This window comes from Variovorax sp. RA8 (assembly GCF_901827175.1).
Classification (GTDB): Bacteria; Pseudomonadota; Gammaproteobacteria; order Burkholderiales; family Burkholderiaceae_C; genus Variovorax.
Genome location: NZ_LR594662.1, coordinates 776,872 through 832,882 on the forward strand (window position 1 = coordinate 776,872; position 56,011 = coordinate 832,882).

Annotated in this window: 52 protein-coding genes (2 of these 52 running past the window's edge); 28 read left to right on the top strand and 24 right to left on the bottom strand. The window is 68.1% G+C overall.

Going from position 1 to position 56,011, the window contains the following annotated elements:
• Nucleotides 1-846, bottom strand: partial view of an AMP-dependent synthetase/ligase gene (locus E5P3_RS03760; RefSeq protein WP_162584735.1) — the 5' end (the start) only. The gene continues 1,113 nt to the left of window position 1, outside the view; 846 of the gene's 1,959 nt are visible here — the first part of the coding sequence; it begins with the start codon at nt 844-846; its stop codon lies beyond the left edge, outside the window.
• An 84-nt stretch (nt 847-930) separates the two neighbouring features.
• Between E5P3_RS03760 and E5P3_RS03765 the strand changes: the two genes are divergently transcribed.
• A complete protein-coding gene (locus E5P3_RS03765; RefSeq protein WP_162584736.1) occupies nt 931-1,653 on the top strand; it encodes a Crp/Fnr family transcriptional regulator in 723 nt (240 codons plus the stop codon).
• Here the strand turns inward: E5P3_RS03765 and E5P3_RS03770 are convergent, their stop codons facing one another.
• Nucleotides 1,654-2,304: an SOS response-associated peptidase family protein gene (locus E5P3_RS03770; RefSeq protein WP_162584737.1), complete on the bottom strand. Its 651-nt coding sequence runs from the start codon at nt 2,302-2,304 to the stop codon at nt 1,654-1,656.
• 100 nt (nt 2,305-2,404) lie between these two features.
• Here E5P3_RS03770 and E5P3_RS03775 point away from each other — a divergent pair, with 100 nt between their 5' ends.
• Nucleotides 2,405-3,169, top strand: coding sequence for an SDR family NAD(P)-dependent oxidoreductase (locus E5P3_RS03775; protein ID WP_162584738.1), 765 nt, complete (start codon nt 2,405-2,407; stop codon nt 3,167-3,169).
• A 193-nt stretch (nt 3,170-3,362) separates the two neighbouring features.
• Here the strand turns inward: E5P3_RS03775 and E5P3_RS03780 are convergent, their stop codons facing one another.
• Nucleotides 3,363-4,325, bottom strand: a complete 963-nt coding sequence (locus E5P3_RS03780) for a Bug family tripartite tricarboxylate transporter substrate binding protein (protein WP_162584739.1) — start codon at nt 4,323-4,325, stop codon at nt 3,363-3,365.
• A 374-nt stretch (nt 4,326-4,699) separates the two neighbouring features.
• Entirely contained in the window at nt 4,700-4,912 is a 213-nt protein-coding gene (locus E5P3_RS03785) for a hypothetical protein (protein WP_162584740.1), read from the bottom strand.
• A gap of 334 nt (nt 4,913-5,246) precedes the next feature.
• Between E5P3_RS03785 and E5P3_RS03790 the strand changes: the two genes are divergently transcribed.
• From E5P3_RS03790 to kdpE, 6 genes are all read left to right on the top strand, one after another.
• Complete coding sequence (locus tag E5P3_RS03790; protein WP_162578354.1) at nt 5,247-5,345, top strand: potassium-transporting ATPase subunit F; 99 nt, start codon at nt 5,247-5,249, stop codon at nt 5,343-5,345.
• A gap of 141 nt (nt 5,346-5,486) precedes the next feature.
• Nucleotides 5,487-7,274, top strand: a complete 1,788-nt coding sequence (gene kdpA / locus E5P3_RS03795; RefSeq protein WP_443083278.1) for a potassium-transporting ATPase subunit KdpA — start codon at nt 5,487-5,489, stop codon at nt 7,272-7,274.
• Between the two features lie 141 nt (nt 7,275-7,415).
• Complete coding sequence (gene kdpB / locus E5P3_RS03800; protein ID WP_162584742.1) at nt 7,416-9,509, top strand: potassium-transporting ATPase subunit KdpB; 2,094 nt, start codon at nt 7,416-7,418, stop codon at nt 9,507-9,509.
• Between the two features lie 12 nt (nt 9,510-9,521).
• Nucleotides 9,522-10,094 (top strand): potassium-transporting ATPase subunit KdpC, encoded by a 573-nt coding sequence (kdpC, locus tag E5P3_RS03805; protein ID WP_162584743.1) that lies wholly within the window; start codon nt 9,522-9,524, stop codon nt 10,092-10,094.
• Nucleotides 10,095-10,149: 55 nt separating this feature from the next.
• A complete protein-coding gene (locus E5P3_RS03810; RefSeq protein ID WP_162584744.1) occupies nt 10,150-12,891 on the top strand; it encodes a DUF4118 domain-containing protein in 2,742 nt (913 codons plus the stop codon).
• 14 nt (nt 12,892-12,905) lie between these two features.
• A complete protein-coding gene (gene kdpE, locus E5P3_RS03815; RefSeq protein ID WP_162584745.1) occupies nt 12,906-13,598 on the top strand; it encodes a two-component system response regulator KdpE in 693 nt (230 codons plus the stop codon).
• Between the two features lie 27 nt (nt 13,599-13,625).
• Here kdpE and E5P3_RS03820 read toward each other — a convergent pair whose 3' ends face one another.
• The gene (locus tag E5P3_RS03820) at nt 13,626-13,898 is read right to left on the bottom strand and encodes a DUF4242 domain-containing protein (protein ID WP_162584746.1); all 273 of its coding nucleotides are present in this window, start codon (nt 13,896-13,898) and stop codon (nt 13,626-13,628) included.
• Nucleotides 13,899-14,046: 148 nt separating this feature from the next.
• On the opposite strand from E5P3_RS03820, the gene E5P3_RS03825 reads away from it, so the two are divergent.
• The 7 genes from E5P3_RS03825 to E5P3_RS03855 all read left to right on the top strand — a co-directional run bounded on the left by E5P3_RS03825 (nt 14,047) and on the right by E5P3_RS03855 (nt 18,910).
• Complete coding sequence (locus E5P3_RS03825; protein ID WP_162584747.1) at nt 14,047-14,814, top strand: pseudouridine synthase; 768 nt, start codon at nt 14,047-14,049, stop codon at nt 14,812-14,814.
• A 104-nt stretch (nt 14,815-14,918) separates the two neighbouring features.
• Nucleotides 14,919-15,578 carry a response regulator transcription factor gene (locus tag E5P3_RS03830; protein WP_162584748.1) on the top strand — a complete coding sequence of 220 codons (660 nt, stop codon included), beginning with the start codon at nt 14,919-14,921 and terminating at the stop codon, nt 15,576-15,578.
• A gap of 8 nt (nt 15,579-15,586) precedes the next feature.
• Nucleotides 15,587-16,951, top strand: a complete 1,365-nt coding sequence (locus tag E5P3_RS03835) for a sensor histidine kinase (protein WP_162584749.1) — start codon at nt 15,587-15,589, stop codon at nt 16,949-16,951.
• 77 nt (nt 16,952-17,028) lie between these two features.
• Nucleotides 17,029-17,343 carry a hypothetical protein gene (locus tag E5P3_RS03840; protein ID WP_162584750.1) on the top strand — a complete coding sequence of 105 codons (315 nt, stop codon included), beginning with the start codon at nt 17,029-17,031 and terminating at the stop codon, nt 17,341-17,343.
• A gap of 40 nt (nt 17,344-17,383) precedes the next feature.
• Nucleotides 17,384-17,632, top strand: a complete 249-nt coding sequence (locus E5P3_RS03845; protein WP_162584751.1) for a hypothetical protein — start codon at nt 17,384-17,386, stop codon at nt 17,630-17,632.
• A 156-nt stretch (nt 17,633-17,788) separates the two neighbouring features.
• Complete coding sequence (locus tag E5P3_RS03850) at nt 17,789-18,163, top strand: DUF4148 domain-containing protein (protein ID WP_162584752.1); 375 nt, start codon at nt 17,789-17,791, stop codon at nt 18,161-18,163.
• Between the two features lie 417 nt (nt 18,164-18,580).
• Nucleotides 18,581-18,910 carry a hypothetical protein gene (locus tag E5P3_RS03855; RefSeq protein WP_162584753.1) on the top strand — a complete coding sequence of 110 codons (330 nt, stop codon included), beginning with the start codon at nt 18,581-18,583 and terminating at the stop codon, nt 18,908-18,910.
• Between the two features lie 341 nt (nt 18,911-19,251).
• Here the strand turns inward: E5P3_RS03855 and E5P3_RS03860 are convergent, their stop codons facing one another.
• The 6 genes from E5P3_RS03860 to E5P3_RS03885 form a co-directional block, all read right to left on the bottom strand.
• On the bottom strand, nt 19,252-21,336 hold the full coding sequence (locus E5P3_RS03860; protein ID WP_162584754.1) for a hypothetical protein: 2,085 nt from the start codon (nt 21,334-21,336) through the stop codon (nt 19,252-19,254).
• An 11-nt stretch (nt 21,337-21,347) separates the two neighbouring features.
• Nucleotides 21,348-22,175, bottom strand: a complete 828-nt coding sequence (locus E5P3_RS03865) for a hypothetical protein (protein ID WP_162584755.1) — start codon at nt 22,173-22,175, stop codon at nt 21,348-21,350.
• Complete coding sequence (locus E5P3_RS03870; RefSeq protein WP_162584756.1) at nt 22,172-22,651, bottom strand: hypothetical protein; 480 nt, start codon at nt 22,649-22,651, stop codon at nt 22,172-22,174. Before E5P3_RS03870 ends, E5P3_RS03865 begins: the two co-directional genes overlap by 4 nt.
• Nucleotides 22,648-23,316: a hypothetical protein gene (locus E5P3_RS03875; RefSeq protein ID WP_162584757.1), complete on the bottom strand. Its 669-nt coding sequence runs from the start codon at nt 23,314-23,316 to the stop codon at nt 22,648-22,650. Before E5P3_RS03875 ends, E5P3_RS03870 begins: the two co-directional genes overlap by 4 nt.
• 77 nt (nt 23,317-23,393) lie before the next feature.
• Nucleotides 23,394-24,038, bottom strand: a complete 645-nt coding sequence (locus tag E5P3_RS03880) for a hypothetical protein (protein WP_162584758.1) — start codon at nt 24,036-24,038, stop codon at nt 23,394-23,396.
• Nucleotides 24,039-24,223: 185 nt separating this feature from the next.
• Complete coding sequence (locus E5P3_RS03885) at nt 24,224-24,865, bottom strand: hypothetical protein (protein WP_162584759.1); 642 nt, start codon at nt 24,863-24,865, stop codon at nt 24,224-24,226.
• Between the two features lie 259 nt (nt 24,866-25,124).
• Between E5P3_RS03885 and htpG the strand changes: the two genes are divergently transcribed.
• Both htpG and E5P3_RS03895 read left to right on the top strand, forming a co-directional pair.
• The gene (gene htpG, locus E5P3_RS03890) at nt 25,125-27,170 is read left to right on the top strand and encodes a molecular chaperone HtpG (protein WP_162584760.1); all 2,046 of its coding nucleotides are present in this window, start codon (nt 25,125-25,127) and stop codon (nt 27,168-27,170) included.
• Between the two features lie 55 nt (nt 27,171-27,225).
• The gene (locus E5P3_RS03895) at nt 27,226-28,482 is read left to right on the top strand and encodes a cytochrome P450 (RefSeq protein WP_162584761.1); all 1,257 of its coding nucleotides are present in this window, start codon (nt 27,226-27,228) and stop codon (nt 28,480-28,482) included.
• A 218-nt stretch (nt 28,483-28,700) separates the two neighbouring features.
• On the opposite strand, the gene E5P3_RS03900 is transcribed toward E5P3_RS03895, so the two are convergent.
• The 3 genes from E5P3_RS03900 to E5P3_RS03910 are packed head-to-tail and all read right to left on the bottom strand — an operon-like array spanning nt 28,701 to nt 32,531.
• A complete protein-coding gene (locus E5P3_RS03900) occupies nt 28,701-29,825 on the bottom strand; it encodes a CaiB/BaiF CoA transferase family protein (protein ID WP_162584762.1) in 1,125 nt (374 codons plus the stop codon).
• Between the two features lie 16 nt (nt 29,826-29,841).
• Nucleotides 29,842-30,816 (bottom strand): Bug family tripartite tricarboxylate transporter substrate binding protein, encoded by a 975-nt coding sequence (locus tag E5P3_RS03905; RefSeq protein WP_162584763.1) that lies wholly within the window; start codon nt 30,814-30,816, stop codon nt 29,842-29,844.
• A 44-nt stretch (nt 30,817-30,860) separates the two neighbouring features.
• Nucleotides 30,861-32,531 (bottom strand): acyl-CoA dehydrogenase family protein, encoded by a 1,671-nt coding sequence (locus E5P3_RS03910; RefSeq protein WP_162584764.1) that lies wholly within the window; start codon nt 32,529-32,531, stop codon nt 30,861-30,863.
• 104 nt (nt 32,532-32,635) lie between these two features.
• On the opposite strand from E5P3_RS03910, the gene E5P3_RS03915 reads away from it, so the two are divergent.
• On the top strand, nt 32,636-33,598 hold the full coding sequence (locus E5P3_RS03915; protein ID WP_162584765.1) for a LysR family transcriptional regulator: 963 nt from the start codon (nt 32,636-32,638) through the stop codon (nt 33,596-33,598).
• Here E5P3_RS03915 and E5P3_RS03920 read toward each other — a convergent pair.
• The 6 genes from E5P3_RS03920 to E5P3_RS03945 all read right to left on the bottom strand — a co-directional run bounded on the left by E5P3_RS03920 (nt 33,498) and on the right by E5P3_RS03945 (nt 38,542).
• On the bottom strand, nt 33,498-34,520 hold the full coding sequence (locus E5P3_RS03920) for a serine/threonine protein kinase (protein ID WP_162584766.1): 1,023 nt from the start codon (nt 34,518-34,520) through the stop codon (nt 33,498-33,500). The two genes, E5P3_RS03915 and E5P3_RS03920, sit on opposite strands and share 101 nt — an antisense overlap.
• A 13-nt stretch (nt 34,521-34,533) precedes the next feature.
• Nucleotides 34,534-35,643 (bottom strand): DUF2855 family protein, encoded by a 1,110-nt coding sequence (locus tag E5P3_RS03925; RefSeq protein ID WP_162584767.1) that lies wholly within the window; start codon nt 35,641-35,643, stop codon nt 34,534-34,536.
• A 162-nt stretch (nt 35,644-35,805) separates the two neighbouring features.
• Nucleotides 35,806-36,234 carry an organic hydroperoxide resistance protein gene (locus E5P3_RS03930; protein ID WP_162584768.1) on the bottom strand — a complete coding sequence of 143 codons (429 nt, stop codon included), beginning with the start codon at nt 36,232-36,234 and terminating at the stop codon, nt 35,806-35,808.
• A 60-nt stretch (nt 36,235-36,294) separates the two neighbouring features.
• The gene (locus E5P3_RS03935; RefSeq protein ID WP_162584769.1) at nt 36,295-36,750 is read right to left on the bottom strand and encodes a MarR family winged helix-turn-helix transcriptional regulator; all 456 of its coding nucleotides are present in this window, start codon (nt 36,748-36,750) and stop codon (nt 36,295-36,297) included.
• A 113-nt stretch (nt 36,751-36,863) separates the two neighbouring features.
• Entirely contained in the window at nt 36,864-37,679 is an 816-nt protein-coding gene (locus E5P3_RS03940; protein WP_162584770.1) for a crotonase/enoyl-CoA hydratase family protein, read from the bottom strand.
• 14 nt (nt 37,680-37,693) lie between these two features.
• Nucleotides 37,694-38,542, bottom strand: a complete 849-nt coding sequence (locus E5P3_RS03945; RefSeq protein ID WP_162584771.1) for a 3-hydroxybutyryl-CoA dehydrogenase — start codon at nt 38,540-38,542, stop codon at nt 37,694-37,696.
• A 130-nt stretch (nt 38,543-38,672) separates the two neighbouring features.
• Between E5P3_RS03945 and purT the strand changes: the two genes are divergently transcribed.
• The 10 genes from purT to E5P3_RS03995 all read left to right on the top strand — a co-directional run bounded on the left by purT (nt 38,673) and on the right by E5P3_RS03995 (nt 50,702).
• A complete protein-coding gene (gene purT, locus E5P3_RS03950) occupies nt 38,673-39,875 on the top strand; it encodes a formate-dependent phosphoribosylglycinamide formyltransferase (protein ID WP_162584772.1) in 1,203 nt (400 codons plus the stop codon).
• Nucleotides 39,876-39,900: 25 nt separating this feature from the next.
• Nucleotides 39,901-40,854, top strand: a complete 954-nt coding sequence (locus E5P3_RS03955) for an alpha/beta hydrolase (protein ID WP_162584773.1) — start codon at nt 39,901-39,903, stop codon at nt 40,852-40,854.
• Nucleotides 40,855-41,011: 157 nt separating this feature from the next.
• Nucleotides 41,012-42,550 carry a hypothetical protein gene (locus E5P3_RS03960; protein ID WP_162584774.1) on the top strand — a complete coding sequence of 513 codons (1,539 nt, stop codon included), beginning with the start codon at nt 41,012-41,014 and terminating at the stop codon, nt 42,548-42,550.
• A gap of 457 nt (nt 42,551-43,007) precedes the next feature.
• On the top strand, nt 43,008-43,814 hold the full coding sequence (locus E5P3_RS03965; RefSeq protein WP_443083229.1) for a helix-turn-helix domain-containing protein: 807 nt from the start codon (nt 43,008-43,010) through the stop codon (nt 43,812-43,814).
• A 94-nt stretch (nt 43,815-43,908) separates the two neighbouring features.
• Nucleotides 43,909-44,787, top strand: a complete 879-nt coding sequence (locus E5P3_RS03970) for a branched-chain amino acid ABC transporter permease (protein WP_162584775.1) — start codon at nt 43,909-43,911, stop codon at nt 44,785-44,787.
• Nucleotides 44,788-44,878: 91 nt separating this feature from the next.
• A complete protein-coding gene (locus E5P3_RS03975) occupies nt 44,879-45,955 on the top strand; it encodes a branched-chain amino acid ABC transporter permease (RefSeq protein WP_162584776.1) in 1,077 nt (358 codons plus the stop codon).
• A complete protein-coding gene (locus tag E5P3_RS03980; protein WP_232072974.1) occupies nt 45,952-46,854 on the top strand; it encodes an ABC transporter ATP-binding protein in 903 nt (300 codons plus the stop codon). The genes E5P3_RS03975 and E5P3_RS03980 overlap by 4 nt, the downstream gene beginning before the upstream one ends.
• On the top strand, nt 46,851-47,639 hold the full coding sequence (locus E5P3_RS03985) for an ABC transporter ATP-binding protein (RefSeq protein ID WP_162584777.1): 789 nt from the start codon (nt 46,851-46,853) through the stop codon (nt 47,637-47,639). Before E5P3_RS03980 ends, E5P3_RS03985 begins: the two co-directional genes overlap by 4 nt.
• 5 nt (nt 47,640-47,644) lie before the next feature.
• Nucleotides 47,645-49,501: an AMP-dependent synthetase/ligase gene (locus tag E5P3_RS03990; protein WP_162589526.1), complete on the top strand. Its 1,857-nt coding sequence runs from the start codon at nt 47,645-47,647 to the stop codon at nt 49,499-49,501.
• 28 nt (nt 49,502-49,529) lie between these two features.
• Entirely contained in the window at nt 49,530-50,702 is a 1,173-nt protein-coding gene (locus E5P3_RS03995; RefSeq protein ID WP_162584778.1) for an ABC transporter substrate-binding protein, read from the top strand.
• Between the two features lie 31 nt (nt 50,703-50,733).
• Here the strand turns inward: E5P3_RS03995 and E5P3_RS04000 are convergent, their stop codons facing one another.
• The 4 genes from E5P3_RS04000 to E5P3_RS04015 form a co-directional block, all read right to left on the bottom strand.
• A complete protein-coding gene (locus E5P3_RS04000; protein ID WP_162584779.1) occupies nt 50,734-52,737 on the bottom strand; it encodes a 3'-5' exonuclease in 2,004 nt (667 codons plus the stop codon).
• 244 nt (nt 52,738-52,981) lie between these two features.
• Entirely contained in the window at nt 52,982-53,344 is a 363-nt protein-coding gene (locus E5P3_RS04005) for a hypothetical protein (protein WP_162584780.1), read from the bottom strand.
• Between the two features lie 10 nt (nt 53,345-53,354).
• Nucleotides 53,355-55,325, bottom strand: a complete 1,971-nt coding sequence (locus E5P3_RS04010; protein ID WP_162584781.1) for an RHS repeat domain-containing protein — start codon at nt 55,323-55,325, stop codon at nt 53,355-53,357.
• A gap of 258 nt (nt 55,326-55,583) precedes the next feature.
• On the bottom strand, nt 55,584-56,011 hold the 3' portion of the coding sequence (locus E5P3_RS04015) for a hypothetical protein (RefSeq protein ID WP_162584782.1). The gene runs 55 nt beyond the window's last position; the window shows 428 of its 483 coding nt (coding positions 56-483); the start codon falls outside the window, past its right edge; its stop codon occupies nt 55,584-55,586.

Here is a 56,011-nt window from a genome sequence, read left to right on the forward strand (position 1 = left end):
CGGCGGGCCGAAGTAGTAGCTGGGCCCGATCTCGCGCATGTCGTTCATCACCGTGGCCGAGGACTCGGGACAGTTCAGCGTGAAGCCGCCCACCATCCACTGCGCCACCGAGAACAGGTGGTCGCCGACCCAGGCCATCGGCAGGTAGCTCATGATGTTGTCGCCGGGGCCGAGCCTGTCGGTCTCGACGCCGCCGCGGCCCGCCGCGATGAAGCTGGCATGCGTCTGGCACACGCCCTTGGGCCGGCCGGTGGTGCCGGAGGTGTAGAGGATCACGGCGACATCGCCGGGCTCGACGCCGTTCAGGCTCTGTTCGAAGAAGGCGGGCTGCGCGCTGTCGAAGGCGCGGCCCAGCTCACGCAGGCGCTCGTAGCCGAGCAGCCCCGGCTGCGCGTAGTGCCGCAGCCCGCGCGGGTCGTCGTAGACGATGTGGCGCAGGCCCTGCTTGCCCTGGGCCGCCATCAGCTCGCGGCATTCCAGCAGCTTGTCGACCTGCTCCTGGTCCTCGGCGATCACGAAGTCGATCGCCGCGTCCTCCAGCATGAAGACCATCTCGCCCGCCACCGCATCCTGGTAGAGCGGCACCGGCACGCCGCGCAGGCTCTGCGCCGCCAGCACCGCCATGTAAAGGTGCGGACGGTTGGCACCGACGATCGCCAGGTTGTCGCCCGGCTTGAAGCCCAGGCTGGCGAGCCCGCAGGCGATCTCGCGCACTTCGCGAGCCACGGCCGACCAGCTCCAGGTCTGCCAGATGCCGAGGTCCTTCTCGCGCACGGCCGGCGCGTCGGGCTGGCGCTGCGCATGGGCCAGCAACAGGCGGGGAAATGTGTTGGCGGTGGTTTGCACGATGGGCGGACTGTAGAGCCGCGCTTGTCGTCAGCTTGTCGTTTCAACGACAATCCTAGGGACACTACCCCCCGGAGTTTCCCGATGACCCGCGGCAGTTCGAATGGTGCCTCTTCCCTGCGTGAGCGCGTGCGGCCGGCCACCGCGGAAGAGCTCCAGAACATTCCTTGGCTTCACACCCTCACGCCCGCCGAGCGCCGCCGCGCGGAAGCCGCGGTGGTGGTGGGCGACGCGGAGTCCGGCGACCTGGTCTGCCGCATCGGACGTCCGCCCACCTTCTGGTTCGGCGTCGTCGAAGGCCTGCTCAAGATGAGCAACGACAACGCCGATGGCACCTCGATGACCTACAGCGGCCTGCCGCCCGGGGGCTGGTTCGGCGAGGGCACGGCGCTCAAGCGCGAGCCCTATCGCTACAACATCCAGGCGCTGCGCCGCAGCGTGGTGGCAGGCCTGCCGGTGGACGACTTCCACTGGCTGCTGGACCATTCGATCGGCTTCAACCGCTTCGTGATGAACCAGCTCAACGAGCGGCTCGGCCAGTTCATTGCCGCGCGCGAGGCCGACCGCCTCAACAACCCCGACGCGCGCGTCGCGCGCAACCTGGCGGCACTGTTCAACCCGGTGCTCTTCCCCGGCGTGGGGGAACTGCTGCGCATCACGCAACAGGAGCTGGCCTACCTGATCGGCTTGTCGCGCCAGCGCGTCAACGAGGCGCTACGGACGCTGCAGGCGAAGGGGGCGATCCGGGTCGAATACGGAGGGGTGCGTGTGCTCGACCTCGCAGCCTTGCGCGCCGGTGGGGCGTGATCAGGAAGCCGCGGGCGCGCGCTCGGGCAAGGGAATGGAGGGGTCGTGCACGATCGTGCGGCGCACCAGCCTGTCGAGCGCATAGGGGCGCAGGTAGGCGGCCGTTTCTTCCACGGGGCAATGCAGCCAGTCGTCGAGCCAGGCTTCGCGCAGGAAGACCACGCGGCGCTGGGCGGGCTGCTCCACGGCGGGCAGCGTCAGCAGCGCGAAGCTTTCGACGCACTCGCCATCGGGCGCACGCCATCCGTTCCACAGGCCGGCCAGCGCCAGCGGCTGGCCGTCGGCGCGGGTGACGCGCACCATCGAGTCTTCGCTGTCGCCACGGCGGTACAGCGCATCGGCCAGCACCACGCAGCGGTGGCCGCGCTTCCACGGCTGGTAGAAATTGCGCTCGCTCGCGGCCGTTTCGCCGCGGGCCTCGAAGGTGAAGGGGTAGTCGCGCTCCTTGGCGAACAGGGGGATCAGGCCCCAGCGGCCCTGGGCTGCCTCGAAGCGCGCGGTGACGGCGCTGCCTTCGCGGTCGCCCCGCGGGCGGCGGATGAAGGTGCCCTGCCCGCCGGGCCGGATCACCGGCGGCTGTGCGGGGCTTGAAAGTCCAAAGCCCTCGAGGAAATGGCGCGCGTCGCGCGTAGGCTCGTATTGGATGGGCATTGGCTGACTTTAAGAAGGCGCGCCGCGCTTCGTCAATCCACCTATAGGATGGACGCCACACGGCATGTTGCCGTCGATGACGCATTTCACGGGATCATTCATGAATTCACCGCAACTCACGATCATCACCGGCGCCTCGCGCGGCCTGGGCCGGGCCATGGCCGAGCAACTGCTGGCCGTGCCCGGGCAGCGCCTGCTGTGCATCTCCCGGCGTGCCGACGACGCGCTCGCCGCCCGCGCCCGCGAAGCCGGCGTCGAGCTCGAGCAATGGCAGCAGGACCTGGCCGACCCGGTGCCGGCGGCCGCCCGGCTCGCAGCCTGGCTGCAGGGGCTGGACGGACAGGCCTTCGACGGCGTCGTGCTGATCAACAACGCCGGCACCGTCGGCCGCACCCGGCCGCTCTCGCAGGCCGTGGCGGCCGAGTTGTCGCAGGCGCTGCGCGTGGGCCTGGAAGCGCCGCTGCTGCTGACCTCGGCCTTCCTCGCTGCAACCCGCGGCTGGCGCGGCGAGCGCAAGGTGCTCAACATCTCCTCCGGCCTCGGCCGCAACGCCATGGCCAGCCAGGCCCCCTACTGCGCGGCCAAGGCCGGCATGGACCACTTCTCGCGCGCGGTGGCCCTGGAGGAAGAGGCGCTGGGCGGCGGCGCGAAGATCGTCTCGCTCGCGCCCGGCGTGATCGATACCGACATGCAGGTGCAGCTGCGCGGGGCGGAGGCCGACATGTTCCCGGATCGCGCCCGCTTCGAGCGGCTGAAGGCGCAGGGCCAGCTGGATACGCCGGAGTCAGCGGCGGCAAAGGTACTGGCTTACCTGGCCCGCCCGGACTTCGGCAACAACCCGGTCGCCGACGTCCGCGACGCTTAGACCGGCGCCCTTCCTCTTCCAGGAACACCGCGGAACCGGCTTTGCCGGGCCGCTGGTGTTGCCCCCGGTGAGGGGGTGGGCGGCTACACGCAGTGAGCCAACCTGGGGGAGAGCAACATCCCCGGGCCGCTGGTGTTGCCCCCGGTAGGGGGTGGGCGGCTACACGAAGTGAGCCAACCTGGGGGGAGCTTATCTACTCGATAGTCGCGCCTGAGGCCTTCACGATGTCGCGCCACTTCAGGTAGTCGGTCTTCAGCAGCGTGCCGAACTGCTCCGGCGTCATGCCCTGCGGCTCGGCGCCCTGGGCGATGATCGCGGCCTTCATCTCGGGCGTGGCCAGCAGCTTGTTCACCTCGGCGTTCAAGGTGGTGACGATTTCCTTGGGCGTGCCCGCCGGCGCGAAGAGGCCGTACCAGGTGCTCACGTCGAAGTCCTTGTAGCCCAGCTCGGCGACCGTGGGCACGTCGGGCAGCGAGCTGCTGCGCTTGGCCGACGTCACGGCCAGGGCACGCAGCTTGCCGGACTTGATCTGCCCCATCGCCGAGGGCAGCGAGGACACCATCAGGTCCACGTTGCCGGCCAGCACGTCCATCATCGCCGGGTTGGAGCCCTTGTAGGGCACGTGGCGCATCTTGATGCCGGCGGCGCTCTTGAAGATCTCGCCGGCCAGGTGGATGGTGGTGCCGTTGCCGGGCGAGCCGTAGGTCACGCTGTCGGGCACTGCGCGCGCCGCGTCGACCACGTCCTTCAGGGTCTTGAACTTCGATTCGGTGCGCGTGACGATCACCACCGGCGTATAGGCCACGTGCGCCACGGCCATCAGGTCCTTGGTCGGCTCGTAGCTGAGGTTCTTGTAGAGCCAGGGCGCGACGACCATGTTGTCCTTCTGGCCCATGACGATGTCGTAGCCGGTCGGCTGCGCGCGCACAGCCTCGGCGATGCCGATGGTGCCACCGGCGCCTGCCCGGTTGTCCGGCACCACGGTCCATTTGCTGACCTCGGTGAGCTTGGTCGCCACCAGCCGCGACAGGATGTCGGTCCCGCCCCCGGGCGGGAAGGGCACGATCAGGCGCACGGGCTTGGCGGGATAGGGCTGGGCCTGCACGGCGGCGAACGCCAGTGCCAGGGCCGCGGAGGTCAGCAGCTTTCGGATCATGGGGTGTTGTCTCTTCGTTTCAGGCGCAGCCTGAAGCTGCGCGGGATGGGCGGGCAGTGTGCCGGATCGGGGGTGATGAAGGGTGCGCGATTCGCGATGGCGATCTTATCGAAGCGCGAATGCCGGGGCTTGGCGATGAGAGCTGGAGACCCATCGAGGCCATGAGCGCGTTCTCATAAGGGTTTAATCCCGCTTCTTACGCATCCGATCTCAAAGCGGTTCGTGCGCTGCTGCAGCAGCCCGAGTCGCCGATGGACCTGGGCCCCGTCAAGCTGAAGGTCGATCGGATGATCGACCCGTCTATTGACGTCGCGCCACCACGAAGCAGATCGATGACCTGGCTGCAGCGTGAGCGTCCGCCCGCCTTCTGCGCCTCAATGCATCGTCTGCGCGCCATTGCTGCCACGGGCATCGGCGCGCCGCTGCAGCGCCGCGATGCCGGCCATCATGGCCGCGCCGTAGGTGGGCATCGGCCCCTCGGCGGCGTCGATGGGGCGGCAGTCGTTGCCGTCCTGCTTCTGCAGCACCCAGTAGAAGTGGCCGGCAATCGGTTCGTCCACGATGAGTGCGATGGCTTCGGTTTCCATGTGAATCCTCGTCTTTCAGTTCATGCACCGGTTGTACGCAGGCCCACGGCGATCCGGTAGCGAGGAATTCACAAAGCGGCGCCCCGCCGCGCCACAAAAGCCTGGCGAGTGTGCAAATGCGCACGGCCTGCGGCCTTTACGCTTTTTTTACGTCCGGCGCCTGACTCTGTTCCCCATCTTTACGCGCCCGTCGCGAGACTGCCCGCACGTGCTTCGCATGCAGGAGTTGAAAGATGGATTTCGTATGGATCGCCGGCATTGCAGTGTTGTGGGTCGTCATGGCGGAGGCGGTCATCGGCCTCGGCAAGCTCGACGCGCCGCAGGGAGAGGTCGAGTGATCAGCCTCGATGTGCTCTATGGATTCGCCGGCCTGCTGGCCGTGGTCCTGTTCGCCTACCTGGTGTTCGCGTTGATCTGCGCCGAGGAGTTCTGATGATCAAGCTCTCCCACTTCGTGTGGTCCGCCAACCCCCTCACCGGGGGCAACACCAGCGGCCCGGCAAAGCCGGTTCCGCAGTGTTCGCCGGCCATGGCATTCCACTGCGGAGGCCGCTTCCGTGAATAGCGCTGCCTGGATGCTTCTGGGGCTGTTCCTCGCGGTGCTGGGCGTGCTCGCCTGGCCGCTGGGCCGCTGGCTCGCGGCGTTGTGCGAAGGCCGCGTCCCCGCCTGGATGCAGCGCGCCGAAGCGCCGCTCTACAAGCTCGCCGGCGTGGACGTCGGGCAGGCCATGCACTGGCGCGGCTATGCGCTGGCGCTGCTGGCCTTCAACGCCGTCGGCGCGCTCGCCGTCTATGGCCTGCAGCGCCTGCAGCACGTGCTGCCGCTCAACCCGGCCGGTATGGGCGCGGTGTCGCCCGACTCGGCCTTCAACACGGCCGTGAGCTTCGTCTCCAACACCAACTGGCAAGGCTATGCCGGCGAGTCGACCATGAGCTATCTCACGCAGATGCTGGGGCTCGCGGAGCAGAACTTCTTCTCCGCCGCCACCGGCATCGCGGTCGCCTTCGCGCTGGCACGCGGCTTCGCTGCGCGCAACAAGGACGGCAAAGGCCTCGTCGGCAACTTCTGGGTCGACGTGACCCGCATCACCGCCTGGCTGCTGCTGCCGATCTCGTTCGCGATCGCCGTTGTGCTCGCGGGCCAGGGCGTGATCCAGAACTTCGAAGCCTACAAGACGGTCACCACGCTGGAAGCCACGGCCCACCAGCAACCCAAGCTGGACGCCCGCGGCCAGACGCTGAAGGATGCGTCGGGCGACCCGGTGACCGAAGACGCGAGCACCACCACCCAGACTCTCGCCATGGGCCCGGTCGCCTCGCAGGAGGCGATCAAGTTGCTGGGCACCAACGGCGGCGGCTTCTTCAACGCCAACTCCGCGCACCCCTACGAGAACCCGACGGCGCTCGCCAACTTCGTGCAGATGATCGCGATCTTCCTGATCCCGGCCGCGCTGTGCTTCGCCTTCGGCCGCGTGGTCGGCGACACGCGGCAGGGCTGGGCCCTGCTGGCGGCGATGACGGTGATGTTCGTGCTGGCCGTGATCGCCGTAATCCCGGCCGAGCACGCCGGCAATCCGCGCCTGGCGCAGCTTGGCGTCGACCAAGCCTCGAGCGCGCTGCAGGCCGGCGGAAACATGGAAGGCAAGGAAGTTCGCTTCGGCGTCGACGCCTCCGCGCTCTTCGCGGCCATCACTACCGCCGCCTCCTGCGGGGCAGTGATCTCGATGCATGACTCCTTCACGCCGCTGGGCGGCACGGTGCCGCTGGTGCTCATGCAACTCGGCGAGGTGGTGTTCGGCGGCGTCGGCACCGGCCTCTACGGCATGCTGATCTTTGCGGTGCTGGCCGTGTTCATCTCCGGCCTGATGATCGGCCGCACGCCTGAGTACCTCGGCAAGAAGATCGAGATCCGCGAGATGAAGCTGACCTCGATCGCGATTCTGGTCGCGCCCATTCTGGTCCTTGCCGGAACCGCCGTCGCCGTCATCGCCGATCCCGGCAAGGCGGGCATCGCGAACCCAGGCGCGCATGGCTTCTCGGAAATCCTCTACGCCTTCACTTCGGCCGGCAACAACAACGGCAGCGCCTTTGCCGGCCTCTCGGCCAACACACCTTTCTATAACGCGATGCTGGCCGTCGCGATGTGGTTCGGACGCTTCGGCGTGATCGTGCCGGTGCTCGCCATCGCGGGCTCTCTGGCCGCCAAGAAGCGCCTGCCGGTCACGGCCGGCACCATGCCCACGCACGGCCCGTTGTTCGTGACGCTGCTGATCGGCACCGTGATGCTGGTGGGCCTTCTCAACTACGTGCCGGCGCTGGCCCTCGGGCCGGTGGTCGAACACCTGATGCTGTGGAGGCCTTGACGCTCTCCCCCAGGTTGGCTCACTTCGTGTAGCCGCCCACCCCCTCACCGGGGGCAACACCAGCGGCCGGCAAAGCCGGTTCCGCGGTGTTCCCCGAACGGGCCTGGCTTCGCCGGCCGCTGGATTCGCCCCGCAATCGAGATGCAAATGAAATCGTCCCTTCCTCTGTTTGACGCCTCCCTGGTGCGCTCCGCGCTGTGGGCCGCCTTCGCCAAGCTGGACCCGCGAGTGCAGTGGCGCAACCCGGTGATGTTCATCGTCTACATCGGCAGCATCCTCACCACACTCCTGTGGGCGCATGCGCTGAGCTTCCCGGGCGACACCGGGATGGCGCCGGCCTTCGTGCTGGCGATCTCGATCTGGCTGTGGTTCACCGCGCTCTTCGCCAACTTCGCCGAGGCCTTGGCCGAGGGCCGCAGCAAGGCGCAGGCCGCCTCGCTGCGCGGCCTGCGCAAGAACACCTGGGCCAAGAAGATGGTCGAGCCGTTTCACGGCGGCAAATGGCTGCCTCTTCAGGCACCCGAACTGCGCCGCGGCGATGTGGTGCTGGTCGAGGCGCATGACGTGATCCCGCTGGACGGCGAGGTGATCGAAGGCGTGGCCTCGATCGACGAGAGCGCCATCACCGGCGAATCGGCGCCTGTGGTGCGCGAATCGGGCGGCGACTTCTCGGCCGTGACCGGCGGCACGCGCGTGCTGTCCGACTGGCTGGTGGTGCGCGTCACCGTCAGCCCGGGCGAGTCCTTCCTCGACCGCATGATCGGCATGGTCGAGGCCGCCAAGCGCCAGAAGACGCCCAACGAGATCGCACTGACCATCCTGCTGGTCGCGCTGACGCTGGTGTTCCTGATGGTCACGGTCACGCTGCTGCCGTATTCCATCTTCAGCGTCGGCGCAATGCACGCGGGTACGGTGGTGCCGCTGACGGCGCTGGTCGCGCTGCTGGTGTGCCTGATCCCGACCACCATCGGCGGCCTGCTGTCGGCGGTGGGCGTGGCCGGCATGAGCCGCATGATGCAGGCCAACGTGATCGCGACCTCGGGCCGCGCGGTGGAGGCCGCGGGGGATGTCGACGTGCTGCTGCTCGACAAGACCGGGACCATCACGCTCGGCAACCGCCGGGCCAACACCTTCCTGCCCGCCCCCGGCGTGACGCAGCAGCGGCTGGGGCGCGCCGCGCTGCTGGCCTCGCTGGCCGACGAGACGCCAGAGGGCCGCAGCATCGTCGAGCTGGCGCGCCGCGGCGGTATCGACGAGCCGGCCGCCGAAGGCACGCGCTTCGTGCCCTTCACCGCGCAGACGCGCATGAGCGGCGTGGACCTGCCCGCTGCGCCCGGTGCCGTCGACACCGACCACCTGCCGCTGCGCAAGGGCGCGGTCGATGCCGTGCGCCGCCACGTGGAGACGCTCGGCGGCGCGGTGCCGGCCGAGTTGCTGCGCGCCGCCGACGAGGTCGCGCGCCGCGGCAGCACGCCGCTCGCGGTGGCCGAGGGCCAGCGGGTGTTGGGCATCGTCGAGCTCAAGGACATCGTCAAGACCGACATCCGCGAGCGCTTCGCCGAGCTGCGTCGCATGGGCATCCGCACGGTGATGATCACCGGCGACAACCAGCTGACCGCCGCCGCCATCGCGGCCGAGGCCGGCGTCGACGACTTCCTGGCCGAGGCCGCGCCCGAGGACAAGCTGGCGCTGATCCGCAAGTACCAGTCCGAAGGCCGCCTGGTCGCGATGACCGGCGACGGCACCAACGACGCGCCCGCCCTGGCCCAGGCCGACGTGGCGGTGGCCATGGGCACCGGCACGCAGGCGGCCAAGGAGGCCGGCAACATGGTCGACCTGGACTCCAACCCGACCAAGCTGCTGGAAGTGGTTGAGACCGGCAAGGCCCTGCTGATGACACGCGGCTCGCTCACCACCTTCTCGATCGCCAACGACATAGCGAAGTACTTCGCCATCATCCCGGCGATCTTCGTGTCGACCTATCCGCAGCTCGCGGCGCTCAACGTGATGCGGCTGGCGAGTCCTTCGTCGGCCATCCTGTCGGCGGTGATCTTCAATGCGCTGATCATCGTGTTCCTGATCCCGCTCGCGCTGAAGGGCGTGCGCTACCGGCCGGTGGGTGCCGCCGCGCTGCTGCGGCGCAACCTCGCGATCTACGGCCTCGGCGGCCTGGTCGCGCCCTTCGTCGGCATCAAGCTCATCGACGGGCTGCTGGTCGCCATCGGCCTGGTCTGAAAGAAGCATCCCATGTTCAAGATTCTTCGTCCCACCCTCGTCGTCTTCGCGCTGCTCAGTGCGCTGACCGGCCTGCTCTATCCGCTGGCCGTGACCGGCGCCGCCCAGGCGCTGTTCCCGGCGCAGGCCGGAGGCAGCCTGGTGCTGCGCGGCGGCAAGCCGGTGGGTTCCTTGCTGATCGGCCAGAACTTCAGCGATCCGGCGCAATTCTGGGGCCGGCCCTCGGCCACCGCGCCCATGCCCTACAACGCGGCCGCTTCCGGCGGCTCCAACCAAGGTCCTTTGAACCCGGCGCTCGCCGATGCGGTCAAGCGCCGCGTCGAGGCGTTGCGGGCGGCCGATCCGGGCAACGCAAAGCCGGTGCCGGTGGACCTGGTCACGGCCTCGGCCAGCGGGCTCGATCCGCACATCAGCCCGGCCGCGGCCCGCTACCAGGCGGGGCGCGTGGCGCGGCTGCGCAAGCTGCCGGCCGATCGCGTCGAGGCGCTGATCGAGGACCATACCGAAGGCCCGCTGCTCGGCCTCCTCGGCGAACCGCGCGTCAACGTGCTCGCGCTCAACCTGGCGCTCGACGCCGCACGCTGAACCGGTGGCCATCGAAGGAGCAGTCCGATGCGATAACCTGACCCGTGTCCGTCCCATGAACGACGCTGCCCGCCCCGACCCCGACGCCCTGCTGGCCGAGCTGCGCGCGCAGGAGGCGCAGGCGCAGCGCGGCAAGCTGCGCATCTACTTCGGCGCCAGCGCCGGCGTCGGCAAAACCTGGGCCATGCTGAGCGCCGCGCAGCGCGAGCGCGCGGGCGGCCGCGACGTGGTGATCGGAGTGGTCGAGACGCACGGCCGCAGCGAGACCGCGGCCCTGCTGGCAGGCCTGGAGACCTTGCCGCTGCGCGACGTGTCCTACCGCGGCCGGACCCTGGCCGAGTTCGACCTCGATGGCGCGCTGGCGCGCAAGCCCGCGGTGCTGCTGGTCGACGAGCTCGCGCATTCCAACGCGCCCGGCTCGCGCCACGCCAAGCGCTGGCAGGACGTGCAGGAGCTGCAGGCCGCGGGCATCGAGGTCTGGTCGGCGCTCAACGTGCAGCACCTGGAAAGCCTCAACGGCACGGTGGGCGCGATCACCGGCGTGCGCGTGCACGAGACCGTGCCCGACACCGTGCTCGACGAGGCCGACGAGGTGGTGCTGGTCGACGTCACGGCCGACGAGCTCACGGCGCGGCTCGCGGCCGGCAAGGTCTACCTGCCGCAGCAGGCCGAGCGGGCGGCGCAGAACTTCTTCCGCAAGGGCAACCTCATCGCGCTGCGCGAGATTGCGCTGCGGCGCACCGCCGAGCATGTGGAGGACGACGTGCGTGGTTGGCGCATCGAGCAGTCCGGGCGGGGGGGCGAGGCCGGGCCGCCGGCCTGGAACACCTCCGGAGCGATCCTTGCCTGCGTGGGGCCGCACGAGGGCGCGGGCCAGACGGTACGCACCGCCGCGCGGCTGGCGGGCCAGCTCAACGTGCGCTGGCATGCGGCTTATGTCGAGACGCCGCGCCTGCAGCGGCTGGATGCGCCGCGGCGCGACCGCATCCTGGCGGTGCTCCAGCTCGCGGAGGAGCTTGGCGCGGAGACTGCGGTGCTGACCGGCGAGAACGTGGCCCGCGCGCTCTCCGCCCAGGCCCAGCGCCTCAACTGCGCCACGCTGGTGGTGGGGCGGCCGGAGCCGGAGCAGGGCTGGCGGCGTTGGTGGCCGCAGCGCGTGCTGACGCGCGAGCTGGCGCGCCACGCACCGGGCATCGACATCGTCGAGGCGGCGCGCGCGGACAGCTCGCGCCGCCTCGCCCAGCCGCGGCCCGGCGGGCGCGGCGACCCCGGCGTGGAGGACAGCGATCGCCCGCAGGCGCGCTGGGCCGGCTATGCCTGGGCCGCGGCCAGCAGCGTCGCCGTCACCCTGTTGGCCACGCCGCTGGCGGGCGTGCTGGAGCTGGCCAACATCGTGATGCTGTTCTTGCTCGGCGTGGTCGGCGTCGCGATGCGCTTCGGCCGCGGGCCCGCCGCCTTCGCGGCGCTGCTCAATGTCGCGGCCTTCGATTTCTTCTTCGTCTCGCCACGCCTTTCCTTCGCGGTCAGCGACGTGCAGTACCTCGTGACTTTCGCGGTCATGCTGGGTGTGGGCCTGCTGGTGGGCCAGCTGACCGCCGGCTTGCGCTTTGCCGCCGGGGTCTCGACCAGCCGCGAGCGGCGTGCCCAGTCGCTGTTCGAGCTGACGCGCGAGCTGTCGGCCGCGCTCGAGAGCTCGCAGGTCCTGCAGCTGGGCGCGGCCGCGGTGCAGGGTCATTTCGGCGGCCGCGCGCTGGTGCTGATGACCGATGCCGGCGACCGCCTGGCGATGCCTGCCGAGCTGCCGCCCGGCTTCGACCCCAGCGTCGCTGACTGGACCTTCCGCCACGGCCAGCCGGCCGGCCTCGCCACCGCCACGCTGGCGGCCCAGCCCTGGCACTACGTGCCGCTCAAGGCGCCGATGCGGGTGCGCGGCGTGCTCGCGCTGGAGCCGGCGCAGCCGCGCTGGCTGATGATCCCGGAGCAGGCGCAGCAGCTCGACACGCTCGCGCGGCAGATCGCGATCGCGCTGGAGCGGGTGCATTACGTCGAGGTGGCACAGCAGGCGGTGGTCGAGATGGAATCGGAGCGGCTGCGCAACGCGATGCTCGGCGCGATCTCGCACGACGTGCGCACGCCGCTGACGGCGCTGATCGCGCTGGCCGAATCGCTGCAGGCGCCGCCCGGCGTGGCCGGGGTCGACCCGTCTGCGGTCGCGCGGGCCATCGTCGCGCAGGCGCACCAGCTGCATGCGCTGGTCAACAACCTGCTGGACATGGCGCGGCTGGAGAGCGGCATCGCGCGCGGCGCAGTCCAGCTGCGGCGCGAATGGCAGTCGGTCGAGGAAGTGGTGGGCGCGGCCATCCGCGCCGCGCGGCCCGCCCTCGGCGAGATGGCGGTGCAGACCGACCTGCCGCCCGAGCTGCCGCTGGTCGAGTTCGATGCCGTGCTGATCGAGCGCGTGCTGGTCAACCTGCTGGAGAACGCCGGCAAGTACGGCGCCGCGCCGGTCGTGATCGGCGCGCGTGCCACCGAGCGCTCGCTAGTGCTGAGCGTGCGCGACCACGGGCCGGGCCTGCCGGCGGCGCTCGCGGGGCGCGAGCAGACGCTGTTCGACAAGTTCACGCGCGGGCAGGCCGAGTCGGCCACGCCCGGCGTGGGGCTGGGGCTGGCCATCTGCAAGGCGGTGGTCAGTGCGCACGGCGGCGAGGTCACTGCCGCCAATGCGGTGGGCGGCGGTGCGGTGTTTACCGTGACGCTGCCTCGGCGGGAGGCTCCTGTAACCGAGGAGGCGGGGTGAGAATGCGGACATCCATGCCATCCCCCACCGCCATCGTGATCGAGGACGAGCCCCAGATCCGGCGCTTCGTGCGCGGCGCGCTGGAGGCCGAGGGCTGGCGGGTGCACGAGGCAGGGACGCTGCGCGATGGCCTGGCGGCCGCGGGCACGCGACACCCCGACCTGGTGGTGCTGGATCTCGGCCTGCCCGACGGCGATGGTGTCGGGCTGATCCGTGACGTGCGGGGGTGGTCGGGCGTGCCGATCATCGTGCTCTCGGCGCGCACCGACGAGGCCGACAAGATCGCCGCGCTCGACGCCGGCGCCGACGACTACCTGACCAAGCCCTTCGGGACCGGCGAGCTCCTGGCCCGCGTGCGCGCCAACCTGCGCCGGCCGCGCGCCGCCAACGGCAGCGAGGAGCCGGAGCCGGTGTTCCGCTTCGGCGAAGTCGAAGTCGACCGCACGGCGCGCCTGGTGCGGCGCGCCGGCGTCGAGGTGCACCTGACGCCCACCGAGTACCGGCTGCTCTCGGTGCTGGTCGCCAATGCCGGCCGCGTGCTCACTCAGCGCCAGCTGCTGCGCGAGGTGTGGGGCCCCTCGCATGCCGAGCAGAGCCATTACCTGCGCATCTACATGGGGCACCTGCGCCAGAAGCTGGAAATCGACCCGGCGCAGCCGCGGTACCTGTTGACCGAGACTGCCGTCGGCTACCGCCTGGTCCCATAGGCCGGTCGACAGGCCCTGGACACTCGCTCACTCCGCCGTCGTCGGGCCGATGATGGCGCGCACCTGCAACACGCTGTCGGCCGGGAAGCCGCCGCGCCTGGCATGTTCGCGGATCATCTCGTCGTTGGGCGCGACGTAGATGCAGTAGATCTTGTCGTCGGTGACGAAGCTCTCGACCCAGTTGATCTCGGGCCCCATCTCGTACAGCACGCCGCGGGACTTGATGGAGAGCGCCTTCAGGTCGCGTTCCGACAGTTGTCCGGCGCCCGGGAGCGTGCGTTCGATAACATAGCGTGGCATGGCGTGTCCTCCGATGAAGGTGCGAAGCGCGGCCGACAGTATGGTCCGCGGCGCTTCGAAATGCGATGTGTCATCCGGCCAGTGCATCGGCCCGCGCTCTGTCGAATGGCGGACAATGGCGCGCCGCGTCCCGAGCCTCTCGTTCCACATGTCCGACACCCCCGAACCGACCCGACTCAACAAGCGCATGGCCGAGCTCGGCCTGTGTTCGCGCCGCGAGGCGGACGACTGGATCGCGCAGGGGTGGGTCAAGGTCAACGGCCGGGTCGCGGAGATGGGGCTCAAGGTCGCGGCCGCCGACCGCATCGAGGTCGACCGCAAGGCGCAGAACCAGCAGCAGCAACAGGTCACCATCCTGCTGCACAAGCCCATGGGCTATGTCAGCGGCCAGGCCGAGGATGGCCACGAGCCGGCCGTGGTGCTGATCAACCCGCGCACGCACTGGCGCGAGGATCCGACCCGCCTGCGCTTCTCGCCGCCCCAGCTGCGCGGCCTCGCGCCGGCCGGCCGGCTGGACATCGATTCGGTGGGCCTGCTGGTGCTGACGCAGGACGGCCGTGTCGCGCGCCAGCTGATCGGCGAGGACTCGGGCATGGAGAAGGAATACCTGGTGCGCGTGAGCTACGGCGAGGTGGCGCAGAACTCGCAGGCCGCCTTCCCGCGCGAGCAGCTGCAGCGCCTGCGCCATGGCCTGAGCCTGGACGGCCAGCCGCTCAAGCCGGCGCTGGTCGACTGGCAGAACCCCGAGCAGCTGCGCTTCGTGCTGACCGAGGGCAAGAAGCGCCAGATCCGCCGCATGTGCGAGCAGGTCGGGCTCAAGGTGGTGGGCTTGAAGCGCATCCGCATCGGGCGGGTGGTGCTGGGGCACCTGCCCGTGGGGCAGTGGCGGTACCTGGGGCCGCACGAGCGATTCTGAGCTTCTGGGCTTCTGAGGGGGTCTGCGCAAAGCCACCCCCAACCCCTCATGACACGCTAAGAATCCCCGTGTAGCCTCCACTGCTTCGCCAAAATGGAGGCTCCGTGCGCACGCTGCTGGTGGAAGACGACGAGATGATCGGGAGCAGCCTGCGGCATGCGCTCGAAAGCGCCGGCTGGTCGGTCGACTGGGTGCGCGACGGCGCGCTGGCGCAGAGCGCCTTCGCCGATGGCGGCTACACCTGCGTGCTGCTCGACCTCGGCCTGCCCAGGCAGGACGGCACCGAGGTGCTGCGCCGGGCGCGCGAGCGGGGCGACACCACGCCGGTGCTGGTGCTCACCGCGCGCGACGGCCTGGAGGACCGCATCCAGGGCCTGGACCTCGGCGCCGACGACTACCTGCTCAAGCCCTTCGAGTTCCGCGAGCTGCTGGCGCGCATGCGCGCGGTGATCCGCCGCCGCGACGGCGCCGCGCATTCGGTGATCGGCGGCGCCGGCCTGCAGCTGGACCTGACCACGCGCGAGGTGCTGCGCAACGGCGAGCGCGAGGCCCTCACGGCGCGCGAGTTCGCGCTGCTGCATGCGCTCCTGGAGCGGCCGGGCGCCATCCTGTCGCGCGAGCAGCTCGAGAACCGCATCTACGGCTGGGGCGAAGAGGTCACCAGCAACGCGGTGGACGTGCTGATCCACGGCATGCGGCGCAAGCTCGGACCCGACGCGATCCGCAACGTGCGCGGCCTCGGATGGCGGGTGGCGGCGGCATGAAGAAAGAGATGTACCCCCGCCCGTGGTACATGCCCTGCTCGCTGCGGGGCAAGCTGCTGCTGTGGCTGGTTTCCCTGCACCTGATCGCGGCCGGCGTCGCTGCCTGGGCGTCCTACATGAGCTACGGGCGCATGGTCCACACCTTCATGGACGACCAGATGCAGCTGCTGGCCAACTCCTACGCCGCAAACGACAACACGCCGGTGCTGCAGCCGCAGGCGGACCAGAGCGTCTTCAAGTGGGGTGCCTTCGTGGTCCAGATCTGGAGCCCCGACGGCCGGCTGCTCGCCAGCTCCTGGCCCAGGCTCGCCGTGCCCCTGCAGGCCGAGCCCGGGCTGCGCAACGTGCGCACCGGCGCCGACCGCGACGAGGAGTGGCGCGTCTACACCGCCGAGGCCGGCCCGCGGCCCAACCAGCCGCGCGTGCAGATCGCGCAGAGCGGCAGCTTCCTGCGTCACGAGGTGGCGCACCGCGCCCTGTTCGCCGCATTGCCGATCGCGCTGCTGCTGCCGGTCTCGCTGGCGGTGCTCTGGATGGTGGTGTGGCTCAGCTCCTACTCGCTGCACGCGGTGGCGCGCGAGGTGGCCGCGCAGGACGAGCACAGCCTCTCGCAGCTCTCGCTGGCGCGCGTGCCCGACGAGATCGCGCCGCTGGTGAGCGCCTTCAACAGCCTGCTGGCGCGCCTGCGCGATGCCTTCGCCGCCCAGCGCCGCTTCGTGCAGGACGCGGCGCACGAGCTGCGCACGCCGGTCGCGGCCATCGGCCTGCAGCTGGAAAACCTGCGCGCGCACGTGCCGCCCGGCGATGCCGCCGTGCGCTTCGCGCAGCTGGAGGCCGGCGTCACCCGTGCGCAGCACCTGATCGAGCAACTGCTGCGGCTGTCGCGACAGGAAAGCGCTGCACCGGCGTTGTCCGCCGAGCCGGTCGACGTCGCGGCGCTGCTGCGCGAGAGCGTGGGCCAGTTGATGGTGGTGGCGGATCGGCGCCGCATCGACGTCGGCTTCGACGGCACGGTCGCGCCCGTGGTCAAGGCCCCCGCGGCCGAGCTGCGCAGCGTGTTCGACAACCTGATCGACAACGCCCTGCGCCACGCACCCGAGGGCGGGGTGGTCGACGTGCGCCTGCACGAGGTGCAGGGCCGGCCGGTGGTGGACGTGGTGGACAACGGGCCGGGCATTCCGCCGGAGTTCATGGCGCGGGTGTTCGACCGCTTCTTCCGCGTGCCCGGCACCTCGGCCGGCGGCAGCGGGCTCGGCCTCGCCATCGCTCGTACCGCGGCGCTGCGGCACGGCCTGCGCATCGCGCTCAGCAACCGCAGCGAGCAGGAGGAAGGCGGTACTGGGCTGATTGCGCGGGTCTATCTGCCGGCCTGAGCCTGCTGCATTGAATGCAGGCGAAAGTAGTAAAAAATTGCTTGTTACTTTGTGTTTAACTAGGCACAATGTATTACATGCAAGTTCACACCAACACCCGCACCGAGTGGTCGTCCAACGGCCTTCTTCGCCTGTTGCGCGCCACGCTTCCGCAGTCGGGCGGACGCCGGGCGCAGGCCGCATCAGAGTTGGACTCTCCGCCCAAGCGTCTCAGCAGCGAGCAGCTGTCGGCGCTTGCGCAGAAGTGGCGCCGGCGCTCGGAGGAGGGCGACCAGGGTGCCGAGTCCGTGGCCATGGCGCTCGAGCAACTGGCGCAGCGTCGCGTCCAGGAGAAGAGCACGCGGATGCAGGCCGTCGGCCGCCGGCTGTCGCAGTTGATGCAGCTGAGCTGAGGCCATCCCCGCCCCGTGCGGAATTCGGCAAACTGAGACCATGAAGACCCAAACCGAAGCAATTTGCGAAGGCTACAACGTGGATCTGTCCGGACCCGGCCGTCCCTTGGGGGCGCGGGGCCAGTACCCGCGCTACGAGGTGATCCCGTTGCTCACCGACATGGAGGCCGAGCTCCTCAACACCCTGGGCCTGATCCGCAAGATGCTGGTCGAGGGCGCGCCCACTGCCGAGGCGCGGCAAGGCGTGGTCCATGCCATCGACGGCCTCCTTTCGGTTGCGCGCGCCTGAATCCGGGCGAGCCTCACCGAGGGGCCAAGACTCTAATGCGGGGCTAAGTTTTCCCTAACGATCGTCTCAGTGTGGCTGCCTAGAGTGCAGCCAGGTCACCCGAGACGCATGTCGCATCCGGTTCGAGACCTGCCAGTCACCCCGGAGTTGATCGCCATGCAAGCCTCCCTGAAGTTCCTCGTCGTCACCACCCTGAGCGCCCTCGCGGGCCTGGCCTCGGTGGCAGCCCAGGCCGAAACCTATGACGGCGTGCAAACGCACACCTCGGCCCTGAGCCGCGCCGAGGTGGATGCGGAAGCGGTCCGCACCGCCTCCGCGCCCAACCAGAACGTGGTGCGCGGCTCGCGCGGCGCGGAGCCCTTCGCGGCGGTCGCCGATTCCAGGGCCGTGGCACAGGAAGCCATGCGCGCGGCCGCGGCGCCGGACCAGAACGTGTCCTCCGGCTCGCGCGTGAACAGCAAGGTCATCTCGACCATGCCGCATCCGATGGACATGCGCACCTCCAACGCCAACGGCGGCAGCCGGCTCTGATGCGCGTCCGCCCCGGCGATGGCCAGATGGCGCGAGGTGCCCCGCGTCATCTGGCGCATGCCGCGCCGCTTGCCGCCGTGGCCTGGTGGGCGCAGGCCGATTGAGCTTTTGGCCAGGAGGAACATACATGTCGCAAGCGAACTGGGACCGAAGCACCACCGGCGTCGGAGCCGGCGTCAACCGCCGCCGCATGCTCGCAACCGTGGGGGCCGGGCTGGCCGCGGGTTGCGTCGGCGGCGCCGTGGTCCGGCGCGCGGAAGACTTGGGGCAGCGGCAGGACGGTGCATGTCCGAACGGGTCACGGCTGCCTCAGGCGCGCCCTGGTCAGACTGTCCTCAGGTCTGCAACCTAGATTGCATCCATGGACTTCCACCGCGTGGCATGGTGCCCCGCGGCGAGTGGGTCCAGGAGACAGCGATGCATGCATCCACCCGATTCCTCCCGATTCTTGCCCTGATGGCGTTCGTTGCCTTCGGCGCCCAGGCGCAGGAGAAGACCGACGGCTCGGACTATCACCCGCTGATGATGAATTCGCCCGACAACGCCGACGTGCAGGCCGGCGCGATCGCCGCGGCGCATCCCGCCGGCACCGAGTCCATCGGCCAGTCGACCAGCGCCCCGGCGATGGTGTCCAAGGTGTCCGACACCGAGATCTACGCAGGCGCGGTCGCCGCTTCGCATGGGAGCGGCACCGAACTGCCGGGACAGAGCACGGCGCCGATGCCGCCCGCGGGCAGCACCCACTGAGCAGCGCAGCCAGACGCGTCAGTCCACCTGGGCCCCAAAAGCCCGTGCACCACGTACAGCGCCGACGGCGCCGCGGGCACCTTCAGCGTGTTTTCGCCAACCTGGTCGAAGCGACACTCGCGGCCGTCGAGTATCACGGAGCGCTGGTTGGTCCAGGTGCGGTACTCGAAGCCGCCCGCCATGGGCGTCACCTGCAGCACCCGGAACACCGGCGGCACGATGGCCCTGAACGGCCGTCTACCTGCCCGCACTAAATCCGAGGGAGGTGTCTTGCGTAATCGGCCGAGAGCTCACATGGCCGGACAAAAAAGGATCGCGCGGCCGGCCGCGCTACCGGCCCCTCACCGCTCTTTCTGCACCGGGAAGTCGGCCGTCGCGGTGTCGCGCACGCGCACCTCGATGCGCCGCGGGGCCGCGGCGGCGCTGCTCCACGGCAGAGGCAGGTTGTCCTGGACCAGTTCGATCTCGTGCGGGCCGGCCACCACCTGGGGAAAGCTGTAGAAGCCCTGGGCGTCGGTGCGCGCCACGTACCGGCGGTCCAGCACCACGGTGATGTTGGCCACGCCGCCCTCGCTGGCTTCGCGCCGGCCGTTGTTGTCCTGGTCGAAGAACACATGGCCCTCGAGCCGGCCCGCGCCGCTGCCGGGCATGCCGCCGATCGGTGCGCTGGCCAGTCCGCTGCGGTTCTCGTAGCGCAGCGCCACCATGAAGCTGCGGCTGGAGGGCGTGGTCAGCACCGGTGCCTGTGTCGCTGCGGCGAGCGCCGAGATCACCGCCGGGTTGAGCGATTCCTGCCCGCGTGCCGCGGTGTACTGCGCGATGAAGGCCCAGCCCAGGCCCAGCGGCCAGCTCAGCCGGGCGTTGGCGCTCACGAAGCGCGCGCTGTTGTCGCCCGTGCCGTTGCTGCCGCGCACGCTCAGGTCCAGGCGCGCGCCGGCCGGCAGCGGCGTGGTGCCGAGTACGCCCCAGTGCAGCGTGCGCTTGCTGACCCCCTGCTCGCGCGAGTGCTCCAGGGCCAGCGAGGTCGAGAGCCCCTGCGTCTCGCCCACGGCCCAGGCATGGTCGACGCCGCTGCGCAGCACGCGCAGCCCGTTGCCGTGGGCGAGATCGGTGCGCCACTGCGTGTAGCCCCAGTCGGACTTGTGCTCCCAGCTCAGCTGCGCCGACTGCGCGGCGAAGCTGCCGCTGCGCGCGGCCAGGGTGGCGGAGACCGCATCGCGCGAGTCGAAACGCCAGCGGCCGAAGAGGTTGCCGAAGACCGAACTGCGCGACGGGCCGCTGACGCTGTCGCTGAACTCGATGTTGCCGCCCAGCTGCCACTGGCGCGTCGAAATGTCGCCGCGCCAGGAAGCGCCGCGCAGGTCGTTCGGCAGCGTGTCGCCGCCCCAGCGCAGCGAGGGCTCGAAATAGAACACCGAGGCCGCCTGCTGCAGGAGCTGGCTGCGCCAGGCGGCGTCGATCCAGGCGCCGGTGGCCGAGTCGCGCGGCGCCAGCGAGCCGGCCGCCGAGGGCCGGCCCTCGCTGCGCGCCAGGTTGGCCTGGATGCGCATGCCGCCGACCTTGTCGGCCAGGCCGCCGAAGCCGCTGCCCAACGTATCGGCCCACGGTGCCAGGCCCTGCCAGGCCATGGCGGTCCAAACCGAGCGCGTGTTCTGCGCGTAGCCGGGCACGCCGTTCCGGTTGACGTCGCCCGTCTCGATCATCTGCACCGCCGCGTCCATCCGGTTCGGCGCCAGCGCGCCATCGGCGCCGGCCAACTGCGTCTGCGCGCCCAGGCCGGCAGCGGTGCCGTGCCCGGTCGTGAAGCCCTGGAAGTTCAGCCCGTCGAAGTAGCCCAGCCGGCCCGCCGAGGCATTGAAGCTGGTGCGGCCCGGCTGCTCCAGCGTGGCGGCCACGCCCTCGATCGGCAGGCTCGGCAGGTAGACCCGGCCGATGCCGCGCGCCAGCGGCGTGCTCGCCATGTTGATGTTGCCCACGCTGTTGTTGCCGAACCAGCCGCCGTCGAAGGGCATGCCGCGCTGGTCGATGCGCCAGGTGCTGCCGGTGCGGTAGGTGTAGGGCACTGCCGTGGTGGGGATGCCGGTGCTGCCGAGGAGGCCGAGGCCGGCGGCCGGCGCGCTGTCCCGGTTCAGGTTGAGGTTGGCCGAGAAGCTGCCGTAGCCGGGCGTGTCGAGGTGGCCGGAGAACAGCAGCGACTGGCTGGTCTGGCGCACCACGCCGTTCTGCCGGGTCGACTGCGCCTCCACGCTCCAGCCGCGCGGCCAGCCGGTGTCGCGGGCGGCAGGCTCGTCGTCGGTCGCCGCGGCCTGAGGACTGTCGTCGAGCACGCGGTCGACGTACTCGGCGCCGGCCGGCGCGGATTGCGCCCACGCGCCCGCGCCGGCCAGGGCGGCGCCCGCCCAGCACAGTCCGAGGGCGTGACGCACGAGCCCTCGTCTCACGGCGCGAATCGCTGCTCGACGGCCATCGAGCCCTTGCGGCCCCATTCCAGCTTGCCGCTGCCGGCGAGGGGGAAGCGGATCGCGACAGCGGTCTCGGTGTCGCCGGGCTTGGTCGCCACCAGCGCGATCTCGCGCGTCTCGCCGGCCATGATGGGCGTGTTGGAGGCCTGCACCTCCAGTGCCGTGCCGTCGGCATCCTTGCCGCCGAGGAAGCCGGCCAGCCGCCCGTGCGCGTTGCCGGTGTTGCGGACCTTGAGCACAGGCGTCGGACGGCCGTTGACGGTCGTGACGGCGGTCTCGGCCAGTTCCAGGACGGGTGCCACATCCCCGATCGCGACGTACACGATGACGCCGATGCGCGCACCCAGTGCGATGGGCATGCCCAACGCGGCCGCGGGTTCCTGGCCTTCGATCATCACGGCGAAGCGGCACTCCATCGGGGGCGTGTCGGCGGGCGGTGCGATCTCGAACCTGTAGCGATAGGGGCGCCCCGGCGTGATGCTGAGCTCGCGCCGCTCGATCGCCACCCAGGGGCGGCAACTGCCGGGCAGCAGCTCGTCGCTGAAATGGACGGAGCCGTCGGGACGCAGCGTCCAGTCGGCCGTCTTGACCTTGTAGGCGCCTGAGCGTGCGTCGCTGTGCGTCAGCTCCAGGACCTCGCGCACCCGCTCGCCAGGCTTGGTGGAGAGTTCGAAGCGCGGTGGGGAGACCGCCAGCGAGAACTGGGCCTGGGCCGGCAGGACGGCCGCCGCCGATGACGCCAGGGCAAGGGCAACGCGGAAGGCGGCGCGGTGGCGGCGCAGGAACTCGGGAGGATGCGTCACGGCGTGACCTCGATCTCGAAGAAGAATTGCAGGGACTGCGTACGGTCCACGCTCCGCCCGTCGGCCGTCAGGTCGAGCACGATGCTTTCCTGCAGGAAGGGCTCGCGTACCACGCCCTCGAACACCAGGGCGCGCCCGCCGCCACGCACGGTGCCGGGCAGCAGCCGGCCCTGGGTGCGCCAGGTGGCGATCATCTGTTCGCCCTCGGTCGGCCCCAAGCCGATGTAGAGGCGTGCGGGGCGGTTCAGCCAGCGCGAGAGGTTGAGACGCAGCGCGACCGTGGCACGCCCCTCCACCGTGTTGTCGCCGGCGCGGCCGGGTGCCAGCTGGCGCCAGCGCATCGGCGTCGTGGGTTGGCTCAGGTAGGTACCGGTGTCGTCGACGCGGTAGGTGGTGGCGGCCGGTGCCGCGGCCGCCCACGCGAGCAGCGAGGCGGCCATGACGCGCAAGAGGTGGAAGAGGTGGCGCGCCTTCATGGAGCGGCCAGCGTGAAGGTTGCGCGCCCGGTGAATGTGCCGGCGGGGACGAGTTGGGTATTGAGGTAACGGAACGCCAGGCAGCTCTCGAACCATGTGTTGCGCGTGACCACGAGCAAGGTCTGGGTGCCCGCGGTAAACAAGCCGTTCGGGATCGTCGGCGTGGGGTCGCCGTTGCCGGACGAGGTCCAGGCGACGTTGTTGAAACCCAGGGTGTCGCCCTTGGCGCTGATCAGGGCGGCAGGCGTGCTGACGCTCAGCGTGGCGGCGCCGCCACTGTTGCCCGGCCTTCGATAGAAGCCGCCCACATACACCTGCCCCGTGGTGGCTGGCGAGTTGCAGAGCGCGGCGCCATTCCACGCGCTGGCTGTGACCGTGCTGTTGGTGGTCATCGCCTGCGCGGTGCCGGAGCCGATCTGCGCGCTGGGTACCGTGACCGATGTCATGTTGACGCTGCCGTTGTCGCCCGGCGTGCCGTTGTTGTTGAAGGTGCCCCCGGTCATCGTTCCGACGCCGACCTGCAGGAACAGCGCTCGCGGGCCGGGCGTGATGTCGACCGTGAAACCGTGCGCCGCTGGCAGCGCCGCCTGCCCGCCCAGCACCAGGGCGGCAAGGACCCACGGGCCTCGCTGGCCGTGGCGGAAAGAGCGGGACGGGGTGTTCAAGCGGCCTTTTCCTGATTGCCGAGGGCACAGGGTTGCCGCAGGGTGCTTCTACGTGCTGGCGGGGCCTGCACCGAAGATCAGGGCGTGGTCGCCGTGTAGGTCACGCGGCCGTTGTTGGCGGCCGTGTTGCCGTAGGTGCCTGCCGGCAGCGTCGCGGTGTTGGCGTATGCGAAGTTCCAACTGCCTTCCTGGCGCACGACGCCACCGGTGGCGGTCAAGCTGGTGGGCGTTGTCGAGTTCCCGCCGGCGGCCCCGATGTTGAATGGTGGATGGGTGATGGCGGCGTTGGTGAAGCCAGCGGTGCCCGTGGGCAGGGCGCCGGCGGTTACCTCGATATGGCTCCACGGCACGGTCGGGTCGCCGCTGACGCCGTTGCTGAGCGGGCCGGTGGTCGTGTTGTCCAGGGTGACGTTGCCGCTGTTGCCGAGCACGCGAACCGTGACGCCGCCGCCAACGGGCAGGTCACCACCCGACCCAGCCACCCGCGTGCCGCTGCCGACGCTGCCGGCCGGCACGTCGAAAGCGATTTTGTTCACCGCGCTGTTGTCCGCGTAGCTGGTGCCCGTGCCCACCTGCAGGAACAGCACCTTCGGGATGGTGACGCTGAAATCGAGGTTGGCGCTGGCCGACAGGCCGCTGTTGCCGGTGACGAATTTGGACTCGGCCTGGGCCATCAGCGGTGCGATGGTGGCCAGAGCAGCGATGACAAGAAGTTTCTTCATGTTTGTTCCGAGGAAGGTGGGTTGCGGAGGCCGCAATGTAGGTCGCTATTTCTTTGAAAAGTGAATACTTTAGTTTTCGGTAAATCGATATCGAATGCTTCCGTTAAAAAGTTGTTGCAGTACCTTGGACATAAGCCGCATGTCGTTGAAAGGGTTCGCCCGGAATGCGTCTCGCGCTCTCCGCATCAGGGCACGGTGGCGCTGTAAACCACGAGGCCGTTGTTGGCGACCGAGCCGCCGTAGGTGCCGCCCGGCAGCGTTTTCGTGTTGGCGTAGGTGTAGAGCCAGAGGCCTTCCCGGCGCACCATGCGGCCTGTCGCGGCCACAGTGGTGGGGGCGCCCGGGCCTCCACTGGCGCCGGTGTTGAAGGCGGGGTGGGCGATGGCTCCGTTGGTGAAGCGCGAGGTGGCACTCGGCAGGGCTCCCGGCGTCACGAGGATGTCGCTCCACGGCACAGTGGGGTTGCCTGCGATGCCGCTGTCCAGCGGGCCGGTGGTTGTGCTGTTGAGCGAGATGTCACCGCTGTTGCCGAGCAATCGGACGGTGACGACGCTCATGGAGAAGAGGTCGCCGCCCGTGCCCACCAATGCCGTGCCGTTGCCGACGCTGTTGGCCGGCACGGTGAAATTGATGTTGTCCACCTCCGCGTTGTCGGTGTAGCTGGTGCCCGTGCCCACTTGCAGGAACAGCACCTTCGGAATGCTGATCCCGAAGTCCAGCCTCGCGCTGGCCGTAAGGCCGCTGGCACCGGTCGCGGAATTCGATTCGGACCACGCAGCCAGCGGCGCGGTAGCGGCAAGAGCGGCTAGCAGGAGAAGTCGTTTCATCATGTTGCTCTGGGCGGAAGGAGGGCAAATGTAGGCGAGAAATTGCTCATTTTTTTAGAACTTAAGCATTCATATATTGCGGGAGGAGTGCTTTTGTTTTCGAGCTTCGCTAGGGGTTTTCTCCAGGTCGCGGCCTCCTTGCAGGTCGGGGCGAAGATCTGTCAGGTCCTGCGGACGCGTGCGTCGGCGCAGGCGCGGTCTTGTAAAGTGCTCTGTTCGCCCCGAGCTCACCCACGTTTCCATTCCGCTCCAGCCAGTCATGACGCTTTCCAAGACCAAACTTCCTTTCCAGGCCGAAGTTGCGCAGCTGCTCCACCTGGTCACGCACTCGCTCTACTCGAACAGGGAAATCTTTCTGCGCGAGCTGATCTCGAATGCATCCGATGCCTGCGACAAGCTGCGCTTCGAGGCCATCGACCAGCCGGCGCTCTACGAGGACCAGCCCACGCTGGAAGTACGCGTGTCCTTCGACAAGGACGCCAAGACCCTCACCATCGCCGATAACGGCATCGGCCTGTCGCAGCAGGAGGCCATCGACAACCTGGGCACCATCGCCAAGAGCGGCACCAAGGAGTTCATGAGCAAGCTCTCGGGCGATCAGAAAGCCGACGCGCAGCTCATCGGCCAGTTCGGCGTGGGCTTCTATTCGGGCTTCATCGTGGCCGACCGGATCACGGTGGAATCGCGCCGCGCCGGCCTGCCGGCCGAGGAGGGCGTGCGCTGGGTCAGCGCCGGTGCCGGCGACTTCGAGGTCGACACCATCACCCGCCCGCAGCGGGGCACCAGCGTCACGCTGCACCTGCGCGACGACGCAGAGGAGTACCTGAACCTCTGGAAGCTCAAGTCCATCATCTCCAAATACTCCGACCACATCTCGCTGCCCATCCTGATGGAGAAGGAGGAGTGGAAGGAGGGCGAGGACAACAAGGGCGGCCAGATGGTCAAGACCGGCGAGTGGGAGCCGGTCAACCAGGCCAACGCGCTGTGGAGCCGGCCCAAGAAGGACATCACGGACGAGCAGTACGTCGAGTTCTACAAGAACATCAGCCACGACTACGAGCCGCCGCTCGCCTGGAGCCACAACCGCGTCGAGGGCAACACCGAGTACACCCAGCTGCTCTACATCCCCTCCAAGGCGCCTATGGACCTCTGGAACCGCGAGAAGAGCGCGGGCGTCAAGCTCTACGTCAAGCGCGTCTTCATCATGGACGACGCCGAAGCCCTGCTGCCGAGCTACCTGCGCTTCGTCAAGGGCGTGATCGACTCGGCCGACCTGCCGCTCAATGTGAGCCGCGAACTGCTGCAAGAAAGCCGCGACGTGAAGGCGATCCGCGAGGGCAGCACCAAGCGCGTGCTCGGCATGCTGGAAGACCTGGCGAAGAAGCAGCGCAAGGGCGCCGGCAGCAGCGGCGATGACGGCAAGCTCGACATCGGCTCCGGCGAGTCGGTGCCCGCGCCCAACCCGGCCGACGGCGTGACCGACGTGGTCGACAAGAACGCCGACACCACCCTGGCTGCCGAAGCCGCGGCCGAGTACGGCGACGAATCGGGCAAGTACGCCAAGTTCTACGCCGAGTTCGGCGCCGTGCTGAAGGAGGGCCTGGGCGAGGACTTCGCCAACCGCGAGCGCATTGCCAAGCTGCTGCGCTTCGCCTCCAGCACCAGCGACACGGTGAGCGTGAGCTTCGCCGACTACAAGGCGCGCATGAAGGAAGGCCAGGAGGCGATCTACTACATCACGGCCGAGACCCTGGCCGCCGCCCGCAACAGCCCGCAACTCGAGATCTTCAAGAAGAAGGGCATCGAGGTGCTGCTGATGACCGACCGCGTGGACGAATGGGCGCTCAACTACCTGACCGAATTCGACGGCACGCCGCTGCAGAGCGTGGCCAAGGGCGCGGTCGACCTGGGCAAGTTGCAGGACGAGGCCGAGAAGAAGGCGGCCGAGGAAGCGGCCGAGTCCTTCAAGCCGCTGCTGGAGCGGCTCAAGGAAACGCTCAAGGACAAGGCCGAGGACGTGCGCGTCACCACCCGCCTGGTCGATTCGCCCGCCTGCCTGGTGGTGCAGGACGGCGGCATGAGCACGCAGCTCGCGCGCATGCTCAAGCAGGCCGGCCAGCCGGCGCCGGAACTCAAGCCGGTGCTGGAAGTCAATGCCGAGCACCCGCTGGTGAAGAAGCTCGAGGGCTCGCCGCATTTCGAGGACCTGGCGAACATCCTCTTCGACCAGGCACTGCTCGCCGAGGGCGGCCTGCCCGCGGACCCGGCCGCCTATGTGCGGCGAGTGAACGCACTGTTGGTCTAAGCGGGAACCCGAGGCCGCGCCGCCGGCCGGCCCGAATCCCGCACGAGGGCGATCCATGAATGCCGAGCCCCGTGTCGTCGACCTCTCGGGCTTCGACCTGCGAAGTCCCCGCACGGCCTTCTACGAGAACCCCTACCCCTGGTATGCGGCGCTGCGCGAGGCGACGCCGGTGCGCCGCATGCCCGACGGCTCGCTGCTGCTCACGCGTCATGCCGACTGCGTGGCGGTCTACAAGGACACGCACAGCTTCAGCTCCGACAAGCGCGCGGAATACGCACCCAAGTACGGCATCGGCAGCCCGCTCTACGAGCACCACACCACCAGCCTGGTGTTCAACGACCCGCCGCTGCACACGCGCGTGCGCGGGCTGATCGCCGGGGCGCTCACGGCGCGGGCCATCGAATCGATGGAGGACGGGCTCACGCACCTTGTCGCGGGCCTGCTCGACCGCATGGAGGAGCGGCAGCGCGCCGGCGGCGAGGTGGACCTGATCGAGGACTTCGCCGCGGCCATTCCGGTGGAAGTCATCGGCAACCTGCTCGGCGTGCCGCGCGAGGAGCGAGGCCCCTTGCGCCACTGGTCACTCGCCATCCTCGGCGCGCTGGAGCCGCAGCCCAGCGCGGCGCAGCTGGAAGCCGGCAACCGCGCCGTGACGGAGATGGTCGCCTACCTGCGCGGCTTGGTGCTCGAACGCCGCCGGCACCCAGGCGACCCCGCGCACGATGTGCTCACGCGCCTGATCCAGGGCGAAGCGGATGGTGGCGACCGGTTGACCGAGAACGAGCTGTACCAGAACTGCATCTTCATCCTCAACGCCGGGCACGAGACCACCACCAACCTGATCGGCAATGGCCTGGTCGCACTGCTCGAATGGCCGCAGGAGAAGCAGCGGCTGCTGGACGACCCTTCGCTCATCCGCGGCGCGATCGAAGAGTTCCTGCGCTTCGAGAGCTCCAACCAGCTGGGCAATCGCATCGCCACCGTGGCGACCCGCGTGGGCGGCGTCGAGGTGCAGCCCGGCACTCGCATCACGCTGTGCATCGGCGCGGCCAATCGCGACCCGGCGGTGTTCCCCGAGCCGGATCGGCTGGACATCACGCGGTCGCCGAATCGCCACCTGGCCTTCGGCTCCGGAACGCACCAATGCGTCGGCATGAACCTCGCGCGGCTGGAAGCGCGGATCGCCATATCCGCATTTCTCGCCCGCTTCCCGGACTACCGGCTTTGCGGGCCGGTGGTGCGCGGTGGGCGCGTGCGCTTTCGCGGCTATCTGCGCGTGCCGCTGAGCCTGGGGCTGCCGATCGAGTCCTAGGTGCACCACGCTTACCGAAAGCGTGTTTCGGCTTGCTCAGGCGAGTCGTCGTTGCCCACGCCCTCGGGCCAAAGAAGCTGGTGCTCGACCAGGGATCGCTCGAAGGCATTGCCTCGCCTCATCGAATCGATGGTCGCATCGAGATCCTCATAGGTGAACGCTGCGGGTCCATCGCTGGATCTTCGTCATCGCAGCGAGGTAGGACCACCCCGGCCGCTTCAGCCTTCGAGGAACCGCTCCCCCGGCGTCAGCGGTGCATGGCGGTAGCTGGCCGGCGTGCGGCTCAGCTTGATCGGCGAGGCGATCCCGCGGTAGCCGCCTTCGAGCTCGACCACCATCCCGCGATGCGCGGTGTGCGGATGCTGCAGCGCCGCGTCCACCGGCAGCACCGGCGCGGCGGGCACGCCGGCAGCCATCAGCGTGTCGACCAGCGCGCGGCCGTCGAAGCCCGCGAGCGCGGCTTCCAGCTGCTGCTTGAGCCCTTCGCGGTTCACCGAGCGCGAGCGGGCGTCGCGGTACAGCGGGTCTTCGGCCAGCCCGGGCAGGCCGATGCAGCCGCAGAAGCTCGCGAACTGCCGGTCGTTGCCCACCGCGACGAAGATCGGGTCGGTGCCGGTCGCCAGCGCGTCGTAGGGGTAGATGTTGGGATGCGCATTGCCCGTGCGCTTCGGCGTCGCACCGTCGAGGAACCAGTTGGCCGCGTGCGGATGCAGCAGCGACAGGCCGCTGTCGTAGAGCGCCGCCTCGACGAACTGGCCGCAGCCGCTCCTGGCGCGCTCCTGCAGCGCGAGCAGCACGCCGAGGGTGGCGTTGAGCCCGGTCACCATGTCCACCACCGGCAGGCCCACGCGCAGCGGCCCGCCCTCGGCTTCGCCGTTGATGCTCATGATCCCGGTCATGGCCTGCACCGCGGCGTCGTAGCCCGGCAGCGCGCCCAGCGGGCCATCGGCACCGAAGCCCGACACGCGGCACCACACCAGGCGCGGGAAGCGCTGCGCGAGCGTCTCGTAGCCGATGCCCCAGCGCTCCATGGTGCCGGTCTTGAAGTTCTCGATCAGCACGTCGGCCTCGGGCAGCAGCGCCATCAGCGCGGCGCGGCCGTCCTCCGTGCCCAGGTCCAGATGCTGCACCCGCTTGTTGCGGTTGAGGCCGCGGTAGTAGGAGGACACGCCATCGCGGAAGGGCGGGCCCCACGTGCGCGTGTCGTCGCCCTGCGGCGGCTCGATCTTGAGCACGTCGGCGCCGTGGTCGCCGAGCACCTGGCCGCAGTAGGGGCCGCCCAGCACGCGCGACAGGTCGAGGACGCGGATGCCGGAGAGCGCGCCGGTCGTGGTGTTGTTCATGCGAGGGCTCCGTTGCTCAATCGAGCTGTGCGCCGGACTGCCGCACCACCGCGGCCCACATCTGCAGCTGCGCCGGGATGAACTTGGCGAGCTGCTCGGGCGTGGTGGCGGGCGGCGGCTCCAGGCCCTGGGCCGCGAACTGCTGCCTGACCTTGGGCGAGGCGAGCACCTCGGCGAAGGCGCGGTTGAGCTTCTCTACCCGGTCGGCCGGCGTGCCGGCGGGTGCCACGATGCCGAAGAACACGCTGACGTCATAGCCCTTGAGGCCCTGCTCGGCGATGGTCGGCACCTCGGGCAGCGCCTGCGAGCGCGCCGCGCTGGCCATGCCGAGCGCCCGCAGCTTGCCGGCCTTGATGTAGGGCAGGGCGGTGAGCACATCGGTGAAGCTCATGCCGACCTGGCCGCCGAGCAGATCGTTGAGCGCCGGCCCCGTGCCCTTGTACGGGATGTGCTGCAGGTCGGTGCCCGCCATCGAGTTGAAGAGCACGCCCGCGAGGTGCGAGGACGCGCCGTTGCCCGACGAGGCGTAGCTCAGCTTGTCGGGGTTGGCCTTGGCATAGGCGATGAGCTCCTTCACGTCCTTGGCCGGCACCGAGGGGTGCACCACCAGGATGTTCGGCAGATGCCCCACCTGGATCACCGGCGCGAAGCTCTTGACCGGGTCGTAGCCGATCTTGCGGGAGAGGCTGACGTTGATCGCGAGCGGCCCGGAGGTGCCGAACAGCAGGGTCTGGCCGTCGGCCGGCGCGCGTGCCACGAACTCGGCGCCGATGTTGCCGCCGGCGCCGGCGCGGTTCTCCACGATCATGGGCTGGCCCAGGCGCTCCTTCATCTCGGCGGCCAGCGTGCGCGCCATCGCGTCGGTGGGGCCGCCGGGCGGGAAGGGCACGACCAGCGTGACGGGCTTGTCGGGGAAGTCGGCCGCGTGGGCTGAGGGCAGCAGCAGGAGGGCTGCCGCGCAAGCGAGGGTGAGGATGGCGAGTCGTCGCATGTTTTGTCTCCAGTTGAAATCGGATGTACGGACCCCCGGCGGCATCAAGCCGCGGAGGTCCAATCGGCCGGCACAACCTCTGCCGACAAAGGGTCGCGCGGCAGCACGCGGTGCAGCAGCACGGCCTGCGCCCAGCCGACGCGCTGCGCCGAGCCGGCGCGCGCGCCCTCCCAGGCCATGGCGATCGCGCTGCAGCAGTGGTAGAGCGCGGAGGCCGTCTGGCGGGCGAGGACGGCGCCGCCTTCCTGCGCGGCCTTGCCAGCCAGATCGGCGGCGCGTGCCAGGGCGTCGCGCAACGCGGCGGCGAATGCCGGTGCGATCGCAGTTTCGGCGAGCAGGTCCCGGAAGTGCGCCTGCAGGGCCGGCAGCGAGCCCTCGCGCTGGACCGCGCGGATCACGTCGAGCGCGACGATGTTGCTGGTGCCTTCCCAGATCGAACCCAGGTGCGCGTCGCGCACCAGCCGCGGATCGGCCCACTCCTCGATGTAGCCGCAGCCGCCGCGCACCTCCATCGCATCGCCCGTGACTTTGCGCGCATCGCGGCAGGCGCGGAACTTGATGAGCGGGGTGAGGATGCGCAGCAGCGGATAGGCGTTCGCGTCGCCGCCATCGGAGCGCGCCAGCGCCAGTGCGGTCTGGAACACCATCGTTCGCGCCTGCTCGGCCGGAAGGCGCAGCTTCTGCAACTGGCGCTGCATCAGCGGCATCTGGTCCAGGCGCTGCCCGAAGGCCTGGCGCCGGCTCGCGATGTACTCGGCCTCGGCCACTGCGCGGCGCATCAGGCCGGCGGCGCGCACGCCGTTGGACAGGCGCGAGTTGTTCACCATGTCCGCCATCTGCTGGAAGCCGCGTCCCGGCTCGCCCACCAGGTGCGCGATGGCGCCTTCGAGCCGGATCTCGCCGCTGGCCATCGAGCGCGTGCCCAGCTTGTCCTTGAGCCGGATGATGCGGTAGTGATTGAGCGTGCCATCGTCCAGCCGGCGCGGCAGCAGGAACAGCGACACGCCCTTCATGCCCGCGGGCGCGCCGTCGGGGCGCGCCAACACCATCGCGAAATCGGCGTCGGGGTTCGAGCAGAACCACTTGTCGCCGCTGAGGCGCCATTGCCCGGCCTCGTCCTGCGAAGCCGATGTGACCGTGGCCGCGATGTCCGAGCCGGCGGCCTGCTCGGTCATGAACATCGCGCCCTGGGCCAGGGTGTCGAAATCCAGCGACTGGAAGCGCGGCAGAAAGCGTTCCACCAGTTCGGGGCTGCCGAACTTGCGCAGCGTGCGCGCCAGCGAATCGGTCATCGAGACCGGGCAGCACAGCCCGAACTCGGCCTGCACGAAGAGGTAGGTCAGCACGTACTTGACCAGGGGCGGCATCTTTCCCTTCCAGCCCAGCGTCTCCTCGCGGTGCGACATCGCGGCCAGGCCGAATTCGCTGAGCGCGAGGCGCTCCATCTCGACGTAGGCCGGGTGCTTGATCACCTTCTGCTCATCCAGGCCGGTGCGGGTGCGCTGCGAGAGCGTGGGCGGGTTGATGTCGGCAACGTGCGCCAAATCGTCGAGCGGGCCGCCGGCCAGCGCGCCCAGGCGCTCGAAGTGCGGCTGCATGTGGGCGAGCAGCGCGGGCGGCAGGTACAGCGGCAGCAGCTTCAGCAGCTCGGCGTCGGTGCTGTAGAGGTTCTGCCCGTGGCGGTCGGGGACCGGGTGTTCGGCGGCGCGGGTCATGGCGGCTTGTCTCCTTTTGACCGGATTCTTGGGCGCCTGACGATTCCTGTCTAATATCGATTGGGTCTGATTCGATTCGATTCGGCTATCGTTGGAGGACGAGCATGGAACTGCGCCACCTGCGCTATTTCGTCGTGCTGGCCGAGGAGCTGCATTTCGGCCGCGCGGCCCGGAGGCTCGCCATCTCGCAGCCGCCATTGAGCGTGGCCACCCGGCAGCTGGAGGACGCGGTCGGCGCACGGCTCTTCGAGCGCAACAGCAAGGAGGTCCGGCTGACGCCGGCCGGCGAGGCCCTGCAGGCCTCCTCTCGCCGCCTGCTGCGCCAAGCCGAGGAGGCCGCGCTGGAGGCGCGCGACATCGCGCGCGGCGCGGCCGGGCGGCTGCGCATCGGCTTCGTCGGCGCCATGCTCTATCGCGGCCTGCCGCAGGCGCTGGCGAAGTTCCAGGCCAAGCACCCGGCGGTGCGCATCACGCTCGCGGAACTCAACTCGGGCGAGCAGATCGCCGAGCTGCTGCACGACCGCATGGACCTGGGTTTCGTCCATACCAGCCGCATGCCGGCGGAGCTGAGCCATGCGCTGCTGCTGTCGGAACCCTTCGTCGCCTGCGTGCCCACGGCGCATCGCCTGGCGCGGCGCCGCTCGATCGCCTTGTCGAGCCTGCGCGAGGAGCCCTTCGTGCTGTTCTCGCGCAGCGCCTCGCCCGACTACCACGAGCGCATCCTCGCCATCTGCGCCGACGCCGGTTTCCGGCCCGAGGTGCGGCATGAGGTGCGCCACTGGCTGTCGGTGGTCTCGCTGGTGTCGCAGGGCCTGGGCGTGGCGCTGGTGCCCAGCGCGCTGCGGCATGCGATGCTGCGCGGCGCGGTGTTCCGGCCGCTGGAAGACGATGTGGCGCGCTCGGACGCCTACTGCGTATGGCGCAATGGCCCGGAGAACATCGTGGTGCAGAGCTTCGTCGGAACGCTCACGCGTACAGCGGCTCCTCCGCCATCGCCTCGCACTGGTCCTGCAGCATCTGGATCTGCTCCTTCCAGTAATCGCTCGAGCCGAACCAGGGAAAGTTGATCGGAAAGATCGGGTCGCGCCAGCGCCGCGCGAGCCAGGCGCTGTAGTGGATCTGGCGCAGGGTGCGCAACGGCTCGATCAGCGCCAGCTCGGTGCGGTCGAAGGGGCGGAACTGTTCGTAGCCCTCGAGCAGGCCGCTGAGCTGCGCCGTGCGCTGGGCGCGGTCGCCGGACAGGAGCATCCAGAGGTCCTGCACCGCGAAGCCGGTGCGGGCGTCGTCGAGATCGACGAAGTGCGGCCCGCCGTCGGGGCGGTCCGTCGGGGTCCACAGGATGTTGCCGGGGTGCACGTCGCCGTGCAGCCGCAGCTTCTGCATCTCGGTGTAGGTGTCGGCGCCCAGCGCGGTGAGGGCGATCATCTCGAAGGCCTCGGTGCACGCCTTCTCCCAGTCGCGCTGCACGTCCAGCGGGATCATCTGGTGCTCGAGCAACCAGTCGCGCGAGGCCAGGCCGAAGGTCTGCAGGTCGAGCGCCGGCCGTTCGACGAAGGGCCGCGCCGCGCCCACCGTGTGGATTCGCGCCAGGAAGCGGCCCACCCATTCGAGCACCTCGAAGTCGTCCAGCTCCGGCCGGCGCCCGCCCCGGTAAGGGCTCACGCTGAAGGCGAAGCCGTCGTGGTGGTGCAGCGTGCGGCCCTCCAGCGCGAGCGGCGCGATCGCCGGGATCTCGGCCGCGGCCAGTTCGGCGGAAAAGCGGTGTTCCTCGGCGATCTGGATATCGCTCCAGCGGCCCGGCCGGTAGAACTTGAGCACCACCGCGCGGCCGTCCTCCAGGTGCGCCTGGTAGACGCGGTTCTCGTAGGAGTTCAGCGCCATCAGGCGGCCGTCGCCGTAGAGGCCCAGCCCGGCGAGCGCGTCCAGCACCACATCGGGCGTGAGCGATTCGTAGGGATGGGTGCTGGCCGATTTCTCTGCGGAGGTCATCCGCCCATTGTCGCTACCTGGAGAGCGACAGGATATGCCCGATGCGCGGATCGCCCCGCCCCGACAGCACCTGCGCATAAGCGGCCTGCACCGCCGCGGCGCCATCGTGGTGCTCGGCCACCAGCCAGGGCGCCGTGGGCTGCGCCACCGTCGCGAGGAAGTCTTGCCAGGCCTGCACCATGCGCTGGCCGAAGGCCTGCTCGCCCCATTCCGTGGTGCGCTTCTTGATCTGGGCCGGCGCGAAGAAGAAGGTGGCGCGCGGGCCGGGCAGTTCCTTGGCACTGCCGGCCGGTGCGAGCTGTTCGACGTGCGTGCCGCCGATCACGCAGTCGTGGCGCAGCTGCGGGAAGCGCGTGTGGATCGCCCGCCGCAGCTCGCCATTGCCTGCGAAATCCACGTACACGCAGGCGGCGTCGGCCGCAACCTGGTCGAGCTCCTCGTAGGCCAGCACCCGGTGGTAGCAGCCCAGGCTCTCGCAGAAGGCCTTGTTGGTCGCCGAGGTGAGGCCGACCACCTCGATGCCATCGCGCCGGTGCATCTGGAAGGCGGTGCCGTAGGCCGTCTTGCTCGAGGCGCTGGAGAGCAGGACCACGCCCGGCCGCGCGCCGAAGAAATCGTTGTCGTCGAAGAAGTCGTCGATCAGCCAGGAGGTGATGAAGAGCGGGCGCAGCAGGGCCTGCAAGTCCTCGGTGCCGGAGGTGTAGAGCGGGTCGCTGGCGCACCGGAAATACTGGTTGTAGACCGCCGGAAGCGCGGCCCGGTGCGGCGCGCCGTCGGCGAAGCGCGCGGGCGAGAGCCGCTCGGGCGCCAACACGATACTGGAGGCCATCGGCACATAGCCGTAGAGCCGCTCGCCCACCGCCACGCCGGGGTGCAGCGACTGCACGACCGAGCCGAAGCCCCAGACCGGGATGCAGCCCCAGCCTTCCTCCCCGGTCGGGAAGAACTGCCAGTAGTTCATCGACTCGCCGAAGGCGGCGTAGGTGATGTTGTTGGCCGTGAGCGCGAAGCGGTCGATGCGCAGCCGGACCTGGCCCTTGGCCAGCGCTGCGTCTTCGGTCGTGCGAATGCGGGTGGAAGAAAGATCGTCCTTGCGGATCAGCAGCTGGGTGGTGGTGGTCATTGGAGTGCCTTCGCTTGGGCTGCGGTATTCGCCTTGGGAGCGGCCCGGCAGCTCATGAAAGGCACCTTAGCGCGAAGCCGCGTCCGCCGCATGAAAAAAGACCCGGCGCCCGTCACCCAGGTGACGCGCTGCCGGGCCTGGCGGGCGGGCGCCCGTCGCGCATCAGGCGATCGCGAGTTCGACCTCGATGTTGCCGCGGGTGGCGTTCGAGTACGGGCAGACCTGGTGGGCAGTTTCGACCAGCAGCTTCTTCTGCGCGTCGTCCAGGCCCGGCAGCGTGATCGCCAGCTTGACCGCGATGCCGTAGGCCTTGCCGCCGTCCGTCGGGCCCAGCGAGACGCTGGCGTCGACCGCGACGTCCTCCGGCACCTTGACGTTGATCTTGGGCGCCACCGCCTTCATCGCGCCGATGAAGCAGGCCGAGTAGCCGACCGCGAACAGTTGCTCCGGGTTCGTGCCGGGCTTGCCGGAGCCGGGCGGGTTGAGCTTGACCTCGAGCGCGCCGTCGCTGGACTGCCCGGCGCCGCCGTCGCGGCCTCCGGTGGTGTGGGATTGGGCGGTGTACAGGACCTTGTCGAGCTGCTTGACCATGATGATTCCTTCTAGGTTGGTGGTGAAAAGAATGCTTCGACGCCGAAGCGGGCGGGGAAACTAGGCGGCCGCTTTCACGCGGTCGCGCAACTGCTGGATCTGCTGCGTGAGCGCCACCAGCTCCTCGATCGAGCATTGGCTGGCGGCCATCAGGCAGGCCGGAACGGAAGCCGCGCGCGCCTTCAGGCGGCGCCCGGCGGTGGTGAGGCTGACGTGCACGCGGCGCTCGTCGGCCACGTCGCGGATGCGCGCCACCAGGCCGTTGGCCTCGAGGCGCTTGAGCAGCGGCGTCAGCGTGCCCGAATCGAGCGACAGGCGCTCGCCCAGCTCGGAGACCATGAGGCCGTCACGCTCCCATAACACCAGCATCACAAGATACTGGGGATAGGTGAGCTTGAGCTTGTCGAGCAGCGGCTTGTACAGCTTGGTCATCGCCAGCGAGGCGGAATAGACCGCGAAGCACAGCTGGTTGTCGAGCTGGAGCATCTCGTCGGCGGTGGGGGCTTTGGAGGGCATGGGCTGAATTGTAGTGCCCAACTAAGTTGTGTGCAACTTAATTGTGAGCGCTACCTCAGGCCGGTCCCTGTCCTGCCTTGTCCTCCCTTCCGGAGGAATAGGGCACAGGACAATCAGCGTCCGCTGAAGCGGGCGGGTCGGCGTTCGACGAAGGAGCGCACCCCTTCCGCCGCGTCCTCGCTGTTCGCCAGCCGCTGCTGCACCGGAATGAAGTCCTCCACCGCCGCCAACGGCCCCTGCTCGATCGCCTTCATCACATTGAGCCGCGTCGCCACCACCGCCAGCGGCGCCTGGGCGGCAATGCGCTGCGCGATGCGAAGGGCCTCGTCCAGCTCCTGCCCGGGCGGCACCACCTTCTGCACGAAGTTCAGGCGATAGGCTTCGGCGCTGTCGAATTCATCCGCCGTCAGCAGGTGCAGCATCGCGTTGCCCAGCCCCGCGCGCTCGGCCATGCGCAGTGTGGCGCCGCCGGTGGCCATGATGCCGCGCTGCACCTCCATCTGCGAGAAGCGGCAGTTGTCCGCCGCCACCACGATGTCGGCGCCCAGCATCAGCTCGATGCCGACGGTGAAGCAGATGCCCTTGACCGCTACCACCATCGGCTTGCTGCGGCGGCGATAGCCGGGCGTGCCGAAGTCGTGCGGCTCCACCAGGCCCTCGGGAATCGCCTTCTCGCCGCGCTTCATGTACTCCGCCACGGCCGGCAGGTCCAGGCCGGCCGTGAAATGATCGCCGAAGGCATGCAGCACGCCCACGCGCAGCGCGGGGTCGTCGTCCAGCCGCGTGTAGGCTTCGGCCAGCTCGCGGAACATGCGCGGCGTCCAGCCGTTGCGCTTGGCGGGGCGGTTGATGCCGATTAGCAGCACATGGTCGAGCACCTGGGTGTCGATGCAGCCTTCCGGCGGCGGCGTGGTGGGCGTGGTGGTCATGGTGCCGTCCGCGTTCAGTAGGTGTACACCCCGCGCCCCGTCTTGCGCCCCAGTTGCCCTGCGGCCACCATCTCCTTCAGCAGCGGGCACGGCCGGTACTTGGAATCGCCGAACTGGGCCAGGTACACCTCCATCACCGCCAGGCACACATCCAGCCCGATCATGTCGGCCAGCGCGAGCGGGCCGATCGGCTGGTTGCAGCCCAGCTTCATGCCGGCATCGATGTCCTCGGCCGTTGCCAGCCCCTCGGCGAGCACGAAGAAGGCCTCGTTGATCATCGGCACCAGGATGCGGTTGACCACGAAGCCCGGCGCGTTCTTCACCGTGATGGGCGACTTGCCCAGGCGCAGGGCCAGCGCCTTCACCGCGTCGTGGGTCGCGTCGCTCGTCAGGTAGCCGCGGATGATCTCCACCAGCGCCATCATCGGCACCGGGTTGAAGAAGTGCATGCCGATGAAGCGGTCCGGCCGCGAGGTGGCGGCGGCGAGCTGGGTGATGGAGATGGACGAGGTGTTGGAGGCGATGATGGCCTCCGGCGCGAGCAGGCTGTCGATCTGTTTCAGGATCTTGAGCTTGAGCTCGTGGTTCTCGGTAGCCGCCTCGATCACGAGCTCGGCGGCCTTCAGGTCCTCGTAGTTCGTCGAGCCCTTGATCAGCGCCAGAGCCGCGTCCTTCTGCGCCGAGCTCAGTTTGTCCTTCTTGATCAGCCGGTCGAGGCTGCCGGCCACCGTGGCCACGCCTTTGTCGACCGCAGCCTGTGCGATGTCGACCATGACGACGTTGACGCCCGAGACGGCGCAGGCCTGGGCGATGCCGTTGCCCATCGTGCCGGCGCCGATGATGCCGACGGTCTGGATAGCCATGTGAATGCTCCTTGAACTGAAACCCGCGATTGTGGAACAGCCCGTGCCGGCCAGGTGTTGCCGCCGGTGACAGCCGCGGTGATTCAAAATGCCGCGATCTCCAATCGACCCACCAGCGACGGACCGCACCATGACCACCCTCGGCACGCCCCTTTCCCCCACCGCCACCCGCGTGATGCTGCTCGGCTCCGGCGAGCTCGGCAAGGAGGTGCTGATCGCGCTGCAGCGCCTGGGCGTGGAGACCATTGCGGTCGACCGCTACGAGAACGCGCCCGGCCAGCAGGTAGCGCACCACGGGCGCACCATCGCAATGAGCGACCCGGAGCAGCTCAAGGCGCTGATCGAGGCCGAGAAGCCGCAGCTGGTGGTGCCCGAGATCGAGGCCATCGCCACGCCCATGCTGCAGCAGCTGGAGGAGGCCGGCACGGTGCGCGTGATCCCCACCGCACGCGCCGCGCGTCTCACCATGGACCGCGAGGGCATCCGCCGCCTCGCCGCCGAGACGCTCGGCCTGCCCACAAGCCCCTACAAATTCTGCGACTCGCTGGCCGAGCTGCAGGCCGCCATCGACGCCGGCATCGGCTATCCGTGCATCGTCAAGCCCGTGATGAGCAGCTCGGGCAAGGGCCAGAGCCGGATCGACGGCCCGGCCGACGTGCAGAAGGCCTGGGACTACGCCATGGCAGGCGGCCGCGTGAGCCACGGCCGCGTGATCGTCGAGGGCTTCATCGACTTCGACTACGAGATCACGCTGCTGACCGTGCGCGCGCTCGCCGCCGACGGCACGGTGCAGACGCAGTTCTGCGCGCCCATCGGCCATGTGCAGGTCAGCGGCGACTACGTCGAGAGCTGGCAGCCGCACCCGATGGCCCCGGCCGCGCTCGAGAAGGCGCAGCGCATTGCCCAGGCCGTGACGGCCGACCTGGGCGGCCAGGGCCTGTTCGGCGTGGAGCTGTTCGTCAAGGGCGACCAGGTCTGGTTCAGCGAGGTCAGCCCGCGGCCGCACGACACCGGCATGGTGACCATGGCCACCCAATGGCAGAACGAATTCGAGCTGCACGCCCGCGCCATCCTCGGCCTGCCGGTGGACACCACGCTCAAGAGCCCGGGCGCCAGCGCCGTCATCTACGGCGGCGTGGACGCGCAGGGCATCGTCTTCGACGGCGTGGCGCATGCCCTGCAGGTGCCCGGCAGCGATGTGCGCCTGTTCGGCAAGCCCGAGAGCTTCGTCAAGCGGCGCATGGGCGTCGCGCTGGCGCATGCCGCCGACGTCGAGACGGCGCGCCGCAACGCCAAGGAAGCCGCCTCGCGCGTCGAGCCGCGCATCGCCTGAATCCCCCCAAGCAGGAGTCTTTGCCATGCTGCATCCCCAGGCCCAGGCCTTCATCGATCTGCTCATCGAACGCAAGGTGCCGCCCACCCACACGCTCACGCCGGCGGACGCGCGCAAGTTCTACCGCGAGCGCCGCGCGGTCACGCAGCCTGAGCCCAGCCAGGTCGCGGAAGTGCGCGAGTTGAGTGCGCCGGGCCCGCAGGGCGCGATCCCCTTGCGGTACTACCGCCCGCTCGGCAGCCAGGCCGGGGCCGTGCTGCCGGTGCTGGTCTACTACCACGGCGGCGGCTGGACCATCGGCGACCTCGACACGCATGACACGCTGTGCCGCGAACTCTGCAATCTCTCCGGCTGCGCGGTGGTGGCGGTCGACTACCGCATGGGCCCGGAGCATCGCTTTCCTGCGGCGGTCGATGATGCGCTGGCAGCCACGTACTGGGTGCGCGCGCAGGCGGCGACCCTCGGCGTCGATGCGAGCCGCCTCGCGGTCGGCGGCGACAGCGCCGGCGGCAACCTCGCGGCCGTCGTCGGGATCGCGGCCCGCGATGCCGGCGACCTGCCCGTCGCCTTCCAGGTGCTGATCTATCCCGCCACCGACATGCGCTGCGTGCATCCCTCGCACACCAGCAACGGCCAGGGTTTCGTGTTGACCAGCGACAGCATCCGCTACTTCCACGACAACTACATCGACGACCCGGCGCACGACCTGGACTGGCGCGCCTCGCCGCTGCTGCACCCCGACCTGTCGCGCCTGCCGCCGGCGCTGGTGCTGACGGCCGGCTACGACCCGCTGCGCGACGAGGGCCTGGACTATGCGCGGGCGCTGACCGCGGCCGGCAACCGCGCGGCGTACGTCTGCTTCGAGCGCCAGATCCACGGCTTCATCACCATGGGGCGGCTGATCGACGAGGCGAACGCGGCGGTGTCGATGTGCGCGGCCGAGCTGCGGCGTGCGCTGGGAAGCAGGGCCGCCGAGTAGTGAATGGAATGGGCGGGGGCGCACGGCGCCTCGCTCTCGACCCGCATGCAGCTATTGCTGGTGATGGTCCATGGAACGTTTAGCGCACCGGTGCCACCTATCAAGGTTCTCGCGTGGCATGCGGAACGTCTTTCCAAACCCCCACAGCAATACAAACATGCGATTCATTCACAAGAGAATTACTCCTGCTCGGCATAACTACACCCCATTGGTCAATAACGAACTGACAGACACCGGCGCCTGGAAGGCCAGGCTCGTCAAGCAGTTGCCTCCTCATGACGCGTCTCCATTCAACCAACGGATCAGGGACTATCTCATCGAGGACGACAAATCGGACCTGAGTTCCCTGGTCTGCGAATGCATGAAGCACGGTAACGTGGACGTGCTTACCTACATCCTGGCGAACGAGGACATCAAGAGCCTGCACATAGAGGGTCCGATCAGCGGGCGAGGATGGAAAGCCCTGGCCAAGGCCATCCCGGATGCCCTCCATGCCACGGAGCTGACGGTGTCGAAAGATGGCTTCGATGCTTACAAGTGCAAGCAGCTGTTCAGGGTGCTGAAACACATGCCTGAACTGCAGAAGATCTCTCTGAGCAAGGTTACGGAAGAGGGGGGCATTCTCTTCGACCAATTGGAGTGCCCAGACTTGCCAGAGCTCGTGGACCTGGATGTCTTTGCGAAATCCGATCCGAAAGCTGGCGGCTTTCGGCTGCCGCTGAAAATTCTCAGGGCTTGCAAGGTTCAGCGCCTGAGCATCGAAGAGTCTGGAGCGATCAGCATCGACAAGCATTTGCAGCTTGCCAAACTGCTGCCCGAGCAAACCCTGCTGGACTCCCTGCGATTGAAAATCGAGCATCGCGACACGCCGAAGCAGTTTGAGTGCTATATGCCATTCCTTTGCGGCGAGACACCGACACCACTCGTCCATCTGGATCTGAGCAGCTGTTGTATCGGGGCATACAACCTCAACCAACTGCTCGAAGCGCTGCCGCAAACACAGTCCGCATTGGCGAGTCTCTCACTCAGCCGCTGCGGGGTGGCTCGCCACAAGAAGCACGGGGAGACGATCGGGATCAACCTCTTGCCCCTGGCCGGCATGAACAGCCTCGCGCACCTGGATCTCAGTGACAATCTTCTTCCACCGGAGCCGACGGTGGCGTTGCTCGCGGAGTTGCAGAAGACGCCGAACCGCCTCGAGATCCTGAACCTGAATAGAAACTTGATCTCAAAGAACACCTATTCCGCAATGGCGTCCTTCCTGCGGGACAACGAGACGCTCCGTCGCCTTTCCTTCGAACCCTCTCTGAGTCAAGCGAATCTCCATGACGAAGTGGGAGTGCTGAATGAGCTGGTTGGAGCCATGGAGCAGAACAAGTGCTTGCTGGAGCTCGAGTTCCATTGGTCCTGGCCCATCGATGAGCACCGTGCAAGCGTGGATGCCTACCTTGATCGCAACAGGAAGCAGGCTTTCATGGACGCGGCCTCGCAGACCGCCGCGGCGTTCGTCATGCCTCGGCTCCTCATGGGCCCGGAGGACCAAGAGGAATTCCTGAACCGCCGGCAATTGCCAAAGGAATTCGTCAGGCACATCATCGGACAGGGCTTGAGCGAACAAGATGCGTTGACCCTCTCTTCGCTCAATAAAGCGACTCGAGAGGCGCACGAGGAGTTCCTGCGAAAAGCCGGGTCTTGAGCGACGCCGGCAGAGCGCTCGCCCGACACCTCTACCACCCCGCTCGACATTCCCAATACGGTAAGAAATCCAACGTCTGGCAACTGGAAGGCCTCGCTCAGGTTGAAGTTGCAGACCTCTCTGCATGATTGGCAGGAAAGGGCCCCCGGGTTCCAGAAGCTGTTCAACGACTACGTGAGCAGCGAGCCCGTCGAAGGATAGAAAGCATGCCGGCCAGCTTCCCCGTGCAGTCGTTGAAGCTGTCGATCATGGGCCTCGATTCTTTGAAGGCCGGTTTGCTGCTCAAGGCGCTGGGCGGAATCCCGAAGTGACCCGGCGCGTGGCCCGCTGAGCCGCAGTAGCCGCCGCCAGCAGTGTCTAGGGTAAGTCCCTGCGGGAATCGCGCGCGCAGGGCCGGCGCACGCCGCTACGATGGCCCGGCGCGACGCCGATCCGGCTGAGCGCCCCGCACAGGAGAATGCGCATCGTGGCAACGCGGCAAACGAAGACAGCGCTGCGTGGCAGCGACGGTCGGCTGATGTGGCTCGGCCCCACGCGCGTGTTCTACGCCGGCCTCCTGGGCGCGACCTCGCAGCGCAGCCTGGGCGGCCACGGAATCTACGTCTCCCCCACCGGCGAGCCGCTGCGCATGCGCGTGGCCGGCGGGGCGTGGCGCAGCGGCGAGCTGCTGGCGGTGCCGGCCCGCGTGTCGCACCAGGTGGCGACCGAGCATCCGCTGGTCCTCAACCTGCTGCTCGAATCGGAGTCGATCGACCCGGCGCGCCTGCCGCCCTTCCTGCGCCACTGCGGGCCCGTCGAAGCGCCTGCCTTCGCGCAGCGCGTGCGCGACAGCCATGCACAGCTGCTCGCGCTCGCGAGCCGCGAAGGCCCGGCCGGCTTCCCCGATTTCGACGCGCTCTTCTTCGGCGGCGCGCTGCCGCCGCCGGTGCTCGACGCCCGCATCCGCGAGGCGATCGCGCGCATCAACGCCGACCCCGCGGCGCCGAGCCCGGCCGAAGAATGCGCCGCCGCGGTCGGGCTGTCCTTCTCGCGCTTCCTCCATCTCTTCAAGCAGGAGACCGGCGTCACCTTCCGCGCCTTCCGCGCCTGGAAGCGCGCCCGCGGCCTGCTCTACCACGTCGACCAGCCGGCGAGCCTGACCGACATCGCGCTCGACACCGGCTACCCCGACTCCACCCATTTCAGCCACTCGATCCGGCAGGTCTACGGCCTTCGGCCCAGCGACATCCTCGCCGGATCGCGCCGCCTCGCAGTGCATCGATGAGGCTGCGCCCGGCTGCCGGGCAGGCCATGCGGGACAACCCTCTGCGCCGCGTGGACGGGCGGCCCTATAAACCGCCAATCCCACCGAGGCGCCGTTGCTTCAAATCCTCCAACTCCTCCTTTCAGGCATCGCGCAAGGCTGCATCTACGGCCTGATCGCGCTGGGGTTCGTGCTGATCTACAAGGCCACCGAGACGGTGAGCTTCGCCCAGGGTGAACTGATGATGCTGGGCGCCTTCTGTGCCTTCGCCGGCATGTCGCTGGTCGGGCTGCCCTTCTGGCTGGCGGCGTTGCTGGCCATCGCCGCGATGGCGGCCTTCGGCGTGCTGCTGGAGCTGGTGGTGATCCGGCCCATCCTCGGGCAGCCGCAGTTCTCGATCGTGATGCTGACCATCGGCATCGGCTACGTGGCGCGCGGGCTGATCACCATGGTCCCCGGCATCGGCACCGACACGCACGCGCTCGCCGTCCCCTACAAGGACGAGATCTGGAAGCTCGGTGCGCTGGTGGTCAACGTGGAGCAGGCGGCGATCATCGGCGCCACGGCCGTCCTGTGCGGGCTGCTCTACGCGATGTTCCGCTACAGCAAGCTGGGCATCGCGATGCAGGCCTCCTCGCAGAACCAGCTCGCGGCCTACTACATGGGCATCCCGGTCAAGCGGCTCAACGGGCTGGTGTGGGGGCTGGCGGCGGCGGTGGCGGCCATTGCCGGCATGCTGCTCGCGCCCATCACCTTCGTGCATGCCAACATGGGCTTCATCGGGCTCAAGGCCTTTCCGGCGGCGGTGGTGGGCGGCTTCGGCAGCCTGCCGGGCGCGATCGTCGGCGGGCTGGTGATCGGCATCGTCGAGTCCTTCGCCGGCTTCTACCTGCCCGACGGTTTCAAGGACACGGCGCCCTACATCGTGGTGCTGGTCATGCTGATGGTGAAGCCCAACGGCCTGTTCGGCGAGAAGCTGCGCAAGAAAGTCTAGAACATGTGCCCCCACGCTCGTCACTTCGTGTACTCGCTGCCCCCCGAGGGGACGCAGGCCTGCCTTGGGGCGGCCCGGCGGCTGGCCTGACATGCGTTTCATCTTCAAGACCAGCTACGCCCAGGACATCGCCCTGGCCAGGCACGGCGGGCACGTGTTCTGGTACGGCCTGCTGGGCGCGGTGCTGATCGCGGCGCCCTGGCTGCTGCCGGAGTACTGGCTGGCGCAGCTGACCTTCGTGCTGATCTACGGCATCGTCGGCCTGGGCCTGATGCTGCTGGCCGGCTTCACCGGGCAGTTCTCGATCGGGCATGCCGCCTTCCTGGGCACGGGTGCCTACACGCAGGCGGTGCTGGCCAATGCGGGCGTGCCCTTTCCGATTGCGCTGGCGGCGGCGGCGGCGCTGTCCGCGGCGGTGGGCGTCGTGGTGGCGCTGCCCGCACTGCGGGTGAAGGGCATCTACCTGGGCATTGCCACGCTGGCCTTCGGCTTCATCGTGGAGGAGGTATTCGCCCGCTGGGAACGCGTGACCGGCGGCAACTCGGGACTGCACGTGAAGTCGCCCAATCTCTTCGGGCTCGACATCAGCTCGAGCGAAAGCTTCTACATCGTGTGCCTGCTCATCGCGGTGCTGTGCACCTTCGCGATCCTGAACCTGCTGCGCTCGCCCACCGGCCGTGCCTTCGTCGCCATCCGCGACTCGGAGATCTCGGCCCAGAGCATGGGCATCCACCTGGCGCGCTACAAGACCCTGTCCTTCGCCATCTCGGCGGCCATGGCGGGGCTGGGCGGGGCGCTGTATGCGCACAAGCTCAGCTTCATCTCGCCGGACCAGTTCAACATCCTGCAGTCCATCGACCTCCTGCTGATGGTGGTGATCGGCGGGCTGGGCTCGGTGCACGGCGCTTTCCTGGGCGCCATCTTCCTGATCGCGATGCCGCAGCTGATCGCGCTGGGCAAGGACTGGCTGCCGCCGGTGATCGGACAGGCGCCGGGGCTGCAGGGGCTGGTCTACGGGCTCGTGCTGATCGGCTTCGTGCTCTTCGAGCCGCTGGGACTGTACGGGCGCTGGCTCAAGGTGCGCACCTACCTGCAGCTCTTTCCGTTCTACCGCAAGGGGCTGTTCAAGCGGCAGAAGGCCTTCACCAAGTCGGACCGTCTCCGATGATGACTGCCCCCCGGCTTGCGACTTCGTCTGCTGCGCCACCCCCCGAGGGGGAGGCCCGGCCGCCTTGGGGCGGCCCGGCGGCGGCTGGCGACATCCTCCTGTCCGCCAAGGAGCTGAGCGTGCGCTTCGGCGGCGTGCTCGCGGTCAACAAGGTGAGCTTCGAGGTGCGGCGCGGCGAGGTGTTCACGCTGATCGGGCCCAACGGCGCCGGCAAGACGACGGTGTTCAACCTGATCAGCCGGATCTACGCGCCGACCACGGGCGAGATCCTGTGGCACGGCGGCGAGGGCGCGCCGGCCGTGCTGACCGGCCAGGCGCCGCACGAGATCGCGGCGCTGGGCATCGCGCGCACCTTCCAGAACATCGAGCTCTTCGAGCATGCGACGGTGCTGCACAACTTGCTGATCGGCCGCCACACGCATCGGCGCTCGGGCTTCTGGAGCGAGATCTTCTTCACCCCGGCCACGCGGCGCGCCGAGATCGAGGCGCGCGAGAAGGTGGAGCGGGTGATCGACCTGCTGGACCTGCAGCATCACCGCGATTCGATGGTGGCGGGGCTGCCCTACGGCGTGCGCAAGGTGGTGGAGCTGGCGCGCGCGCTGTGCACCGAGCCGAAGCTGCTGCTGCTCGACGAGCCGTCCTCGGGGCTCAACGTGGAGGAGACGGCGGACATGGCCTTCTGGATCCAGGACATCCAGAAGGAGCTGGGCATCTCGGTGCTGATGGTCGAGCACGACATGTCGCTGGTGTCGAAGGTGTCGGACCGCGTGCTGGCGATGAACATGGGGGAGGCGCTGGCTTCCGGGACGCCGCGGGAGGTGCAGTCGGATGCGCGGGTGATCGAGGCCTATCTGGGGACGGTGGATGACCTGAGCAGCTTGAGGAGGGGGTCTTCATGAACGACATGAAGGACGACAACCCCGTCCTCGAGCTCCTCAACGTAGAAAGCGCCTACGGCCCCATCAAGGCCATACGCGGCGTCAGCCTCAAGGTGCGCCGGGGAGAGATCGCCACGGTGCTCGGCTCCAACGGCGCCGGCAAGACCACCATCCTCAAGACCATCTCCGGCATCATCGACCCGAGGAAAGGGAGCATCGCATTCGAGGGTCGCAGCATCACCGCCCAGGACCCGGCCCACATCGTCCAGCAGGGCCTCAGCCACGTCCCCGAGGGCCGCGAAGTCTTCCCGCTGCTGTCGGTCAGGGACAACCTGCTGATGGGCGCCTACACCCGAGGCGACCGCGACGGCGTGGCGCGAGACATCGAGACCGTCTACGCCTACTTCCCCATCCTGCGCGAGCGCGCTTCGCAGGCCGCCGGCCTGCTCTCCGGCGGGCAGCAGCAGATGCTGGCCATCTCGCGCGCCATCATGGCCGCGCCCAAGCTGATCCTGCTCGACGAGCCCAGCCTCGGCCTGTCGCCCAAGCTCACGCGCGAGATCTTCGAGATCGTGGTGCGCATCAACCGCGAGCGCGGCACCACCATCCTGCTGGTCGAGCAGAACGCCAACATGGCGCTCAATGCCTCCGACTACGGCTACGTGCTGGAGAACGGCCGCATCGTGATGGAGGACAGCTGCGAGCGCCTGCGCGAGAAGGAGGACATCAAGGAGTTCTACCTCGGCCTGAAGGACGAGGGCGTGCGCGGCGAGCGGCGCTGGAAAAGGAAGAAGACCTGGAGGTGAACGCCATGCAGGGACTCTGGGACACCGCCCGCATCCAACCGCGCCACGACATCATCGTGCCGGGCGAGACCATCCCGGCCGTCTTCTGGAACGCCGTTGCCTCGCGCGGCGACCAGGTCTGGATGCGGCAGAAGCAATTCGGCATCTGGCGCAGCTGGAGCTGGCGCCAGACCGCCGAGGCGGTGCGCGAGATCGCCGGCGGCCTGATGGCCCTCGGTTTCGCGCCCGGCGAGTGCGCCTCCATCCTCGCCAACACCGTCGTCGAATGGGTGCTGGCCGACCTCGCCGTGCTCAGCTGCGGCGGCGTGGCCAACGGCATCTACCCGACCGATGCAGCGTCGCAGGCGCACTACCTCTGCGAGGACTCGCGCACCACCGTGCTCTTCGTCGAGGACGACGAGCAGCTCGACAAGGCGCTGGAGGTGCGCGCCGGGCTGCCGCTGCTGCGCAAGGTGATCGTCTTCGACATGGAAGGGCTGCGCGATCTCCACGACCCCGGCGTCATGAGCCTGGATGCCCTGCGCGCCCTCGGCCGCGGCCATCTCCAGGCCCACCCCCAGGCGCTCGAGCAGCGCGTCGCCGCCTGCCGTCCCGAAGACCTCGCGATCCTGGTCTACACCTCGGGCACCACCGGCAAGCCCAAGGGCGCGATGCACTGCCACCGCGGCCTGGTGCACATCACGCGCGGCTACAACACCCTGATCGCGCAGGACGAGCATGACGAGCGCATGTGCTTCCTGCCCCTGTGCCACATCGCCGAGCGCCTGGGCGGCGAGTACTTCTCGATGTACACCGGGGCCATCCTGAACTTCGTCGAGAACCCCGAGACCGTGCCCGAGAACGTGCGCGAGATCGCGCCCACCGTCTTCACCGCCGTGCCGCGCGTGTGGGAGAAGTTCTACTCGGGCGTCATGATCGCCCTCAAGGAGGCGAGCGGCCTGCAGCAGGCAGCCTACGCCTGGAGCATCGGCGTGGGCGCCGCCATCGCCGAGCGCGTGCTCGCGGGCCGGCCAGTGGGCGCCGGATGGCGCTTCAAGTTCCGGCTGGCGCGCTGGCTGGCGCTGGACAACGTGCGCAAGCTCATCGGCATCCACCGCGCGCGTTTCCTGGTCACCGGCGCGGCGCCGATCTCGCCGGAACTGGTCAAGTGGTACCTGGCGCTGGGCGTGCCCATGGTCGAGGTCTGGGGCATGACCGAGACCTGCGGCGCCGCAACCGGCGCGCCGGCGGGGCGCATCAAGCCCGGCTCCATCGGCCCGGCCGCGGGCTACAACGAGGTGCGCCTCGATCCCGCCACCGGCGAAATCCTGGTGCGCGGCACCAACGTCTTCATGGGCTACCTCAACCTGCCCGGGAAGACCGCCGAGACCATCGACGCCGATGGCTGGCTGCACACCGGCGACGTCGGCACCGTCGACGAGGACGGGTATTTCCGCATTACCGACCGGATGAAGGACATCATCATCACGGCAGGCGGCAAGAACATCACGCCCAGCGAACTGGAGAACGAGCTCAAGTTGAGCCCTTACATCACCGACGCCGTGGTGATCGGCGATGCCAGGCCCTATCTGACGGTGATCATCATGATCGACCAGGAGAACGTCGAAAAATTCGCCCAGGACCACGACGTGCCTTTCAGCAACTACCGGAGCCTCACGCGCGCGCGGGAGGTGCAGGACCTGATCCAGGGCGAGCTCGACCGCGTCAACGCGAAATTCGCCCGCGTCGAGCAGATCAAGAAGTTCTTCCTGCTCGAGACCCAGCTGAGCGCCGAGGACGAGGAGCTCACCCCCACCATGAAGCTCAAGCGCAAGCTGGTGCAGACCAAGTATGCCGAGCGCATCGACGCGATGTACGCCTAGTTTTTGCCACAACCGAGGAGACCACGCCATGAAGATCCAGGCTCTGATTCCGCTGGCCGCGACGGCCGGCCTCGCACTGAGTTCCGGCCTGGCCGGCGCGCAATCGCAGGGCGTCACCAAGGACGAGATCCGCATCGGCACCATCCAGGACCTGTCGGGCCCGCTCGCCGGCTTCGGCAAGCAGGCGCGCAACGGCATGCAGCTGCGGGTGGACGAGCTCAACGAGCAGGGCAACGTCAACGGCCGCAAGCTCAAGCTCTTCGTCGAGGACTCGGGCTATGACCCCAAGAAGGCGGTGCTGGCCGCGCAGAAGCTGGTCAACCAGGACAAGATCTTCATCATGGCCGGCCACATCGGCACCGCCCAGAACATGGCGGCGATGCCGGTGCAGTTCGAGAAGAACGTGGTCAACTTCCTCCCCATCACCGCGGCGCGCGAGATGTACGAGCCGCACCACAGGCTCAAGTACTCCTTCGCCGCCACCTACTACGACCAGATCCGCCTGGCGCTGCCCAGGATGATCAAGGACAAGGGCGCCAAGAAGGTGTGCACCATCTACCAGGACGACGAGTTCGGGCTCGAGGTGCAGCGCGGCGCCGAGGCCGGCCTCAAGACCGTGGGCATGGAACTGGCCGAGAAGACCTCGTACAAGCGCGGCGCCACCGATTTCTCGTCGCAGGTCGCGAAGATGAAGGCGGCCAACTGCGACCTGGTGGTGCTCGGCACCATCATCCGCGAGACCATCGGCACGGTGGGCGAGGCGCGCAAGACCGGCTTCAACCCGACCTTCCTGGGCTCGAGCGCCGCCTACACTGACCTGATCCACAAGCTCGGCGGCAAGGCCATGGACGGCATCTATGCCACCCATACGGCCCAGCACCCGTACCTCGACGAGGCCTCGCAGCCGATGCGCTTCTGGGCCAACAAGTACAAGACCAAGTTCAACGAGGACCCGACGGTGTTCTCGGTCTACGGCTACACGATCATCGACCAGTTCATCAAGGCCGCGCAGAAGGCCGGGCCCAACCTCACGACCGACAGCTTCGTCAAGGCGATGGACACGATGACCTTCGAGCCCGACATGTTCGGCTCGCCGAAGAGCACATACACCGCCACCAAGCGATTGGGCAACGACCTGTCGCGGTTGTCGCAGATTGTGGATGGGAAGTGGAAGGTGGTTTCGGACTACGTGGCGCCTTGAGGGGTGAATCGCCGGGTGAGTGCTTGGCGGCCTACTCTGATTTTGCGCCGGCAGAAAGCTTGTATCCCGCCTTGTGAACGAAGCCACTGGGCTTTTCCGTGCTCGCAAGCAGTGTGAGGAACCGCCTGGCGCGCGTCATTCCCACATAGAACAGGTTCTGCTCTTCCTTGTTGGATGCCGTGGGCATCGGAAACTCGCCCTGCGCGAGGTTGGGCAGCACGACGTGATCGAACTCCAGGCCCTTCACGCTGGCGATGTTGGCAATCACTAGGCTGGAGGTCTTCTTTGACTGGCGCTGCTTTTGCTCCGCATCGTTGAGGCTCTGGAAGTAGTCTCGGGCCGTATCGAACTTTGTCGCTGCCCGCTTGAGTCCCTCGATGTTGCCCAGCGCGTCCTGGCGTCGCTGCCTGGACACATAGACTTCCTTGACAATGCTCTCGATGTCCAGGGCTGCCAGCAGCTGAGCGAGAAGGCTCGGGCCAGCCTGCTCGCGAGCGACCTTCACGGCTGCCTTCAGACGCCTGTTCATGCCGGGCCCTGCGGTTCGCAAGACTTGATTCTCGAAGAAGTGCGTGAGGAAGCCGGGGGCTTCCTTGACGCTCCGGATGGCATCGGACAGCAGCGCCTCCTGGCTTTCGTGTTCGCGGCCTTTGACATCGATCTTGCTGCCGCTGAAAAAGCAGAGGGCTTTCATCACTTTCTCGCGGGTCTGATCATCCGCAACGCTGGCGATGTTGTCTGTCGCCACGGCGAGCAATCCTCGGACGAAAAGCACTTCCGGGCGCATCAGGTAGCTGTCCAAGCCTTTCATCGTGTACGAGAAGCCGTTCTCCAGCAAAGCGTTCTCGATGAGCACCGACTGGTGCGAATGCCGCAGCAGGATCGCGAACTCATTCATCCTGGCCTTTGGCTGGCCCTGCCAATCCTTCGCCGTATCCACGACCAGACCTGCACATTCCTCCGGCGTGCCATAGCCGGCGAGCAGGAGCTTCGTCTCGTGAGCTGCCATGGAACTGTATGGCTTGGCCGCGATGCGACCTGCCTTGATTGCAAGGGATCGGCCAAACCGATAGCTGTGCGTCAACGGATAGCGACGAACAGTTCGGCGTGTGTAGCTCTCCATGACCTTGCCCATGAAGCTCGCATCGGCACCCGTCGCTTCGTGGAGGACTTGATCGACGTCACCCACGCCGCAGAAGAAGCTGGGCGTGGTGTTGAGAAGTTCCTGCAGCACCCTGAACATCGCTTGATTCAGGTCGTGCATCTCGTCCACCACCAATACCTTGGTCGAGAACGGCCAGCTCTGCAGTCCCTGAACGGGCTCGTCCTTGTAGAGCAGGCATGCCAGATCGTAGGTGGCGTCCAGCGGGCCGCGGAACAGCGGGCGGTCCGCGTTCTCCCTGCGGCGAATCCGTTCGTAAGCCAGGAAGATTCTCAGCTGGGTGTACTCGACGCCGATGGCGGCTGCATAGTCCGGGGACACCGAACTGTCGCCGCGCTCGAGCGTGTCGCGCATGGTGCCCTTCAGCCTTGTACTCAGCCTGAGGAACTCTTCGACCATCCCGCTGTCGCCCAGAGCCGGCAGGATGAGTTCGGAGCGCCATCGCTCGCTCTCGTTTTCCTCGACGCGCTTGACGGCTTGCCAGACGAAGGGGCGCAGTTCCTCGTCCAAACCGTAGACGGGGACGCGCGCCCCGACGATCTCGTAGAGGATCTGTTCGCAGAACTCCTCGAAGGTTTGAATGCGGAATCGGCCCACCACACTGGAAGGGACGCCGATCTTGGCGAGAGCGCCCTTCAAGGCATCGCAAGCAGGCTGTGTGTAGGTGAGGGCGAGGAACAGATCGGGACTCGTGCCACGTCGCCAGCTTTCGGCCATGCGCAGGGCCAGGGTCGTCGTCTTGGCGGCACCAGCATTGGCTTCAACAATGATCGCGCGATCCGTTGCCGATTGGATGACCAACTGTTCCTCGGTTGCTTGGATGCCTTTCGGCTCGAATGCCACTTCCCGGGAGGAGGCGTTTCTGCTTGTCATTGTCTTGTTTCTCTGAAGTCGCTATGCGGTTCAGTCCGTTGAACGCGAGCTCGGCAAAGCTCGTGATGTCAGGATTTGGCATGACATCGAGGGGCAGCCCGGTTGTGTGCCGTCGTGGGCTTCTTGTCACCGAACGCGCTTTACGCCCACTTGCAAACATTGGTTTATGACATTGGAAGATCGAGCACGCACCGCATGAGTCATCCACACAGTCCGTGAGCGGAATGTCATGAGGCGAAGGCGCTCATTTGGATGCAACAAGGCCGAAGCGCGATTCCTCGAAATCAACAAACCCTAGATCCTTGAGCGTGTCCATCGGCATTGCTGCCGCGTTGACCCCTTGCATTACAAGCGTGTCATAGCCGGGCTGCTGCGAGTACTCGTTGTAGTGATCATCCAGGGACATGGCGATTCGCGCTGCTGCCTGTTCAAGCGATTCGCCTGCTCTTAGTGGAAACCAAGTCATTTGCTCGGGATCAGCTGTCGAACTAGCCTTGATCTGTGCGTTCGCCTGCGTGTCGGCTATCCATACGGGGACTTCTCGGGCGATGCGCCGGACGAACAGTTGACTGTCCGCTTGCAGGATAAGCATGACGAATCGACTCATGTTGCCTCCTCTAGTTGCATGATTTTCTGCCGCGGGGCCAAGGTGACAGAGGCCAACCCTTGTCGCGTCCGCCAGGCCCCCAATTGTGACCATGCGGCGCACCTTGTCCGTGATCGTGATCCCAGTCGATGTCGAGTTCCGGCTTGCCATCTGCGCCGTACTTGCGCTCTTGCCCGCTACCAGGGTTCACATGCCATGAGGCGGGCTCGCCATTGTTGGGCGTCCTGTCCTGAAACATCGGCCCAAACACATCCCAGCCGAGCACAGCTCCGGCCGTGGCCCCTGCAGCGCCTGCGATCCAACCACCGACCGTGGGTGCTGCCGGTAGCAGGAATGCAAAGCGGCCATCCGGATCTGCGTACTTCAGTGGATTCAAGTTGGCATGGGGGAACCTGTTCCACCCTCCGCCGAGGCCAATCCGATCAGGCTGCGTGTACCGGCCGCAAGCAGGACAGTAGCTTCGATTCCAGTTGTCGTATAGGCCGCTCTCCTTGTCGCCGTACGTCACGCCCTTGAAGTCCGTCTCGCTGGTGACCAGGCCGTTGGAATCCTGCACGCGGTTGGCAGCGTCGGCCCTGCCCGACGCCGATGGCAGCGAACCGCTCGTGACGGCGAGCTTGTCCTTGTTGCTGCCATAGACGTAGGTGCGCTGGGTGCCCACGGGGTCCCGGACGCTGGCGCTGTTGCTGTAGGGGTAGGAGACCTCGTAGCGCTCGGCGCCTCCGGCCAATTGGGTGCTGGTGGCGCGGCCGAGGTCGTCGTAGCCGAAGGTGCCCCAGCGCACGCCGCTCTCGCCGACGATGCCCGTGAGGGCATGCGGGTAGCTGCCGTTCTCGTACAGATATCCCCGGCTCTTGCCGTCTGGGTAGGTCACGAATGCGAGCCGGCCCATCGTGTCGTAGGCATAGCCGATCGTGCGGCCATCGGGCGTGGTCACAGTCGAGAGCCGGCCCGCGCCGTCGTAGCCGAGCGACAGGGTGCGGCCGAAGCCATTGCTGATGGTGGCCAGGCGGTCCAGGCCGTCGTAGCCGTACGTGGTGACGAGGCCACCACGCCCGGTCTTCGTCTGCAACCTGCCGGACGAATCGAAGGTGAGCAGGGTATCGTCGTCCGCGCGCTTGTAGCTCCAGCCTGAGGGCGTCGCGCTCAGCGAGTCGGCGCTGTTGTCCGCGGTCCAGGCTGCGCTCGACGACGCCTTCGAGAAGGTGCGCTGATGGCCCTCGGGGCCGATGATGGCGACCGTCTGGGAAGTCACGCCGAGTTGAAGCTGGACGGCGTGGTTGTGGCTCCATGCCTGCCCCAGCCCGGTTGGGGTGCCGGGCCTGCCGCTGCCCCAGTTGCTGCGATAGAAGCGCACCATGCCGAGCGCAGCAGGTCCGGAATCCGTCCAGTCGGTTTCGGCACGAAACTTTTCGGCGCCCGCAAGGAAGAAGGGATTGCCGGAATACAACCCGTCAGGTGCGCCACAGGAGTTCTGCTCTGGCTCGGGCGGTGTCGCCGGAATGCATCGCAATGGAGAGGCCGAAGGATCCGCCTTGTAGCCGGCGGAGCACTCGCACGATGGCGCCCCCCAAGCAGGGACGACGGGCTTGGAATTGGGGTCCCCGCAATCGACGGTGCTTGCGTCCATCGCGGCGAAAAGTTCATCGGCGTCGGGATATCGCGTCGAGTAGTACTCACAAGTCGTCGGGCTGTAGCTGGGAACAAAGTAGCTCTGCTCCGGAAACTTGTATGCCTTGCAGAAGTCGTCCATGCTCTCGAACAGCGGCAGTTCCGAATGGGGGGTGTGCCCTGAGAAGTAGTACCAAGTCTTCGCATTCGCATGGCCCGAGAAGCACACGAACGCGATGAGCATCGCGTGCCACAGACTCTTGTTGGTGAAAGCGCCAGGTCGCTTCCGAGTCGCGATGCTGGACTGGCTTCGAGCGAACGGGTTTGAAAGTGCAGCGCGCACGCGTGCGCGCCGTTGGCGGCTTGCCATGGGTTCTCCCTGGGTGATTGATCTTCTCGCTGCGCGTCATGGCGCGCAGCGGCGATTCAATGAGAGCGGTTGCGGCGGCAACGACATCCGGCCGCCGCATCCATTTCATTGGTGGCGCGGATCATAGTCACGCAAGCCACAACACAACAGGCAGGAGAAAGTTCAAGCCACGTCAGTTCGAGGGTGCTGAAGTAGCACTTGCCGTGTCATCGAGAGACTTCAACAAGCCTGCATGTCCTCCAACCGCCATCACCGTCATCACGCCAACCTGAACTCCTGCGCCTGCCTCACCACCGCTGCCTTGTCGAAGGCATTGATCTCATCGATCAGCTCGTTGGTGAACACGTTGCGCAGGTCACCCAGTTGCTGCGGCAGCTGCGGGTTGGCGGTCGAGCTTGCGGTGATGGCGACGATCTGCTGCCATTCCTCCTGGCGCGAGGCGCCCCAGCGCAGATCGGGGATCGTCCGGGCGGCGGATCCAGTTGTCCTTGCGCCGGCCGAGAAACAGCTCGATCTCCTTGCGGCTCTCGGCGTCCGACTTGTTCTTCGACTTGGTCTCCGGATAGAGCGCCCAGTGGATGCTGATCGCCTCGCCGAGGTTGGTGTGCGCGAACAGTGTGGACTTGGCGACCGCGCGGAGTTCGCGCCGCGGAACACCTTGCGGCCCTGGGCCGAGACGCCCGCGC

Coding starts and splice junctions, on each gene's coding strand:
- E5P3_RS03835 (WP_162584749.1), top strand. CDS start 15,587: ATGTACCCCCGCCCGTGGTACATGCCCTGCTCGCTGCGGGGCAAGCTG.
- E5P3_RS03930 (WP_162584768.1), bottom strand. CDS start 36,234: ATGGTCAAGCAGCTCGACAAGGTCCTGTACACCGCCCAATCCCACACC.
- E5P3_RS03960 (WP_162584774.1), top strand. CDS start 41,012: ATGCGATTCATTCACAAGAGAATTACTCCTGCTCGGCATAACTACACC.
- E5P3_RS04005 (WP_162584780.1), bottom strand. CDS start 53,344: ATGAGTCGATTCGTCATGCTTATCCTGCAAGCGGACAGTCAACTGTTC.
- E5P3_RS03995 (WP_162584778.1), top strand. CDS start 49,530: ATGAAGATCCAGGCTCTGATTCCGCTGGCCGCGACGGCCGGCCTCGCA.
- E5P3_RS03905 (WP_162584763.1), bottom strand. CDS start 30,816: ATGCGACGACTCGCCATCCTCACCCTCGCTTGCGCGGCAGCCCTCCTG.
- E5P3_RS03885 (WP_162584759.1), bottom strand. CDS start 24,865: ATGAAACGACTTCTCCTGCTAGCCGCTCTTGCCGCTACCGCGCCGCTG.
- purT (WP_162584772.1), top strand. CDS start 38,673: ATGACCACCCTCGGCACGCCCCTTTCCCCCACCGCCACCCGCGTGATG.
- E5P3_RS03770 (WP_162584737.1), bottom strand. CDS start 2,304: ATGCCCATCCAATACGAGCCTACGCGCGACGCGCGCCATTTCCTCGAG.
- E5P3_RS03775 (WP_162584738.1), top strand. CDS start 2,405: ATGAATTCACCGCAACTCACGATCATCACCGGCGCCTCGCGCGGCCTG.
- E5P3_RS03880 (WP_162584758.1), bottom strand. CDS start 24,038: ATGAAGAAACTTCTTGTCATCGCTGCTCTGGCCACCATCGCACCGCTG.
- E5P3_RS03920 (WP_162584766.1), bottom strand. CDS start 34,520: ATGACCTCCGCAGAGAAATCGGCCAGCACCCATCCCTACGAATCGCTC.
- E5P3_RS03980 (WP_232072974.1), top strand. CDS start 45,952: ATGATGACTGCCCCCCGGCTTGCGACTTCGTCTGCTGCGCCACCCCCC.
- E5P3_RS03915 (WP_162584765.1), top strand. CDS start 32,636: ATGGAACTGCGCCACCTGCGCTATTTCGTCGTGCTGGCCGAGGAGCTG.
- E5P3_RS03840 (WP_162584750.1), top strand. CDS start 17,029: ATGCAAGTTCACACCAACACCCGCACCGAGTGGTCGTCCAACGGCCTT.
- E5P3_RS03985 (WP_162584777.1), top strand. CDS start 46,851: ATGAACGACATGAAGGACGACAACCCCGTCCTCGAGCTCCTCAACGTA.
- E5P3_RS03810 (WP_162584744.1), top strand. CDS start 10,150: ATGAACGACGCTGCCCGCCCCGACCCCGACGCCCTGCTGGCCGAGCTG.
- E5P3_RS03990 (WP_162589526.1), top strand. CDS start 47,645: ATGCAGGGACTCTGGGACACCGCCCGCATCCAACCGCGCCACGACATC.
- E5P3_RS03780 (WP_162584739.1), bottom strand. CDS start 4,325: ATGATCCGAAAGCTGCTGACCTCCGCGGCCCTGGCACTGGCGTTCGCC.
- kdpC (WP_162584743.1), top strand. CDS start 9,522: ATGTTCAAGATTCTTCGTCCCACCCTCGTCGTCTTCGCGCTGCTCAGT.
- E5P3_RS03955 (WP_162584773.1), top strand. CDS start 39,901: ATGCTGCATCCCCAGGCCCAGGCCTTCATCGATCTGCTCATCGAACGC.
- E5P3_RS03850 (WP_162584752.1), top strand. CDS start 17,789: ATGCAAGCCTCCCTGAAGTTCCTCGTCGTCACCACCCTGAGCGCCCTC.
- E5P3_RS03785 (WP_162584740.1), bottom strand. CDS start 4,912: ATGGAAACCGAAGCCATCGCACTCATCGTGGACGAACCGATTGCCGGC.
- E5P3_RS03870 (WP_162584756.1), bottom strand. CDS start 22,651: ATGAAGGCGCGCCACCTCTTCCACCTCTTGCGCGTCATGGCCGCCTCG.
- E5P3_RS03910 (WP_162584764.1), bottom strand. CDS start 32,531: ATGACCCGCGCCGCCGAACACCCGGTCCCCGACCGCCACGGGCAGAAC.
- E5P3_RS03935 (WP_162584769.1), bottom strand. CDS start 36,750: ATGCCCTCCAAAGCCCCCACCGCCGACGAGATGCTCCAGCTCGACAAC.
- E5P3_RS03765 (WP_162584736.1), top strand. CDS start 931: ATGACCCGCGGCAGTTCGAATGGTGCCTCTTCCCTGCGTGAGCGCGTG.
- kdpE (WP_162584745.1), top strand. CDS start 12,906: ATGCCATCCCCCACCGCCATCGTGATCGAGGACGAGCCCCAGATCCGG.
- E5P3_RS03940 (WP_162584770.1), bottom strand. CDS start 37,679: ATGACCACCACGCCCACCACGCCGCCGCCGGAAGGCTGCATCGACACC.
- kdpB (WP_162584742.1), top strand. CDS start 7,416: ATGCAAATGAAATCGTCCCTTCCTCTGTTTGACGCCTCCCTGGTGCGC.
- E5P3_RS03825 (WP_162584747.1), top strand. CDS start 14,047: ATGTCCGACACCCCCGAACCGACCCGACTCAACAAGCGCATGGCCGAG.
- kdpA (WP_443083278.1), top strand. CDS start 5,487: ATGCTTCTGGGGCTGTTCCTCGCGGTGCTGGGCGTGCTCGCCTGGCCG.
- E5P3_RS03925 (WP_162584767.1), bottom strand. CDS start 35,643: ATGACCACCACCACCCAGCTGCTGATCCGCAAGGACGATCTTTCTTCC.
- E5P3_RS03895 (WP_162584761.1), top strand. CDS start 27,226: ATGAATGCCGAGCCCCGTGTCGTCGACCTCTCGGGCTTCGACCTGCGA.
- E5P3_RS03965 (WP_443083229.1), top strand. CDS start 43,008: ATGCGCATCGTGGCAACGCGGCAAACGAAGACAGCGCTGCGTGGCAGC.
- E5P3_RS03975 (WP_162584776.1), top strand. CDS start 44,879: ATGCGTTTCATCTTCAAGACCAGCTACGCCCAGGACATCGCCCTGGCC.
- E5P3_RS03845 (WP_162584751.1), top strand. CDS start 17,384: ATGAAGACCCAAACCGAAGCAATTTGCGAAGGCTACAACGTGGATCTG.
- E5P3_RS04000 (WP_162584779.1), bottom strand. CDS start 52,737: ATGACAAGCAGAAACGCCTCCTCCCGGGAAGTGGCATTCGAGCCGAAA.
- E5P3_RS04010 (WP_162584781.1), bottom strand. CDS start 55,325: ATGGCAAGCCGCCAACGGCGCGCACGCGTGCGCGCTGCACTTTCAAAC.
- E5P3_RS03900 (WP_162584762.1), bottom strand. CDS start 29,825: ATGAACAACACCACGACCGGCGCGCTCTCCGGCATCCGCGTCCTCGAC.
- E5P3_RS03855 (WP_162584753.1), top strand. CDS start 18,581: ATGCATGCATCCACCCGATTCCTCCCGATTCTTGCCCTGATGGCGTTC.
- E5P3_RS03820 (WP_162584746.1), bottom strand. CDS start 13,898: ATGCCACGCTATGTTATCGAACGCACGCTCCCGGGCGCCGGACAACTG.
- htpG (WP_162584760.1), top strand. CDS start 25,125: ATGACGCTTTCCAAGACCAAACTTCCTTTCCAGGCCGAAGTTGCGCAG.
- E5P3_RS03945 (WP_162584771.1), bottom strand. CDS start 38,542: ATGGCTATCCAGACCGTCGGCATCATCGGCGCCGGCACGATGGGCAAC.